The sequence below is a fragment of the Pedobacter cryoconitis genome, assembly GCF_014207135.1.
Classification (GTDB): Bacteria; Bacteroidota; Bacteroidia; order Sphingobacteriales; family Sphingobacteriaceae; genus Pedobacter; species Pedobacter cryoconitis_D.
Map to the genome: position 1 here is coordinate 57,672 of NZ_JACHCC010000013.1, position 57,671 is coordinate 115,342.

A 57,671-nucleotide genomic window follows, 5' to 3' on the forward strand; every position below is an offset into this window, starting at 1 on the left:
AGGGCTGTTTCGGCAATTATTGTCTGTGGTATTTATTATGCCGTATTACACGCTAAGAAAAATTCAAGTACAATCTGTGGTCTTGATCTGAATACAGAGGCCGGAAGAAATGAAATTACAAAGGCCGTTAGAAAAATTGTGGAATTAAGCTTTGGAAGCAAAAAAAAGAAGGCGGTTTGATGTAAATTAAATACCTCATGGCTAAACACACCTAAAGCCATGAGGTATAAATTGGTAAGAACGATTTCTAATCTTTAAAGATTCACACAACACAAAGGTATATTACATTAATTCCCTAAGTGGTGACATAATGAAGAAAAAAACTAATTATTTTTAAGTATAAAAATTAATTAATATACTGATATTTAGTTTGTTATGATTTTTCTCTCTTTAAAAGATTAAAACCGGATTAAAAATTATTCTACAATCAGCATCAAACCTTCACCCTTTTTTATAGTCATTTCTTCATTGACAGTAAAAGTCTGTGAAGGTTGGAAATTTTTAATCGCAGGGGCTTTCAGGGTAGCCTTCAATGGATCTATCCCTAAGGCTTTCCAGTCGATCTGCAGCTTTATCTTCTCATCTGCTTTCGCCCAGCTTGCTATAGCTACCATTGCTTTCTTGTCTTTGAGATAAACAGTTGCCAGGATGTCCTGATTACCAGTTTTTACCGGAACACTTTTTACCCAGTAACCGATCATCCTGCTGTCTTTGATCCCAAAGTTGTCCCAGGCATTCCAGATTGGCCTCGGATCTGCGTTATCAGACCAGGGCATACGGTTAGTCATTCCATAAATCATACCTCTCCAGGGATTACCACCGCCTTCGAGCATTTCACCCATTAATCCAAAAGGAATTCCTGAAACTTCGGTCAGGTAAAAATCCTGTGTATTGTTCTGATAATCGAAGTTCTCTCCAAACCACAGCCTGTTCAGATAAGGGAAGTGGTCCATATACAAATTAGCACTGTTATTAAAACCATCGCTTTTGTTGTATTGGTTGGCAGAGTGCAGATCGATAATACCAGGATGTCCATTCTGGGTCAGTACTCTTTTGATTCTTTTCATGGTTGTCCTGTCATAGGCAACATCATCCAGGTAAATTCCATCGATACCCACATTTTGTACCAGCCAGCTCATTCCCTCTACATAGTAATTATGCCAGCGGCTCATTCCGCTGTTTATAATAGCTGCATCTTTGACTTCCGGTACATACCAGGCGGCAATATAATCTCCGTTCAGGTGTTCTTGCAACCAGGAGTAGCCACCACCTTTACCTGTTGAGAAGATTTCATGTCCCAGACTTCTTAAAGGGGCCAGTTCATAGGCACTATTCGAAACCTCACGTACAGTATTGTATATTTTTACCTTCAGGCCAAGATGATGTGCCGAATCGATATAACTTTTCATTGCATCGTGGGCAATAAAAGGGTAATTGATGTAAGGATTTATAGCTGTGCCGTGGTGAATATTAATCACTGTTGCCCCGGTAGCTTTAATGGTATCTACATTACTGTATTTATGATAATATCTTGTTGTCCATTGCTCCTGGGTATTCAGAGAATGAAACGGTGTGATCATTAGATTGAAATTATAATAAAGGGTATCACCGGCTTTCATTGTTCTTGCGCCACTATAATTCGTAACTGAAGTGTTTTCTGATTGCTTACGGATATCTATTCCGCCCAAATCATGATTACCCCATGAAGAAGGTAAAGTGAGTGGTTTGTCCAGATAGAAATTGGTGTTTAAAGGGCGGGTATAATTTTCATCTCTCAGGGCAAAACGAATACCGCCATTAACAGTTCCGATCCAGGCGCCATCCTGATTTTTATGCTTTACATCCCATTTCCACTGGTAGTCGGCAGGGATCTTTCCCCCTTTTAGATTTAAGCCCATCATGTATTCTGCAACCTCATTTTTGAAAGGGATTACCATTCTGATGTCTTTAAGATTTACATCTTTTAAAGCTGTTATTTTGACTGAATAGTTAACAAAACCATCAAATTCAAGGCTGGCTTTGATATTCATTTGCAGAGAGGGAGAGGTATTTACTGCCGTCCATTCTACTTCACCCTGTTCAGGTTGTTTAAGAATGGGTTTGCTGGTCTTCCATTGAACCGCTGAGCCATTAGCTTCTTCAGCAATTAAGGTAAAAGGAGAGGCCAGTAATGGACGCGGACGTTTGTCAATAGCAGTCATTTCTTCTGTAAAATAAGATTCGATCTGCGCTGGCATCCCGTCATTTCCCAGAATTAGTTTCCGGCCTAGTAAACTGATTGCATTCCCGTTTATTTTCAAAGGGATATAGGGTTTGATCAGGTCATTTTTCTGTCCCAGCGATGAGTTCAGCCAGGTTAGCCTGGTTTGCTTCCAGGGTTCATTTACTCCACCGTTAACCGAGAGCTTCTGATTCACGACCAATCTGATCTGAACCTGTCTTGACGTAATACCATCAGCCATGATCATTACTGTCCCGGTATAGGTTGAAGGGTTAGTATTTTGAGGTACATTCAACAGGCACCATAAAGACTGTACTTTTCCTTTGGATATATTGACTTGTTTCCTGAGTATCTTATTATCCCAGTTCACTCCATCCGTATTGAGGCAGGAAAGTAGTTTTGAGGGGATAACATCGCCCTTGGCACTTTTTAAATCAGTGAATTTTAAATGTACATTTTGCAGATCTTTCGAAAATGCATAAAGACCCAATTGAAAACTGAAATTTTCGCCGCGACTGGTGGTATCGGTAAAAGTATTGGAAGAGCCTTTAATCACCCAGCGCTGAGGAAGGTCATTCTCCATTTTTACAGGATGTAACCTGTCTTCAGGAAAAATCAGATAAGGCTGGTTTTTATCTTTCAGAACCAGGTTTTCAGTTTCTTTTGCCGTTGCAATAACTTCCATTGGATAGAAATTATTTAACTGGTTATAAGATTCCAGATAGTCAATCCTGGCGTTCAGGCTTTTTGCTGGTATTCCGTTTTTCCATGCTGCTGCTGCCTGGTCAGATGGCTTCAGATAAATAGCCGTAGGATAATTTGAACCGGGTTTAACATGAAAGGGCATGTAATAGATATAATAGGTGCCTGCTCCGGAAACGGGTTCGAAATAGATGGTTCCCGACTCACGGGACAGTGCTTCGGTTCTTACATTTAAAACCCTTTTGTTTGTACGGGCATCTACAACTATGACTTCCTTATTCGCAGGCTGGTCTTTTCTGCGCCATTCAATTACTGCTTTAGCCGATGAACCGGTTGCAGGAACAGTGATTACTGCCCGGTGATTTCCTAAGGAGTCTGCGTTCCAGCTTTGGTTACCTGACTTATATTTAATCTGCTGGGCTTTGGTTGTACCATAACTGACGAATAAAAGTAAAGCAGCCGGCAGGATAGCTTTTGAGGAGAAATTTAGTTTGATTAATTTGAACATGACCTTTGGTTTTGGCATTTGCCTGACCTCAAGGTATTAATTAAAATTGCGAAAGACCTGAAAACAGACCGTATTTCAACCTGATTTTTAACGCAAACGTTTGAGATTTAAACCGGGAAACAGGAGGGAGGACAAATCAGATGTTTTATTTAAATAGTTCCTGGAGATCTCTGTGTGCTGTCGGTATTTTTTTTAGGAAATCAGAAAAACCTAATGACCCCTGCGAACTGTATACCCCATAGGCATCAATAATATAGCCAATCTGCCCTTCTTTGTCTTCCAGGATGTAGAGCACTGAATTATCACCTGGATCTGAATCACCTTCAAAACGGTAGGTTTTGATAATGCTCAAATCCTCGGGACTATATATTTTGCCTGGATCAGTACCCTGCATTTTTCCATGATCGGTCATGCCCAATTCATTAGCTATACCTTTTTGTCTTAATTTTTCTAAAATCTGGCTAAGGGTATTCATTTCTGCTGGCTGTTCCATAATAATGATTGTTTTAATTATTAAACAAAGCCCTATGTAAATGGTTTTCTTTTTATTTTATCAGAGCGTACTTCTTCATCAGGGAAAGTAACACACCATTGGTCCATCCAAACCCATCCTGAGAGGCATATTCTCCTCCACCTGCCTTTAACTTAAGATCCACTACATTATATTTTTCCATCAGTTTCCCGGTTCTCTGATAAACATTGGTATTTAAATTAATCCAGCGTAAAGCAATTTCCTTTTCCAGTTGATGATAGCCGTAATTTCCCAGTCCTGTAATCGAAATCCATTGTAACGGGGCCCAGCCATTTGGTGCATCCCATTGCTGATGGGTGTTTAAAGGAGTGGAAATCAAACCTCCTGGTTTCAGGAATTTTTGCTGCAGGATCTGCTGAACTGATTTTGCCTGGTTAAGATCTGCCAGTTTAAAGAAAAGCGGATACATACCAGCAAGACTTAATATCGGAGATTGTTTTTTTGTATGGATATTATAATCGGTAAACCAGGATTGTTGTGGTGACCAGCAATATTTCTGGATGCTTAGTTTTCTTTGCAATGCCAGAGATTTGAATAATTGTTCTTTGGTCCGATCTTTTTTAATCTGGTAACACTTTTGAAGTGTTAGTTCAAGGTTATAGAGCAGGCAGTTTAAATCTACAGGAATAATCTGTGTGGTTTGAATAGTTTTAAGCTGTATCCCGTCTGCCAGCCATCTGCTGCTGAAATCCCATCCGCTTTCTGCTGCGGATCTGATATCGCGATATATTTCAGGGTTTTTTGTTAATTGCTGCTGGCCGATCAGAACGTCTTCTTTATAAGATTCCTGTCTTGGGATGTTTAGCTGATCGTAGTATCTGTTTAATTTACTGCCATCGGGCATGGTAACAACATGTCTGGTAGGAGCAGACTGGTCCATCCAGTAGGCGTATTCTTTTTCAAGTGCAGGCAGATAATCAGTGTATACTTTATCGCCTTTGGCCTGGGAAAGAAGATTAATCATCAGAGAGAAAAAAGGGGGTTGTGACCTGCTGAGATAGTAATTCCGGTTACCATTGGGAATATGACCATACTGATCGATCAGCCAGGCAAAATTTTTGATCATATTTTCTGTAAGTTCATGCTCCCCGGAAACTTCCAGTCCCAGCATGGTAAAGTAACTATCCCAGTAATAAATCTCTCTGAAACGGCCACCAGGTACAATATAAGGGAATGGTAGATCCAGCAGGGTACTGTTGGCTACCTTTTGGGCAGGATTACGGCGTAAAGCAGTCCAAAGCTCGTTAATGTGACCTGCTACTGGTTTATTTGCTGTGATAACAGTCTTTATAGCTGTGTCAGGGAGGATGAAGTTTTCTTTCACAAAGACCCTGGTATTAAAACCTGATTGACTAGCCTTTAACCTGATATAATCCTTCAGGATATCTGCAGGATCTCTCTTTGGAATACAATCCACAAATGTTTTACCGTCTTTAAGCACGTTCTGCATTTGTACATCTGCAAATAATACTCCATATAGTTGATCGGGTGTTTGAATCTGCTGGGCAGAAACTTTTCCCAATTGCAGCCCTATAAACAGGATCAGTATAAGTTTACGCATCATAATTCTATTATTTTGATTAATAATACGATTTAAAATGCGGTTTATTAATATAATCCGGTAATTCTCTGGGAGAGTATCAGAGTTGTGCTTTTGGCAAAACCAGGAATAAACTATCTTAAATACACAAATGCCCCAGGTTTTTCCTAAGAGAAAACCTGGGGCATTTGTGGGATAATGCTGGTCTGGTTACAGAGAGAATGCTTTTTTAACAGCGTCAACATGGTCTAATTTTTCCCATGTGAATAATTCTACAGTAATTTCTTTTTCAACACCGTTAGAAGCTTTGAATACTTTAGTGACAACTTCATTTGTCTTTCCGAAGTGGCCGTAAGCAGCTGTTTCTGAGTAAATAGGATTTCTTAATTTCAGACGGGTTTCAATACCATAAGGAGTCATGTCGAAGATTTTTTCTACTTCTTTCGCAATTTCACCATCTGTCAGTAATTTACCGTCAGTTCCTTTTACATGGGCTGTTCCATAAGTATTTACATAAATACCCATAGGCTGAGCAACACCAATTGCATAGGAAACCTGTACTAAAACTTCGTCAGCAACACCTGCTGCTACTAAGTTTTTAGCAATATGTCTGGTTGCATATGCTGCCGAACGGTCAACTTTGGAAGGATCTTTTCCAGAAAAAGCTCCACCACCGTGAGCACCTTTACCACCATAAGTATCAACGATAATCTTTCTGCCGGTTAAGCCAGTGTCTCCATGCGGGCCACCGATAACAAATTTTCCGGTCGGATTGATATGATATTTGATATCCTTGTTGAATAACTTACTAAACTGAGGATATTGACGTGATACACGTGGAATAAGAATATTGATGATGTCATCATTGATCTTCTTAAGCATAACCTGTTCTTCATCGAAATCATCGTGTTGTGTAGACACGACAATAGAATCAATTCTTACAGGTTCGTTATTGTCATTATACTCCAGGGTAACCTGAGATTTTGCATCAGGACGCAAATAAGTGATTTCAGTGTTTTCGCGACGGATAGCTGCCAGTTCAATCAGAATTTTATGAGCAAGGTCCAATGCAAGAGGCATGAAGTTCTCAGTCTCTCTTGTGGCGTAACCAAACATCATTCCCTGATCACCAGCTCCCTGGGTTGTTTTGTCTTCTTTGTCTACACCCTGGTTAATGTCAGGAGATTGCTCATGAATAGCCGATAATACACTACAAGAGTTACTATCAAACATATATTCACCTTTAGTGTAACCAATTTTATTGATTACTTCTCTTGCAATCTTCTGCACATCAAGATATGCTTTTGATTTCACTTCTCCAGCCAGAAAAACCTGACCTGTCGTAACCAGAGTTTCGCAGGCAACTTTTGATTCCGGATCAAATGCTAAAAAATTATCAATTAGTGCATCCGAGATTTGATCTGCTACTTTATCAGGATGACCTTCAGAAACAGATTCTGATGTAAATAAATATGACATTTTAAATAATTAGTTTATTAATCAACAATTCTTTAAAATGGACAATGACCCCGCATAAACAGGCAGTAAAAGGAAGTGTATGAATGGTTAGCACTTTTTTTTACGTGGTTGCAATCCCGTTATGCAAGCATAACATCGCAAATCAGTCCACCTTTGGTATGCAAAATTACTATATATATTCAAAATAGTCAAAAAATATCAATTATTTTGTGCCATAATTAAATCATATCCTTTGGGAAAGTCGAACATTCTATTTATTATTAATCCTATATCCGGGGGTAAGGACAAGTTAAAGATCCCTGCTATAATTGATGCAAATCTGGACCGGTCCAAGTTTAACCCCAATTATAGTTTCACGGAATACATAGGACATGCTGCGGAGATAGCTGAAGAAGCTGCGAATAAGAATTTTGATATTATTGTTGCCGTAGGTGGCGATGGAACAATCAATGAAATAGCCGCAAAAGTAATGCAGCAGCAAAAGATCCTTGGGATAATACCTTTTGGATCAGGAAATGGGCTGGCGAGATTTCTGAAGATCCCAATGAATACGGCGAAAGCAATACAGGTGCTGAATTCTCAGCATGTCATGAAAATAGATACAGGCACATTTAATGATAAGTTCTTTTTTAATATGGCAGGAATGGGATTTGATGCACATATCAGTTCTGTATTTGTGGGGAATAAAAAGAGAGGGTTGTCTGGCTATCTTAAGCTTGGATTTAAAGAAATGATCAATTATAAACCTGAAAAGTATCGTCTGCTGATTGACGGGGTTAGTTATACGCGGACTGCATTTGTCGTTAGTGTAGCCAATTCTTCTCAATATGGTAATAATGCGCATGTTTCTCCACATGCCTCAGTAACAGATGGTTTGCTGGACGTTTGTATCGTTAAATCGTTTCCTCTTTACAAGCTTCCTTTACTAGCTTATCATATGTTGAATGCAAGTACTGACCGTTCTGATATGGTAGAGATTATCCAGGGGAAAAATATTCAGATCACCAGAGCTGATGATGCAGCTATCCATATTGACGGAGAACCATTCTTTATGGGAAGGGAAATCGCAGTAAGTATTTCGCCCTTGTCTTTAAATGTAATTGTGCCTGAAGTGTTCAGGTAGTCATCGTGATGAGTGCATGGTGAGTGCATGGTAAGTGCATGGTAAGTCCATGTATTTTGAACTAGTTGAAAACACATGGACTTACCTTGCACCCAGGTTAAGATGAAGATGTACTCACACCAGGTTTTTGTCCCTCGTGCCTGAGTAATAACAAAAAAACAATACAAATCAATCATAATAAACAGATGAATCCTAAGAAAAAATCATTAAGCGACCTGGGAGGGATTATGTACTCTACCGATCCTTCTTTTAATTATGAGAGCGAGGAAGAAACAGCGTCTGAAGTCATAGCGAACAACCAGCAGGACCTGAGAGTGATGCTCGACCGGAAGAACAGGGGTGGTAAAGCCGTTACACTGATTACTGGTTACCGGGGAAATGCTGAAGACCTGGATAAATTATCTAAAATGCTGAAGACGAAATGTGGGGTAGGCGGAAGTGCTAAAGACGGGGAGATTATTATACAGGGAGATTTCAGAGATAAGGTAGTTTTGATGCTTCAAAAAGAGGGATATAAAGTGAAAAAATCTGGCGGATAATTCAGTTTGTATTTATCTGTAAATCAATTAGTTGCTTGTTAGTGTATATGCCACAATAAGTGAAATATTTCCTTTGGAATGATGTTTTTTGAATAAATATCTCCTTAGCTTTGCCTAAACAAATAATCATTTTATGAGCAAAGTTTTAATGCCTAAACCAGACTTATCACAGTTAAATTTGGGTACTGATAATGCATACTATCAGTTAAGCGTACCGCAACTGGTAGAAGAAGCTATCATTAACGGAGAGGGTACGCTCTCATCTTCAGGTGCTTTAGCAATTGACACGGGTAAATTTACCGGACGTTCACCTAAGGACAGATTTATAGTGCTGGATGATATTACGAAGGATTCAGTTTGGTGGGGTGATATCAATATCAAATTCAGTCAGTCAAATTTCGATTCGTTATTACAGAAAGTTTGTGAACATCTCAACAAAGACAAATTTTATGTGAGAGATGCTTATGCTTGTGCAGATGAGGCCTATAAAATGAGCCTTAGGGTAATTACAGAAACTGCTTATCAAAATCTATTTGCTAACAACCTATTTCTGAGACCGGAAGAAGGAAAAGGTATTGAGAATCCTGAATGGACAATTATCGCTGCACCAGGCTTCCTGGCAGATCCAGAGATTGACGGAACACGTCAGGCTAATTTTTCTATCCTGAATTTCTCTAAAAAAATGATCCTGATCGGTGGAACTGGTTACACTGGTGAAATCAAGAAGGGAATCTTCTCTGTACTGAATTTTATCTTACCGGAACTTAAGAATACTTTATCTATGCATTGTTCGGCCAACGTTGGCGCTGATGGGGATACAGCTATTTTCTTCGGGCTTTCAGGTACTGGTAAGACTACGCTCTCAGCTGATCCTGCAAGAGGATTAATAGGCGATGACGAGCATGGATGGGGAGATTCGTCTGTTTTTAATTTCGAAGGTGGTTGTTATGCAAAATGTGTGGATCTGACAGCAGAAAAGGAACCACAGATTTATGATGCGATTAAGTTCGGGTCATTACTGGAGAATATTAATTATTTCCCGGCGACCAGAGATGTCGATTATTCAAATATTGAAAAAACTGAAAATACCAGGGTAGCATATCCTATTAATTATATTAATAATGCGGTTTTGCCTTCCATTGCTGGTATTCCTAAGAATATTTTCTTCCTGACGGCAGATGCATTTGGCGTTTTACCTCCATTATCAAAACTAACTCCTGGTCAGGCTATGTTTCATTTTATTTCGGGCTATACAGCTAAGGTAGCTGGTACTGAAGCTGGTGTAACAGAACCTCAGGTAACTTTCTCAGCTTGCTTCGGAAAAGCATTTCTTCCATTGCATCCGACCAAATATGCGGAGTTGCTTGGAAAGAAAATGGAAGAACATCAGGTAAATGTCTGGTTGGTCAATACAGGATGGAGTGGCGGCGCTTATGGCGAAGGTAAGCGGATGAAGCTAAGTTATACCCGTGCATTGATTACAGCGGCTTTAAATGGCGAATTATCTGATGCAAACTTCACTGAACATCCGGTTTTCGGATTGTTAATGCCTGATGCTTGTCCGGGTGTGCCTTCAGAAATTCTGAGCCCAAGAAATACCTGGTCTGAAAAACAAAAATATGATCAAAAGGCAAACGAATTAGCTAAAGCGTTTATTGATAACTTTAGGCAGTTTGAGGAGTTCGCAAATGACGAAATCCTTAAATCACTCCCAAAAGTTGTCGAAATCACACTTTAAATCATTTTTTTTAAGGAAAAATTTGCATTTCAATTTTTTTTTAGTTTTCATTGTGAAAGATTGTCTCCGAACAGAGACAATCTTTTTTAATATAGGCTTAGCGACGAAGATTTAGTGTTGAAAATCAAATTTACCTGGTAATGATAATTTAATTTGGAATTAAGATCAAAGTTGTAGATTTGTTATTGCAACATTTGATAATATTCGTCGTTGTGTGTATTACAGAATATTTAATATAAATTTAAAAAAAACAAAGTACTAAAAACTCAAAAACTAAAAAAATGGCAAACGCACCAAAACCAACAACAGTTAAAAAGGAAAGCTCATCAGCTTCGAATCTATTCGCTACACTTGTTATTCCAATTTGTATTATCATCGCGGCCCTGATCTATAAATTTGTTCTTGGTGACGCAAACAACTTCATTGACAATAATGTTGAGAATTTACCAAAAATCGGTAACTACGCTGGTATGGCTTACAAAGGTGGACCAATCGTTCCGGTCTTAATGGGTATGCTTTTAATGGTAGTCGTATTCTCAGTTGAACGTTTTATCGTAATCGGAAAAGCAACTGGTACTTCTAGTTTAGATGCTTTTGTTAAAAAAGTACAAACTCTTTTAAACTCAAACAACATCGAAGCAGCTATGGCTGAGTGCGATAAACAACAAGGTTCTGTTGCTAACGTAATCAAGTCTGGTTTGAAAAAATATCGTGAGATGGAAGTTGAAGCTAACATGGACACTGATCAAAAATGTTTAGCTATCCAGAAAGATATCGAAGAAGCTACTACATTAGAAATGCCAATGTTAGAGCAAAACTTAACTGTAATTGCTACTTTAGTTTCAGTAGGTACATTAATGGGTCTGTTAGGAACAGTAACAGGTATGATTAAAGCGTTTGGTGGTTTAGGTGCTTCTGGTGCTCCGGATTCAGCTGCATTAGCAACTGGTATCTCTGAAGCCCTGATCAACACAGCTACTGGTATCGGTACTTCAACTTTAGCGATTATCATGTACAACATCCTGACTTCAAAAATTGATAAATTAACTTATGCAATTGATGAAGCTGGTTTTAGCATCATCCAAACTTATGCTTCTACGCATAAATAGAAAATAATGTTATTTTTTTTTACCGGCTTTATGGAAAACCGGAAGAATTAACATCATTATACAAAACATAAGTAATTTTTAAAATTATGCCTAGAGCAAAGGTTCAAAGAAAGAGTACCTCGATTGATATGACCGCAATGTGCGACGTGTCCTTCCTGTTGCTTACTTACTTTATTTTATCAGCAACTGCAAAACAACCCGATCCGTTGGATGTAAAACTTCCATCGTCATCATATAAGATCAAAGTTCCTGAAAAGGACATCGCTATTTTGACAATTGGCCAGGGTAAAGTGTTTTTTGAAGCGGCTGGACAGGATATTAAAGTAGCTACTCTGAAGAAAATTGGTGAGCAGTACAAGATCAATTTCACTCCGGAAGAGGAAAAACGGTTTAGTGTAATGGGTTCATTTGGTGTCCCAATCCAGAGTCTGAAACAGTTTGTCATGATGGACGGGCCTGCAAGAAAGAAATCAGGTCTGGAACAAGGTATTCCAACTGACTCTTTAAACAACCAATTAGCTGACTGGATCCTTCATTCGCGTCAGGCGGTAGCTGAGCTTCATCATGAAGGAATGAGAGTAAGTATCAAAGGAGACTCAGAAGAAGGTTACCCAGTTATCAAGAAGATTGTAGATATTCTTCAAAAACAAAAAATTAACAAATTCAGTTTAATCACCACTGCTGAGGGCGGTAGCAAATAAAAAGACATGGCAGAATTAGATACCTCCAGTGGGGGTGGCAAGAAAGGTGGGAAAGTAAGGAGTAAGAAAGCATCTACGAAAGTAGATTTAACCGCGATGGTTGATTTAGCGTTCTTATTGATTACCTTCTTCATGTTGACCACCACGCTGAATAAACCGATCGCAATGGATATTGCCAAGCCAGATAAAGATGACAAGTCTGACGCGAGGCTTGAATTAAGGGCATCTCAAACGATGACAATTTTATTGGGTAAAAACAATAAAGTAGCATGGTATATGGGAGAAGCTGGTAAATCAGCTCCTACAGTTCAAAGCTTCAGTGAGGTGAGAAAATCCATACTGGAAAACAAACAAAAAGTACAGGCAGCGAGTGGCAAATCAATCGTTATGGTGATTAAGCCAACTTCAGGTGCTACTTATAAAAATTTCGTTGATATCATGGATGAACTGGCAATTACCGGAATCAAATCGGCTCCTGCAATTGACGATGTAAACATCACTGATGCTGAAGTAACATTCCTGAAGCAACAAAAACTTTTATAATATTATTAACATTTTAAATAACAAGCAATGTTCGGATCTAAAATAGATTTATTCAATAAGGAATGGCTTGATGTTGTTTTCGCTAAAAAGAACAAAGAATACGGAGCTTACGAGTTACGTAAACGTAATGGAGCGAATACAACAAGGGCATTACTTTTTGCATCGGCAGCCTTTATATTTCTGTTTCTTTTGCCTAAGATCGTTAGCTTGATCAAAGGTTCACTTCCTGAAGAGGAAATTGTGAAACAGGTAGAAGTTGTTGTTGCACCTCCGCCTCCGGTGGATCCAAAAACACCTCCGCCGCCTCCGGTAGAGCCACCGCCACCAAAGACGGATCAAATTAAGTTCCCTCCTCCGATTGTAAAACCGGATAATCAGGTTCGTGATGAAGATCCTCCTCAGATTGAGCAGTTAAAAGCAGCTGACCCAGGTCAGAAAACAATCGAAGGTGATCCGGGAGCAGACATCGTTGTCGTTGGTCCGGTAGGAGAAGGTCCTAAACAGGCCGCAGTAGTGGAAGATACTAAAGTCTATGACTTTGTAAGTATTGAGACTCAGCCAGGTTTCCCTGGTGGTATGGATAAGTTTTATGCTTATCTGCACAAAACTGTAAGATATCCTCCTATGGCTCAGGAAAATAATATTCAAGGTAAGGTGTTCTTGTCTTTCGTAGTAGAGAAAGATGGTCGTCTGACTGATATTAAAGTTGAGCGTAAATTAGGTGGTGGTACTGATGAAGAAGCCATCAGGGTATTAAAGGCAAGTCCAAAATGGACTCCTGGTATCCAGAATGGTAAACCTGTTCGTGTTAAATATAACATCCCGATCAGTTTTACTTTATCTAACTAATCATTATAATTTATTAGAATGTTTGACTTCAATACATTTAAACAGAAATCGCCTCAACAGCGATTTCTGTTCATTTTAGGGCTAGTCATGTTCACCATGTATCTGGTACTGGGAGCAGCCCTGATCTTCTGGAAAGATATTCCGTTCGAAATTCAGCCTACTTACCGCATCTTGTTTGGTCTACTACTGATCGTTTATGCAATTATCAGATTTTTCCGTTTAATTAATCAAAAAGACAATTAACATGAAGAAGCTATTTTTTATCCTGCCATTATTTTTATTTATTGCGTGTAAACACAAGCCTAAAGATAATGATGGGGCAGAAACGCGCACTTCGGGCAAAGTAAAAATGCTTGTTGATGAAAGCTTCTCTTCCGTTCTTCAGGATCAGATTGAGGTATTTAAACTGGATTATCCGGATGCAACATTTGATCTGGTACAGGGTAATGAGAATAAAATCATGCCTACTTTTTTAAATGACAGTGTAAGGGTAATGATTTTGTCCAGAATGCTTACCCCTGATGAGGAAAAGGCTTATACTAAAAGAAGTATTCCGGTATTTACTTCAAGATTTGCCATTGATGGGATTGCCCTGATTACAGGTAATGATAATCCTGATTCAACAATTACTGCTGATGAAGTGGTTTCTATCTTAAAAGGGACTTCAACTTCTGGAAAACAATTGGTTTTCGACAATGCTTATTCAAGCACACTCCGTTATTTTAAGGACCTCGCTCAGCTAAAAGAATTACCTAAATCAGGTATTTATACGCTGAGTAACAATAATGATGTTATAAAATACGTTGCAGAACATAAGAACTATATTGGGGTTGTTGGTGTCAACTGGTTATTGAAAAATAAAAGGGACCAGTCAGACTTTATTGCTCAGGTCAAAGTAATGGGCGTGAAGAACACCAAGGGGAAAAAAGGGGATGATGCGTTTTATAAACCCGTTCAAAAGAATTTAATTGATGGTATATATCCTTTTTTAAGGAACATATATATTATTAATGCTGAAGGTAAAAATGGTTTAGGCACGGGTTTTGCAACGTGGTTAACGGGCCAGCGTGGCCAGTTGATCGTGTTGAAATCAGGATTGGGACCGAATAAGATGAATCCAAGGGAGATTAATATAAAAAATAAAAATTAGTATTATATTGAGCCTTGTCTGGTCTTGGCCAGGATATTCAACGAAAAACAATTTAGCTTTGTAAATAATGAACCAGACAGACTTGCGGGTAGGCAAGTTTCATAGCAATTAAAAAACAATAAAAACTAATGAAAATGACAAAGAAAGCAATAACCTTAAGTTTAGGTTTAGTAGTGATGGGTTCTGCCTCTTTTGCTCAAAACTTGAATGATGCAAAAAAAGCGATTGATGCTGAGCAGTATGCTAAGGCTACTTCTATGCTTAAATCACTGGTAAGTTCTCAGGCGGGTAAAGGGGAGAATTACTTTAATTTAGGTGATGTATATCTGCATAACGAATATGTAGATTCAGCCAAAGCGGTTTTTAACAAAGGAATAGCTGCTGATCCCAAATATGCGTTAAACTACGTTGGATTAGGACAGGCAGACCTTGCTTCTAATAACGCAGCATCTGCAAAAACAAATTTTGACAAAGCGATTTCGTTAGCTTCTAAAAAAGATCACACGCCGTATTTATACATCGGTAAAGCTTACCTGGCTCAGGAAAAACCTGATTTTGCTACTGCTTTAACTAACTTAACCAAAGCGGACGAAGTAGACGCAGCAGATAAAGATCCTGAGACATTTGTAGCTTTAGGTGATTTATATGCAGCTCAGAAAAAGAACTCTGAGGCTTTACAAAACTACATGCGCGCACTGAATATCAATGAAGGCTTGTTAAGAGCTAAAGTTCAGATCGGTAGAATGTATAAAGAATCAAGAGCATTTCCTGAATCTGAAACTCAATTGAAAGATGTAATCACTGCAGATCCTAATTATGGTCCTGCTTACCGTGAAATTGCTGAGTTATATATGCAATGGGCTAATTTTGAGCCTGCTCACTACGCAGAAAAATCTAAACAGGCTTTAGAGAACTATAAAAAATACATGGATTTAACGGACAAATCTTTTGATACAAGATTACGTTATGCACAGTTCTTGTTTTATGCAAAAGACTTTAAAGGTCTGGAGACTGAAACAGCTGATATCGCACGTTTATATCCAAACAATCAAAAAAGTTTAGTAATCAGCCGTCTTCAGGCTTATTCAGCAGCTGAAAATAAAAACCCTGAAAGCTTGAAGTTATTAACTGATTTCTTTGCTAAAAACCCTGATCAGTCTCGTTTAATCGCTGCCGATTATCTTTATTTAGGTAAAGCTCAGTTGAATGCAGGTCAGGACAGTTTAGCTTTGATCAGTATCAAACAAGCAGTTGTTAAAGATTCGACTTATGCTGATGCTTTCGAGGATGTAGGAAAAGCATTGTATACCGGTAAGAAATACGATCAGGCTGCAGCTGTTTATAAAGATGCAATCAAAGCAAACCCTAATGGTAAAGGTTCATTGACTAACTATTACTACCTGGCTTCTGCTGATTATTTTGATTATGCAACTAAAGACAGAGCGAAAAAGAACCCAAGTAAAAACATTCTGATTGAAGCGGATTCAGCTTTGGCACACCTGAATAAAGTTTCACCTGAGTTTACATTGGCTTATATCATGAGAGGTCGTGTAGCGGGTTATATGGATGATCAGGTTAACCCTAAAGGATTAAGAGCTCCTTTTTATGAGCAGTATATTGATCTGGTGACTGTTAAGAAACCTGAACTAGGTGCTTCAGAAGCTGAAAAGAAAAATCTGGTTGAAGCTTATACTAACTTAGGATTCTTTTATTCACCTACAGATAAAGCAAAAGCAACGGACATGTTCAATAAAGCATTAGCAATTGATCCAACAAATGCGAATGCATTGACCGGAATAAAACAATTGGCAGCTCCGGCAGCGAAAGCTCCTTCTAAAAAGAAATAGTTTTCGGCTATATAAAATAGGGAAAGCCCTTTTCGAACCTGATTGTGTTTGGAAAGGGCTTTTCTCATTAAAACGCAATTCACTTATACTTGTTTTTAGCAGGTTATCTGCCAGTTTTTAAAGCTGGTTTGTTTGTTTTCCCCTTTTTTCTTTTACTTTTGTAGCCTAATTAAGATTATATGGAAACCCAAAGTTTGCCTTCAGATTTCTTACCTATTATTTTTCAGATTATTGTTGCTTTAGGATTTGTGGTTGTAACATTATTTGCAACTCACTTTTTAGGTCCTGCACGTAAGACTAATGATAAGTTATCCACTTTTGAAGCAGGGATTAAGGTTGTAGGTAATGCGCGTCAGCCTTTCTCTATTAAGTATTTCCTGGTGGCCATCCTGTTTGTCCTGTTTGATGTGGAGGTTATCTTTATGTATCCATGGGCAGTGAATTTCAGAGAACTTGGCTGGCCAGGTCTGATCGAAATGTTTGTCTTTATGGGCACACTGTTATTAGGCTTTATTTACATTCTGAAGAAGAGAGCGCTGGATTGGAATTAGGCTATTTAGATCGGTTCTAAATCGAGATAGACTAGACCTATTTGCCTCTAAATATTGTAGATTTGTGGTTCATTCTGTATTAGAATGAGCCTTTTTTGTTTTATGATATGAGTGACATCAATATAGTAGACGCGCCTCCAGGCATTGAAGGATCTGGCTTTTTCGCTACTTCTTTAGACAAGGTTATTGGTTTAGCCCGTTCCCATTCATTATGGCCATTGCCATTTGCAACCTCATGCTGTGGAATTGAATTCATGGCTACCATGGGTTCGCATTACGATTTCGGTCGTTTTGGATCTGAACGTTTAAGTTTCTCTCCCCGTCAGGCTGATTTATTAATGGTTATGGGTACCATAGCCAAGAAAATGAGCCCTGTTTTAAAACAGGTGTATCTGCAGATGGCCGAACCCCGTTGGGTGATGGCTGTAGGTGCATGTGCATCAAGCGGTGGTATTTTTGATACTTATTCAGTTTTACAGGGTATCGATGAGATTATTCCTGTCGATGTTTATGTTCCTGGCTGTCCGCCAAGACCTGAAGCAATTTTAGATGGCTTTGGTAAAATCCAGGAATTAGTGAAAAATGAATCTGGCAGAAGAAGAAATTCTGATCAGTATAAACAAATGTTGGCTTCATACGGAATCGAATAATGGCAGAGGTTAATAATAGTAGTGTAATACAGCTGTTGGCTGACCGTTTCGGCGCTAAAGTAAGCGGTGTGAACGAACCATATGGTTTGCTTACTGTAGAGACCACAAAAGACGTTATTACGGATGTACTGAGGTTTCTTAAAGAAACTGAAGGTGCTGCTTTTTCTTTCCTTACTGATATCACAGCTGTCCATTACCCGGAGACTAATCATATCGCAGTAGTTTACCATTTGCATAATATGGTAAATAAGATAAGAATCAGGGTTAAAGTGTTCATTCATGAGCATACGCCTACTATTCCGACAGCCACAGTGCTTTGGAATGGGGCAAACTGGATGGAAAGAGAAACATATGACTTTTTCGGTGTAAAATTCGAAGGTCACCCGAATCTGAAAAGGATTCTGAACATGGATGAACTGAATGTGCATCCGATGTTAAAACAGTATCCTTTGGAAGATCCGAACAGAGTTGATAAAAAAGACGAATACTTTGGTAGATAAGAACATGAATCACAATCAACCGGTATATACAGACAACGATCCTCAGAGTGAACTGGTAACCTTAAACTTAGGACCTACTCACCCTGCAACACACGGCGTTTTTCAAAATGTACTCCAGTTAGACGGAGAGCGTATTGTCAGCGGAGTTTCTACCATTGGGTATATTCACCGCGCTTTTGAAAAGATTGCTGAGCACAGACCTTTTTATCAGATTACGCCACTGACAGACAGATTAAACTACTGTTCGTCACCTATTAACAATATGGGCTGGCATATGACGGTAGAAAAACTGCTGAACATAACAGTACCGAAACGTGTGGATTATCTACGGATAATTGTCATGGAACTGGCGCGTATTTCAGATCATATTATCTGTAATACCATTATTGCCCAGGATACAGGTGCAACAACCACATTTTTATATCTTTTCCAGTTCAGAGAGCATATCTATGAAATTTATGAAGAGATCTGTGGTGCACGTTTAACAACAAATATTGGCCGGATCGGTGGTTTTGAAAGAGATTTCAATGATATCGCCTTCACCAAAATCAATAAATTCCTGAAAGAATTCCCTGTTGCTTTAAGGGAGTTTGAAAGCCTGCTTAACCGTAACCGGATCTTTATTGACCGTACGGCTGGTGTGGCTTGCGTTACGCCGGAACAAGCACTGGATTACAGCTGGAGCGGGCCCTTATTGCGTGCTACCGGTGTAGACTATGATGTGCGTGTAAGTGAACCATATTGTTCTTATGATGAATTCGATTTCGAAGTTCCGGTAGGTACAAGTGGTGATATTTACGATCGTTACCTGGTTCGTAATGAAGAAATGTGGCAAAGTGTAAGTCTGATTGAACAGGCAATGGAAAAACTCAAAGGTGAGCCTGCGGGAGTTTTTCATGCTGATGTGCCAGATTTCTATCTGCCAGCTAAAGAGGAAGTGTATAACAATATGGAAGCACTGATCTACCATTTCAAAATTGTAATGGGAGAAATCGATGCCCCGAAAGCAGAAGTTTACCATGCTGTTGAAGGTGGAAATGGTGAGCTTGGATTTTATCTGATCAACGACGGTGGAAGAACACCTTACCGTCTGCATTTCAGAAGACCTAGTTTTATCAATTATTCCATGTATGCGAAGATGAGCGAAGGAATGTTATTATCTGATGCTATTATCAACATGAGTAGTATGAACATTATTGCCGGAGAATTAGATGCTTAAAGTAGAAGAACAACAACCTGTAGAATTTTCATCAGCTTTAATGGCAAAGTGTGATGAAATTTCAAGTAGATACCCTGAAGGAAAGCAGAAATCTGCCTTATTGCCTGTACTACACGAAGTTCAGGCTGAATTAGGTTGGTTAAGTGCAACTGCTATGGATAAAGTAGCAGCGTATCTGAAAATTGAGCCCATTGAAGTTTACGAAGTGGCCTCTTTTTACAGTATGTACTTCCTGGAGCCGAAGGGAAAATATGTGCTGGAAGTTTGCCGTACCGGACCTTGCTGTCTGGTAGGTGCTGAGAAACTGATGGAGCATATGGAAAAATCGCTTGGGGTAAAAGAGGGTGAAGTGACAGCTGATGGTTTATTTAGCTGGAGAGGTGTGGAATGCCTTGCGGCCTGTGGTTACGGCCCGGTTCTGCAGATAGGTCCTGAATACACTTTTTATGAGAACCTCGACAATCAGAAGTTAGACACATTGATAGAAGAATTACGCAAAAAATAATGGCCCGTAAACTCTTATTAGAACATATAAACGTACCAGGCATCAATACTCTTGATGTTTACCGCCAGAAAGGTGGTTATCGTGCTGTGGAGAAAGCTTTGAAAACCCTTACCCCTGATGAAGTGGTAGAAGAGGTGAAGAAGTCTGGTTTACGCGGACGTGGTGGTGCAGGTTTCCCTACAGGAATGAAGTGGAGCTTTCTGGCAAAACCGGAAGGTGTAGCGCGTTACCTGGTATGTAATGCTGATGAATCAGAGCCTGGGACCTTTAAGGACCGCTATCTGATGACTCACATTCCTCATGCCTTAATTGAGGGTATGATCGTATCCAGTTATGCATTAGGTGCCAAAACATCTTACATCTACGTGAGAGGTGAAATGATGCCTCAGATCAGAATTCTGGAAAAGGCAATCGCTGAAGCAAAGAATGCAGGATTTTTAGGGAAAAATATTTTAGGGTCAGGTTATGATCTGGAGTTATATGTTCAGCCTGGTGGCGGAGCTTATATCTGCGGTGAAGAAACGGCTCTTTTAGAGTCTCTGGAAGGCAAAAGGGGTAATCCAAGGATTAAACCTCCATTCCCGGCTATCGCTGGTCTGTATGGTTGCCCTACGGTAGTAAATAACGTAGAATCTATAGCTGCTGTTGTGCCTATCATTAATGATGGCGGTGATGAATATATGAAAATCGGTATCGGAAGAAGTACCGGAACGAAATTAATTTCTGCTTCAGGTAACCTGGTCAAACCAGGTGTATATGAGATAGAATTAGGACTTCCAGTAGAAGAATTTATCTATTCTGATGAGTATTGCGGTGGTATTGCCAATGGAAAACGTTTAAAGGCTACTGTAGCCGGAGGTTCTTCTGTACCAGTATTACCAGCTAACCTGACGCTTAAATTAGCAAATGGTGAACCTCGTTTAATGAGTTATGAATCTCTTTCTGAAGGTGGTTTCGCTACGGGTACAATGCTTGGATCAGGTGGTTTTATCGCTTTTGATGAAGATCAGTGTATCGTGAGAAACACCTGGAATTTCAGCCGTTTTTATCACCATGAGAGCTGTGGCCAGTGTTCTCCTTGCCGTGAAGGTACAGGATGGATGGAGAAAGTCTTACACAGACTGGAACATGGTCATGGAAAGATGAGTGATATTGATCTGCTGGTTGATGTATCCAAAAAGATTGAAGGAAATACCATTTGTCCTTTAGGGGATGCTGCAGCATGGCCTGTAGCCAGTGCAATCAGGCATTTCAGAGATGAATTTGAGTGGCATGTCAGAGAGCCTTTGAAGAGTCTTCAGACCAATTATGGTATCGCTGGTTATGCGGAACCGATTGCTAAAGCAGAAGTGAAACAGGAAAATTAACGATCTGACCTGTGTTTCTCCGGAAATGCAGCGATGATGAAAGAATATCTTTAACAATGAGTGAAAAAGTTAAGGTAACCATAGACGGAATAACCGTTGAAGTAGCGCCCGGTACAACGATTCTGAATGCTGCAAGGCAAATCGGAGGGGACATTGTACCTCCTGCAATGTGCTATTATTCTAAATTAGAAGGTAGCGGAGGTAAATGCCGTACTTGTATCGTAAAAGTAAGCAAAGGGTCAGAAAAAGATCCCAGACCAATGCCTAAACTGGTTGCTTCCTGCCGTACCACAGTAATGGACGGAATGGAAGTGCAGAATATTACTTCTCCGGAGGTAATTGAAGCCAGAAGTGGTGTGGTAGAAATGTTGCTGATTAACCACCCGCTGGATTGTCCGGTATGTGATCAGGCAGGTGAATGCGATCTGCAGAATCTGGGTTATGAGCACGGTTTACAAAAAACACGTTATGAATTTGAACGCCGTACTTTCGAACGTATAGATATAGGTGACAAGATCCAGTTACATATGAACCGTTGCATTTTATGCTACCGTTGCGTATTTACTGCTGATCAGATTACCAATAAACGGGTTCATGGAATCTTAAACAGAGGTGATCACTCTGAAATTTCAACTTATATTCAGACTGCTGTGGATAACGATTTCTCTGGAAATGTGATCGATGTATGTCCGGTTGGAGCTTTGACTGATAAAACTTTCCGTTTTAAAAACAGGGTTTGGTTTACCAAACCGGTTGATGCCCATAGGGATTGCCCAACCTGTAGTGGTAAGGTTACTTTATGGTATAAAGGAGAAGATGTTTTAAGGGTAACTGCCCGTAAGGATATCTATGGTGAAGTAGAGGAATTTATCTGTAATACCTGTCGTTTTGATAAAAAGAAAACAGCAGACTGGACCATTGAGCATCCTACGCACATCAGTGATACTTCTGTAATCTCTTCTAATCATTATGAAACAATGATACCTTTACCTGTCATTCAGGAAGATCTTCGCTTGCAGGAAGCTAATAAAGTTGAACTGGAAAAAACCGCTAAATTCTAATGGATATCACATTCGTCATAGAAAAATTTATACTAGTCGCTATCATTTTTGGTATAAGTTTAGTTATCGCTATGTATTCTACATATGCGGAAAGAAAAGTTGCCGCTTTTTTACAGGACAGGCTTGGACCGGATCGTGCAGGTCCCTTCGGAATTCTGCAGCCATTGGCTGACGGACTGAAAATGTTCATGAAAGAAGAAATTATCCCGACCCATTCTAGTAAGTGGTTGTTTATGGTAGGGCCTGGTCTGGCGATGCTGACTGCCTGTATCGGTACAGCGGTTATTCCCTGGGGAAGCCCGATTACTATAGGTGGAAAAATCATCCCTTTACAGGTTACTGATATTAACGTAGGTGTTCTGTATATTTTTGGTGTAGTTTCCCTGAGTGTATACGGTGTAATGATCGGAGGATGGGCATCGAATAATAAATATTCCCTTTTAAGTGCCATTCGTGCAGCTTCGCAGAATATCAGTTATGAGGTTGCGATGGGACTTTCTATTATCGCCTTATTATTGGTGACTAATACGATGAGTCTTAAAGAAATTGTAGAAATGCAGCATGGTTGGCACTGGAATGTGCTCTATCAGCCATTGGGATTCCTGTTGTTTATCATTTGTGCTTTTGCAGAGACTAACAGGGCACCTTTCGATTTACCGGAATGTGAGACTGAGCTGATCGGCGGGTACCATACGGAGTATTCTTCTATGAAATTAGGATTTTACCTGTTTGCTGAGTATATCAATATGTTTGTGTCTTCAGCAGTTATGGCAACATTATACTTCGGAGGATATAATTATCCGGGTATGGACTGGGTACTTCAGATTACGGGACCAACTATTGCACCATTGATCGGTACAGCAGTATTGTTTTTGAAAATATTCACATTCATATTTTTCTTTATGTGGGTAAGATGGACGATCCCGCGTTTCCGTTATGATCAGCTGATGCATTTAGGCTGGAAAGTCCTGATTCCACTGGCCATAGCGAATGTCATCATCACAGGTATTGTGATTGCAATTGTAGAAAAGTTTTAACTATCCGCCCTGCGGAATATAAAAGGAGGTTTAATGGAACCATTAACCAGTAAAAAGAAAGTATTAATACAAAAGCCACTTAACTTTGCGGAGCGGATGTATCTGCCGGCAATAGGAAAAGGACTGAAGATTACTATAAGCCACTTTTTCAAGAAAGAGGCAACAATCAGATATCCTGAAGTTCAGCGCGAGATGTCTATCAACTGGAGGGGGATGCATTCCCTGAAAAGAGATGAAGATGGTAAAGAACGTTGTACTGCCTGTGGCTTATGTGCATTATCGTGTCCGGCCGAAGCGATCACGATGATTGCAGCAGAACGTAAACCGGAAGAAAAGGATCTGTACAGGGAAGAGAAATATGCTGCTGTATATGAAATCAATATGTTGCGCTGTATTTTCTGTGGTTTATGTGAAGAAGCTTGTCCGAAAGAGGCGATTTACCTTGACGGACCAATTGTTCCTTCAGACTATCTGCGTAAGGATTTTATCTACGGTAAGGATAAACTGGTAGAACAGCCTTTAGAAAAGAAATAATGAAATTGAAGCATTAATTGCTTCTTGATATAAACAGTTTATACATTTGCCGTTTACCCGGCTTTAAAACAAAAATAATAAATGGGTACATCAGTATTCTATTTGGTCGCTTTTTTAAGTATTTTCTTTTCACTGATGGTGATTTTCGCGAAGAACCCGGTGCATAGTGTACTTTATCTGATCGTAACATTCTTTACGTTCACTGTCCATTACATTTTGCTTAACGCTCAGTTCCTCGCGGTGGTAAACTTTATAGTTTATATGGGGGCAATCATGGTTCTATTCCTGTTTGTGCTGATGCTGCTCAATCTCAATAAAGAGAATGAACCTTTAAAATCAGGTTTACTGAAAGTAGTAGGCGTTGTTGCCGGATGTTGTCTGGTAGTAACACTGATCGGCTCTCTGAAAGCTACTGCTGTCTCTGATCCACTGGTATTACAGAATCCAAACCTGGGCCTGGTAAAAAACCTGGGTAAAGAATTATTCGGTCCGTTTATGCTGCCTTTCGAATTGTCTTCAATTTTATTGCTGACAGCTATGGTGGGTGCCGTATTATTAACTAAAAAAGAAAAAGTATAATGGGAACTATGACTCAAACCTTACAGGGTGTACCGCTTAATCATTATATCTGGTTAAGTGCTATTATTTTTACTATTGGCGTAATCGGTGTACTTACCCGCAGAAATGCTATCGTAATTTTCATGTCGGTAGAGTTGATGCTGAATGCGGTTAATTTATTACTTACTGCTTTCTCTGTACATAGCAATGATCCTTCGGGGCAGGTATTTGTATTTTTCATCATGGCTCTGGCAGCAGCCGAAGTAGCAGTTGGCTTAAGTATTATTGTAATGGTTTACAGAAATACGCAGTCAACAGATATTAATGTATTGAATCGCCTTAAGTGGTAATTATTAAGAATAAATTATAAAATGATAAATTTAGTTTGGCTGGTTCCGTTAATTCCTCTTTTAGGCTTCATCATCAACGGTCTTGGGAGAAATACATTATCCAAAAACCTGATAGGTTTTATTGGGAGTAGCGTGATATTGATCTCTTTCGTGATTAGTATAGGCATATTTTTAGCCTTAGGCAATGATACTGTAAAATCACATGAGATCTTTCTGTTTGACTGGATCAGTGCAGGGTCATTAAAAATTCCTTTATCCTTCCTGGTAGATCCGCTGAGTTCAATTATGTTATTAATCATTACGGGTATCGGATTCCTGATCCACGTTTACTCTATTGGTTATATGCACGATGATGAAGGATTCGGAAAGTTCTTCAGTTACCTGAACCTGTTTATCTTTTTCATGTTATTACTGGTTTTAGGTTCAAACTATATTGTCATGTTTATCGGATGGGAGGGCGTTGGTTTATGCTCTTACCTGCTGATCGGCTTCTGGTATACCAATAGCAGTTATGCTACTGCTGCAAAGAAGGCCTTTGTGATGAACCGTATTGGTGATCTTGGCTTCCTGATAGCTGTTTTCCTGATCTTTACTACTTTTGGTAGCGTAGAGTTTTCTAAAATATTCCCTCAGGCTGCTAATCTGCTTCCAGGGGATTCTACGATTGCGTTAATCGCTTTATTATTATTTGTAGGTGCCTGCGGTAAATCTGCACAGATTCCATTGTTTACCTGGTTACCCGATGCAATGGCTGGTCCGACACCGGTTTCTGCATTGATACATGCTGCAACCATGGTAACAGCTGGTATTTATATGATCGCACGTTCAAACGTATTGTTTGATCTGGCGCCGGTTGTACAACACCTGATCGCGATTGTCGGTCTGGCAACAGCAGTTCTGGGTGCATTGATTGCCCTGACACAAACGGATATTAAAAAGGTACTGGCTTATTCGACTGTATCTCAATTGGGATATATGTTCCTGGGCTTAGGTGTAGGTGCCTATAACGGATCGTTCTTCCACGTGATTACGCATGCTTTCTTCAAAGCATTGTTGTTCTTATGTGCAGGATCAGTAATTCATGCGATGCACCATGAGCAGGATATGAGACATATGGGTGGTTTACGTAAAAAACTGCCGGTTACCTTCCTGACTATGCTGATTGGTACAATAGCTATTTCGGGTTTACCTCCATTCTCTGGTTTCTTCTCTAAAGATGAGATTCTGTCTCATGTTTATGAATACAATAAAGTAATGTGGGCAATCGGGGTATTTACCGCCTTTTTAACCGCCTTCTATATGTTCAGAATGTTGTTCCTTACTTTCTTTGGTAAATACAGGGGAACACATCATACTGAAGAAAAAATACATGAGTCTCCAAAAAGTATGACTATCCCATTAATTGTACTGGCCGTGCTTTCAGCTATAGGTGGTGCAATTGGTATCCCGGAATCACTGGGAGGAAATCATTGGTTGTCACACTGGCTGGCTCCGGTTATCCAGCATCACGGGGAAGCCCCTGATCATGCTACGGAATATATCCTGATGGCTGTTTCAGTAGTCGGCGTATTAATCTCTATCGCATTTGCGTATAACAAATATGTGAAACAGAATCATATTCCGGTAGCAGATGAAGGCGAGCGTTCAGCATTGGCTAAACTATCTTATCATAAGTTCTATATCGATGAGATTTATGATACTATTATCAGAAAACCTCTGGATGCTATTTCAGTATTCTTTTACAAGGTATTTGATAAAAAGATTATCGATGGTATTGTCAACGGTTTAGGCTGGGGCACATCGGAAACAAGTAAAGGTGTCAGATTACTGCAATCGGGTAATGTTGGTTTCTATATTTTTATGATGGTGGCCGGAATCATCTCGTTGTTATTGTATACTTATTTATCTCTATAAAAGATCGTCCAAAAAAAGATAATGGAACAACTTTTAATACTTCTTATATTTCTGCCAGTAGTTGGTGCTCTGGTTACAGCATTTAGCGGCAATGCCGCAAAAAATGTGGCTCTTGCTTTTGCGGTGGCTTCACTAGCTTTAACTGCTGTTCTGGCCGGCCAGTTTATCCCGGACGCTAGTACGCAATTTGCCGTTAATCTACCCTGGATACAGGATCTCGGGATCAGTTTTCATGCGGGAATTGACGGGATCAGTCTGATTACGGTATTATTGACCAATGTTCTGGTCCCTATAATTATTCTGGCCAGTTATCAGCATAATTATAAATCGCCAGCTGGATTCTTCGCTTTAATTTTGTTTATGCAGGCTGGTTTACTGGTTGTATTTACAGCGATGGACGCTTTCTTATTTTATATTGGCTGGGAAGCTGCTTTAATTCCGATCTACTTTATCTGCGCGATCTGGGGAGGTAAAGACCGTATTAAGGTAAACATGAAATTCTTTGTTTATACTATTGCTGGTTCATTATTTATGCTTTTGGGTATCATTTACCTTTACCTGCAGAACCCGGCGCATAACTTTGATATACAAGCTTTTTATCAGCTTCACCTGGATCCTGTTCAGCAGGGCTGGATATTCTGGTCATTCTTTATTGCTTTTGCTATCAAGATGCCAATTTTTCCTTTCCATACCTGGCAGCCGGATACTTATACTGAAGCGCCAGCAGCAGGTACGATGTTACTTTCTGGGATTATGCTTAAAATGGGTATCTACGGGGTGATCAGATGGTTATTGCCGATAGTACCAGCAGGAGTACAGAACTGGGGTAATACAGCGATTGTGCTGTCTATCATCGGTATCGTGTATGCTTCATTAATCGCCTTTAAACAAAAAGATGCCAAAAGACTGGTTGCTTATTCTTCCATTGCTCACGTAGGACTGATTTCTGCGGGTATCTTTGCTTTAAATATACAGGGTTTACAGGGAGCGATGATTCAAATGCTGAGTCACGGTATCAATGTGATCGGTTTATTCTTTGTGCTGGATATTATCTTTTCAAGAGTTAAGACCAATACAATTGCAGAATTAGGTGGTGTCGCTAAATCGGCGCCTAAACTGGCTATTGCATTTTTAATTATAGTATTAGGAACAGTAGCTTTACCAGGCACAAACGGATTTGTAGGAGAGTTTATGTTACTGATCGGTATTTATCAGTATAATATCTGGGCAGTCGTATTTGCCGGTCTTACGGTTATCTTTGGTGCGGTATATATGTTCCGTATGTATCAGAACATTATGTTGGGTAAAACCAATGAACTTACTGTTGGATTCGCAGATATTAAAGGATCAGAACAGGTTGTGCTATTTATAATTTGCGCGTTGATCATCGTACTTGGAGTTTATCCTAAACCAATTCTGCATTTATCAGAAGCTTCGGTACAACAATTATTAGAACAGGTAAATCAAAAATTAACATCGGTAAAATAAGGAAATGAATATCATTATAACAATTGTTGTTACAGCTTTAGCGGTGCTTTATGCAGGTTTATTCAAGGCTAAAAAGGCCTTGTTACCATTAACTCTATTGGGGCTTCTCATCTCTCTGACTTTTGCGGTGACTTCCTGGAATTCAGATACTGTATATTATGGAATGATGCAGATGGATAACTTTGCATTAGCTTTTTCATCTCTTACGATCTTAGGAACTATTTTCATCTTTTTACTGACACAGAATTATTTTTCTAAAAACGGTGAAAATATAGCTGAATACTACACACTGATTTTATTTGCCCTTTCGGGTATTATCATCATGGTTTCTTATACCAATATGTCGATGCTATTTATTGGGATAGAAATTATGTCAGTAGCGCTTTATATCCTTGCAGGTATCAGAAAGAACAATTTTGCTTCGAATGAGGCCTCTTTAAAATATTTCCTGATGGGTGCTTTTTCCACAGGCTTTCTTTTATTCGGGATTACTTTAGTTTATGGTGCTACAGGTTCATTCAGCCTGCATGCGATCAATCAGTATCTGATCGGAAACTATCAGGCAGTATCCCCGCTGTTTTATCCGGGAGTTATTCTGATCATGGTGGGTTTATGTTTTAAAATTGGTGCTGCACCATTCCACTTCTGGACTCCCGATGTTTATGAAGGAGCACCTTCTTTAATTACAGCATTTATGTCAACGGTAGTTAAAACTGCTGGTTTTGCGGCTTTCCTGCGTCTTTTCGCAGGTACTTTCGCTCCATTGCATGATTTCTGGATGCCACCATTGATGGCTATTGTATGTATCACCCTGTTTATTGGTAACGTAACTGCACTTTTCCAGAAGAACTTCAAAAGAATGCTTGCCTATTCAAGTATTTCACATGCGGGTTATCTGTTGTTCTCTTTAATTACTTTAACAGCTTCTTCAGCGAACAATGTAATGGTATATGCAGCGGCTTATACTTTTGCCAGCATTATTGCTTTTGCGGTGTTAATTCTGGTGAAACAGAAAACCGGACATGATAACTTTGAAAGTTTCAACGGATTAGGAAAACGTAATCCTTTAGTTGCACTGGCTCTGACTATTGCTATGTTATCTCTTGCCGGAATTCCATTGACGGCAGGTTTCATAGGGAAGTATCTTATGTTTTTAAATGTGATGCATGACTACCAGATTTACCTGGTGGCATTTGCTATTTTAAATGCATTGGTAGGGTTTTACTATTACTTAAGAGTAATAGTGGCCATGTACTTTAAAGAAGGGGCAGAGATTGCTTTAGAAACTCCGGTTCAATACAAAGTTGTTCTAATTTTATCGGTAATAATCACAGTGTTCTTAGGAGTTTATCCAACAGTAATTTTAAATCTCATATAGGCATTTCTCAGGAAATTATTTGTAATTTTACGAATACTTGAACTATGCACGATTTCTGGACCTCCGTACATCACTTTATTGATCCTGAGAAATTACTTAAAGAGGGTGGCTTTTATGTCCTGATATTCGTAATTTTTGCTGAGACAGGATTGTTTTTTGGATTTTTTCTGCCGGGAGATTATTTACTGTTTCTTGCCGGTATGTTTGTGGCGACGGGTAAACTGGACGTGAACATCTATGTGCTGATCTTTGGCCTTATTGCTGCTGCTGTTTCCGGTAATTTTACCGGTTATTGGTTTGGAAGAAAAACAGGGCCGGTTTTATATGATCGGAAAGACTCCATTTTCTTTAAAAAGCGCTATCTTAAAGCAGCAGAGATCTATTACAATAAACAAGGTGCTTTTGCTTTAATCATGGGTAGGTTTGTGCCAATTGTCAGGACGTTTGCGCCGATTTTTGCTGGCGTTGTCAGGCTTGATTTCAAGAAATTCGCACTATATAATATTTGTGGTGCATTTTTATGGATAACATCTTTAACTTTGCTGGGCTACTTTCTTGGCAAGAAATTTGAAAAGGAAGTCAGCGATTACCTGCTTTATATTATTGTAGGTTTTATGGTTATTACAACTATCCCTCTGGTAGTAACTTTTTTAAAAAAGAGGGGACATACAAACGAAGAGAATAAATAACAAGAATAAAAAAAATGCAAATAGACACAAAACATCCCTGGCACAGTGTTTCTCCAGGTGCTAATTTACCAGAATCGGTAAATGCTATTATAGAAATTCCTAAAGGATCAAAAGCTAAATACGAAATAGATAAAGACTCTCATTTAATCAAATTAGATCGTGTACTTTTCTCTTCTGTAATGTATCCGGCAAATTACGGTTTCATTCCACAGACTTACTGTGATGATAATGACCCCCTGGATATACTGGTTTTATGTTCTGTTGATGTTTATCCTTTATCTATTGTTGAGGCAAAGGTTATTGGTGTGATGCACATGGTGGATAACGGAGAGCAGGATGATAAAATTATTGCTGTTGCAAAAAATGATATGTCAGTAAATTATATTAACGACATCTCTGAATTGCCTCCGCACCAGATGAAAGAAATCGTAAGATTCTTCCAGGATTATAAAGCATTAGAAGGAAAGAACGTAACTATCGAAAAACTGATGGGCGTAACTTATGCTTATAAAGTAATTGAAGAAAGTATAGAACTTTATAATAGTACATTTAGAAACAACTCTTAATGGGCTTTCAAATATTCTTAACCTTTTTCTTAGTCGTCTTAAACGGCTTTTTCGTTGCAGCTGAGTTTGCAATCGTTAAAGTCAGAGCGTCGCAAATAGAAATTAAGGCTAAATCTGGTAATAGAGTAGCTAATATTGCTAAACATATTACACAACATCTTGATGGATACCTGGCTGCCACGCAGCTGGGTATTACATTAGCATCACTGGGATTAGGCTGGGTTGGAGAATCAGTAATGGAACATCTGTTACACAATTTGTTAACCTCGTTAAACCAGTCCCCGGAATTTATTGATTCCTTCTCCAAAACAGCTTCCCCGATTATCGCATTCAGTTTTATTACCGTTATGCATATTGTATTCGGAGAGCTTGCACCAAAATCCATTGCGATTCAGCGCCCCGTAGCTACAACACTTTTTATCTCTGTTCCGTTACAGATTTTTTATGTTGTATTCAGACCATTCATCTGGTTACTGAATAGTTTTGCTTCTTTTATATTAAAAGGTTTTGGGATCTCGACAGCAGGTGCGCATGAAGCTGTACACAGTACCGAAGAGTTATATTACCTGTTAGACCAGGGAAAAGAGAGTGGTGCCTTAGATACTAACGAGCACGAACTTATCCGCAACGTTTTTGATTTCAATGAACGTGTGGTGAAAAATATTATGGTACCCAGAACCAAGATTTCTGGTATTGAGCTTTCTACACCTAAAGAAGAGGTTATTCAGCTGATCATCGCTGAAGGTTATTCAAGAATGCCTGTATATGATGATATTATTGATAAGATCATAGGTATTATCCATGCTAAGGACGTTTTGCCTTTACTGGCAGGCAACAAACAATGGTCTCTGAAAGATATTATCAGAAAGCCTTATTTTGTTCCTGAGACTAAAAAAATTAATGATCTGCTGAGTGAATTGCAGCAGAAAAGGATCCAGATCGCAATTGTCATCGATGAATTCGGGGGAACTGCCGGTATGGTGACTCTTGAAGATATTGTGGAAGAGATTGTTGGTGAAATTCAGGATGAATATGATGAAGAGAAGCCTACAGTAGAGAAGATATCCGATACTGAGTTCGTGATCAATGCCTACGCAACGGTCTATGATGTGAACGAACACCTTCCGCATGACCTGCCTGAAGATCTTGACTTTGATACTGTCGGAGGTTTGGTTTCCCATGCTTTTGGGAAAATTCCTGATGTGGGCGATAGTGAAGAATGTTATGGCTATCTGTTTACTATCCTGAAAAAGACAGAGCAAAATATTGAGACCATCAAACTCGAATTGGTGATCTCTAAAAATGATATGCTAGATAACCATTAAGATTCTGTAAGATGCATGTTTTTTATACCCCTGATATCACTTCTGACACCTATAGTCTGAATGAAGAAGAAAGCCGTCATTGTATGAAGGTTCTCCGTCTGGTGATCGGTGATATCGTCCATCTGATCGATGGTCAAGGTGGTTTGTATGAAGCAGAAATTATAGCGGAATCTAAACGGAATGTCACCCTGAGGGTACTCAAAACTACCAGGGAATATCAAAAAAGAAATCACGGGTTACACATTGCTGTGGCGCCCACTAAAAATATAGACAGGCTGGAATGGTTCCTGGAGAAGGCAACAGAAATAGGAATTGATACCATTACCCCGCTGATCTGTGAACGTTCCGAGCGCAAGATCGTGAAAGAAGAACGTCTTAATAAAGTAATTACTTCGGCAGTAAAACAATCTCTGCAAGCCTATCACCCGGTGTTAAATGAGGCGGTAAGTTTTAAAGAACTGATCAGCAGGGAGACGGCAACCTATAAAATGATTGCGCATTGCGTTGATGGTGAGCCCCGTGGGTTTATCAGCCAGGTTTCTCAGCCGGGACAGAGTTATCTGATTCTGATCGGGCCCGAGGGTGATTTTACACCAAATGAAATCCAGCTGGCTTTGCAAAATGACTTTAAACCATTAACTTTAGGTAATACACGTCTCAGGACAGAAACAGCTGCTCTTGCGGCATGTTTTGAGGTGAATTATTTAAACCGATGAAACCATCATAAGCATACCGCTTACAAACAGTAATGAATATGCTTATGATAGCTTCATCACCGATAAAAAGCAATATGCAAACCGATGAAATTTAAATTACTGATCCTTTTTTCTTTATTGGTTTTTTCACTGAGCAGTTTTCAGATTCCTGCCTATCAGCTGGCCAGGCTCAAGTATAATGGCGGAGGTGACTGGTATGGTAACAGAACGGCGTTAATCAATCTGATTACCTTTTGTAACCAGAATCTTCATACCAATTTTGCACCTGAAGAGGCAATTGCAGAAGTGGGCAGCCCCGAAATCTTTAATTATCCGTTTGTCTATATGACCGGGCACGGAAATGTCGTATTCAGCGCACAGGAGGCTCAGAATCTGCGCAGGTACCTGATTGGTGGTGGATTCCTGCATATTGATGATAACTACGGACTGGATAAATACGTTCGGGTACAAATGAAAAAGGTATTTCCCGAGTTATCATTCGTAGAATTACCGGTAAATCATGCCGTTTACAATCAGAAATTTAAATTCAGCGGAGGGCTTCCGAAGATACATGAGCATGATGGGAAACCCGCACAAGGTTTTGCCTTGATCTGGGAAGGAAGAATAGTTTGTTATTATACCTATGAATGCGATTTAGGGAACGGCTGGGAAGACTTCGGTACCTATCCGGGGGATACGGAGGAAAAGAGGGTAAGTGCGCTTAAAATGGGCGCAAATTTAGTCGAATATGTTTTAACCCATTAATATGTACAAGATAAAAGTAAATGAGCAGTACAATTTTGATTTGTCGGCCGTAAATGATTCCTTACAGCATGATGGTGTAAATATCCCTGTAGATATCCGCGATCTGAAAGATGGCCATATTCACTTTCTTTATCAAAATAAATCCTATAACGCTGAAGTCGTTTCGGAAGATCATGAAGAAAAGACTTCCGTCATTAAAATAAACGGAAAATTATATGAAGTTGCTATCGAAGATCAGTTTGATAGCCTGCTGAAAGCGATGGGCATGGGAGCAGGCAGCGGGAAAGTGGCCAGAGAAGTGAAAGCACCTATGCCAGGACTAGTACTGAATATCAGCGTTACTGAAGGGCAGGAGATTCAAAAAGGGGATAGTCTGCTGGTACTGGAAGCGATGAAAATGGAAAACATGTTAAAATCAGCTACCGAAGGAAAGATTAAGAAAATACATGTAGCCACAGGCGATAAAGTAGAAAAGAACCAGGTTTTAATAGAATTTGCATAAAAAAAGAGGAGCTGTTAAGCTCCTCTTTTTTGTAGGTCTCAGGGTCTTTTATTGCTTTTTGGCATTAAATGGTTTTTGTTGTTTTGGCTTGAACTGAGGTTTGCCCACTGAACGTATTTCAGAAGCACCCAGCATAGTCATCGCACAACGGAAACCTATATCAGCAGTAGACTCGTCCTGTTGTAAAAATCTTCTTGTGGCAGGGTTTAACCATAGTGCCTGGTCATCCCATGAGCCACCTTTGTAAACTCTTGATTTGTTGTTAACCAGTGTAATCTCACCATATAACTTGTTTTCCTCATCACGGAAACCTCTCTGGTCAGCATAAGAATTTGCAACAGGAGCTTTCGCTGCTGCCTGTTTCTCTGCCCAGGTTTGTTTCTTACCTGATACAGCAGCAGTCATAATTGGTCTGTTGTAAGCATCTTTTTCCAGTCTTCCGGTTAGCGGGTCAGCTACTTTCTTATCCTGGTAATAGTTTCCTCTGTATGGGTTTAAAGCATCAGCATCTTCAAATGTATTTGAACGATAAACATCAGCTACCCATTCATTCACATTTCCCGCCATGTTATACAAACCAAAATCATTTGGCACATAAGAACGTACAGGTACAGTGATACTACCTTTATCATTCAAGTTACCGCCAACACCCATATAATCTCCTTTGGTTCTCTTAAAGTTGGCCAGGATCAGACCACGTGTTTTGTTCTTGGCAGAACTGATACCCAGTCCATCCCAGGGATAGATTTTATTGTTTGAGATATTTTCGTAATCTGTATTTCCGATCAGGCCTAAAGCAGCATATTCCCATTCAGCCTCTGTAGGTAAACGATATGGCTGTTTTAAGATACCATCTTCTAATCTTACATTTCTTGTCGGGCCACCTTTCTGCGCTTTTCCATTTGCAGCAGCAGCAGTCGCTGCCGGACTAAAGTCTTTTTTCGCTTTGGTTCCCTTATCATCATATTGACCGTTCAGGTAGATGTCAGTATTGAATGGGCCTGTCGGTTTAGCCGCAGTTGCAGCAGCATTACTTTTTTTACCATTCTTACCAGTACCGTACATATCCTTGTAGCTGGTCATATAATTTTGTTCCCTGAGTAGTGACTCGTTCACAATATCCGTTCTCCATGCACAATATCTTTGCGCCTGTTCCCAGCTTACACCAACTACAGGATAATCCTGATAAGCAGGGTGTCTTAAATAATTATCAACATAAGGTTCATTGTATGAAAGCGGTCTGCGCCATACCAGGGTATCCGGAAGTTCATTATAATAATATTCGTAGTTTGTCGGATCAACCCTTCTGATCCAGTTCAGATACTCTAACCAGTTAGTGTTTGAAACCTCTGTTTCATCCATGTAAAATGATGAAACTGTTGTTTCTCTTTTGTGGTTATAGTCTTTCAGCTCCTGTCCGGGAACATTTGTTGCGCTGCCACTCATTACAAATACACCACCTTCAATTTCAACCAAACCCGGACCCGGTCCACGTTTGAATTTGTTATTTACCTGAAAACCTCCGTTCTCTGGTTTATTGTATGCTAACCCTGTTTTTTCTGAGGTCGCATTTTTCTTCGACGTGCAGGAAACTAAAGAGGAAACAGACAATAAAAAAGCAAATGAATATAGGTATGTTTTTTTCATAAGTGCGTATTGAACTATTCTAGCTGTTAAAATTACATAAAAAAAGATCGAAGCAACAAAATAATTGAATAATATCATGTTAGGTTAATAAAAATCAACATCTTGCATTAGTCAGTGTTGTAAATGTTGAAACACAAAAGCAGTGAAACCATCATAAGCATACCGTTTACAGACAGCAATGAATATGCTTATGATAGCTTCATCACCGATAAAAAACAATACATACTCTGATGAAAATTGCTTATTTAAATTATATTTGAGGAAGAGTAATCCGATAAAGTTGCAAAGCCTATTAACAGAACAGAAAAAGAAATTCAATTAAATGAGGATAATCAATTATAAGCGCTATTCAAAATTCCTATTGATGTGCTTCTTTTTCGTGTCACAAAACTTCGTCGTATTTGCACAAAATGCGCCCCAGACAGAAACTAATGGTAGCAGGCTGAACAGCGTGAGAACGGCAGTCCCGTTTTTGCTGATTACGCCCGATGCCAGGGTGGGTGGAATGGGAGAAGCAGGTGTGGCTATTGCACCCGATGCTAACTCAACCAGTATAAACCCTTCGAAAATTGCTTTTCTTGAACAGAAATATGGGATGTCAGTTTCCTATAGTCCCTGGTTAAGAACTATAGCATCAGATATTAATCTGGGTTATCTGAGCGGATTTTATAAGCTGGATGACAGAACAACTCTGGGGGCTTCCCTGAGGTACTTTTCTTTGGGAAAAATTCAGCTGACGGATATTAATCAGCAGGATCTGGGAACCTATAACCCAAATGAATTTGCTTTTGATGCAACTTACTCCCGCCGGTTCGGAGATTCTTTCTCTTTAGGTACCTCCATGAGATATATTTATTCCAATCTTGCTTCCGGTCAGTTCTCTGTCGGACAGCAGTCCAGAGCTGGTAAGTCTTTTGCGATGGATGTTTCCGCTTATTTTAAGAAACCGACTTACCTGCTGGGGCATGATGCTATCGTTTCGGCAGGAGCCAATATTTCTAATATAGGTACAAAGATGAGTTACATCGATGGTGGGGAGAGTGCTTTTTTACCTACAAATCTGAAAATCGGAGGAGCCTCTACCTTTATACTCGATGATTATAATGAACTGACCATCGCACTCGATTTTAACAAACTTCTGGTACCTACCCAGCCGATCTATAATACGGATGGCAGCATACAATCCGGGAGAGATCCTAACCGCTCAGTTCCTTCAGGTATTTTCGGATCTTTCACAGATGCTCCGGGGGGTTTTAGCGAAGAAGTAAAAGAAATAAATATTGCTACAGGTTTAGAGTATTGGTATAATAAAAGATTTGCTTTGAGGGCAGGTTATTTTTATGAAAATCCTAATAAGGGAGACAGAAGATATTTTACACTGGGTACTGGCGTTAAATATCAGTCCTTTAACCTCGATCTTTCCTATCTGTTAGCCAGTGCAAGGACTAGTCCTTTAGCTAATACCCTAAGATTTACCCTGTTGTTCAATTTTGGCGACAATAAATAATATAGATAATTGAAATGAAGATTAAAGTAGGATTTGGTTTTGACGTACATCAGTTAAAAGATGGTCATCCATTTGTAGTTGGGGGAGTAAATCTTGAACACCATAAAGGAGCATTCGGTCATTCAGATGCGGATGTTTTATTACACGCCATATGCGATGCCTTATTAGGCGCAGCGAACCTTCGTGATATAGGGTTCCATTTTAAAAATACCGATCCCAGGTGGAAAGGCATCAGTAGTATGATCCTGTTACAGGAAACTGTAAAGTTACTGACCGAAAAGGGGTGGGCCATAGGAAATATTGATGCGATGCTTTGTCTGGAAGCACCGAAGATTAACCCCCATATTCCTCAGATGCAGGAAAATATTGCTACTGCGGTTGGAATACCGACAGAAGATATTTCGATTAAAGCTACGACCAATGAAACTATGGGTTTTATAGGCAGGGAAGAGGGGGTGGTGGCTTACGCGGTGTGCCTGATTCAAAAAATGTAAAACAATTGTCTGAGGAAAAGAGTTCTGGATACAAACTCTGATTATGAAATCATCATTCAAATATTTACTGATAGCAGTAATTTTTATTTCATCCTGTACTTTAGGTGATAAAGGAAGCGAGAAAGTTCCTGATTCTGTGAAAATAGATACAACTTTCCGGCCTTCGCCAGCAGGTAGCTCACAAAAGAGTACAGATACCTCTAAAAATGCCGATAGTTCAAAAAACACCCCTCAAAAACATTAAATAAAAAAGACCGGGCAGCTAAACTGTCCGGTCTTTTTTATTCGTTGGTCTGGTTTATTCTTCCAGGTAACCAAACTTACCCTGGTTATAATCATCAATGGCTGTCCTTATCTCTTCCTGGGTATTCATTAAAAACGGACCATACTGAGCGACAGGTTCCAGAATAGGTTCTCCGCTTAAAATAAGAATGATACTGTCTTCTTTCGCCTCAATCCTGATTTGTTCCCCATCGTTTTTGAAATAAACAAATTGGTTACCAGCCGCTTTGTTCTGGTTAATGACCACATTGCCTTCTACGATCAGGATACCAGTGTTAAATGTGGCCGGAAGCGTGAATACAGCCTCTCCACCAGCATTTAAACGGACGTTGTAAACATTCATCTTAGTAAAAGTCGTCGCTGGTCCCTGAGTCCCTGAATATTCTCCGGCAATAACTTCGACAGTACCCGCGTTTCCTGGTAAAACAGATCTTCCAAGGTCACTGTTTTGAATAGCCTGGTATTTAGGTTTGCTCATTTTGTCTTTTGCCGGAAGATTTACCCAAAGCTGGACCATCTGAAAAGTGCCACCCTTTCTGCTGAATTCCGTTTCATGGTATTCTTTATGCAGGATCCCGCTTGCTGCTGTCATCCATTGTACATCACCAGGATATATTATCCCGCTGTTTCCACTGCTGTCATGATGCGCTACGGCCCCATGGTAAGCAATGGTTACAGTTTCAAAACCACGGTGAGGATGTACACCAACGCCACGGAGTTTATCCGTTGGCGGAAGTTCCATTTTATCATTAAAATCGAGCAGAAAAAAAGGGCTCATTTTAATTTTATAACCTCCCGGGAAAAAGTTGCTTACTTTGAACCCATCACCCACCATATGGGGTGACGGCGCATCTAAAACAGCCGAAACTGTTTTTATATCGGTTTCCATAGAAAATATTTTGTTAAGCTTGTTTTGCGAATTGCAATTCGCCTAATATGCGCACTTCTTCACCTAACATCACACCACCTGTTTCCAGTGCTGCATTGTAGGTCAGTCCGAAATCAGTTCTGTTGATTTTTCCTTTGATTGTAAAACCAGCTTTAGTGTTACCCCATGGATCCTGAGCTGTACCGCCAAATTCTACATCCAGAGTCACTGGTTTAGTTACATCTTTAATCGTCAGATTTCCAGCTAATTTATAATCTCCGCCATCTTTGGTGAAAGCTGTTGACTGGAAAGAAACTGCAGGGAATTCAGCAGCATTGAAGAAATCACCACTTTTTAAATGACCATCTCTGTCTTTGTTACCAGTGTCGATAGAATCTACACCTGCTTTGAAAGTAACAGTTGCATGTTCAAAATCTTCGCTGTTAGTATCGAGTTCTGCTGAGAACTCATTGAAGCTACCTGTAACGGTAGAGATCATCAAATGTTTTACCTTAAACTGAAGTTCGCTGTGGTTTGGATCTAATACCCATTTAGTGGTTGCCATAATCTTTAATTTTAATATTGGTTTTTATTATAACACAAAATTAAAGCTATTGTTCGCCGCCGGGGTTGATGTATGATAAGAAATGCTAAACCTTGAAGTGTTTGTGCGCAAGGTCTTTACGTACCCTGCTGAGTGATTCGGGTGTAATGCCAAGGTAAGAGGCGATCATCCATTGCGGAACCCTGAGTGTCAGGTTTGGATATAATTTGATGAAGTCGAGATAGCGTTCCTCGGCAGTGGCACTCAGCAGCATGTTGATCCTTTTCTGCATGAAACGGATCGAATTATTTAACATCGTATTATTGAGGGCATGTAAACAAGGGACATGTACCCCGGCTTCCATAAAATAATTTCTGGGGATAATTAACGCTGTAGTTGGTTCAATGGTATCGATAAAGAAATCAGTTGGTTCGTTAAAGAGACTATTGCGGTCACCGATCCACCAGTTTTCAGGAGCAAACTGTATAATGTTGACCTTTGCCTTACTATCTACCGAATAACACCGCATCAGTCCCTCAGTTACAAAATACGTTTTTGTGCTCATTTCGCCCGGTGAAAGGACCACCTGGTTTTTTGGAAAAGTTTTTACTTTGATATCTCCGGAAATGAGATCAAACTGTTCGTCAGTGATGGTTACTTTTTTACGTAAATACTCTTTAAACTGATCAAACATATACTATAGATAAAAGCTATTTATTCTTGGGTTCGATATTGGAAAAATCTACACCACATTTACAGTTCGATGCACATCCTCCACTTTTTGGGGATACAGCACGATAAATGATGCGACCTATATAAAACAGGGCGGCAGCAAATAAAATTCCGACTAAAATAGTTTGAATATCCATAAATACAAATTTAATTAAATGATCTGCCTGAGGAGTCTGTTAAATGTCAATTTCCTGCGTCATTAAACCTACAGTGCCGCCTACCCAGTCAAAATCGGCATTATAACGTACGCCGATCATTTTACCCCTGCTCAGGCGGGCCAGGTTAATGCATAACTGCGGATCTTCATGATCTGGCCAGATATATAAAAGCCTGATTTCCGCTTTGACCAGCCCGTCCGGAGATTGAATAACAGGTTCATAATTTACTTTTCGTTGCAGGATCCAGTTTTCAGGATCAGTAATATTGTCTATATCAGTCCGGCTGACATCGATAATTACACCCATCCCTGCAAAAGAGAACAAAGGTTTGAGTACATAGTTCTCTAAGTCCTCCGGAATTTCTTTCAATGTATTCAAAAACCGCGTCTCCGGTACAAACTCATTCTTTAAAAACGGCATCGTATACTTGCTGATCCTGTAGAACCAGTTGGGATGTGTTATCCATTCCACGTCAAGAGGTTCCCTGGGGTCAAAACCTAGTTTAAACAGGTCCTGCTGTGTGCTCACTTCGTCAAAAATCAACCGGTTGTAAATCCGTTTCAGCTGTGTTTTTTTTCCTTGTTCCCTGTAAAATAGCTGGTCACCCTCTTTAAAAATGTCCGTTAAGCTTAAAATCCGGATTCCTAAGTACGCTGCTGTTATAAAAAAATCAATGGCCGTTTTCTGATTTGGTGCGTCAATATCCATTAAGGCGACTTCTTCAGGTGCATAAGGACCAAGGATTACCTTTTTCAATAGATCAATATATTGCTCGCGATCCATTCCATGAAAAAACGGGGTGAAATCAGCCAGTTTATCCAGTTCAAACACTTTCTCATAAGTATCAGCCAGGTGTAACTGAAAGGCGAAAAGCGAAGGGAAACCCTGCATTTCTATTAACCTGGGGACCAAACGTCCATTTTCATCTTTACAAATACCAAAATCAAAGGCCAGGAAATGCGGATGATCATTCTCTCCGGGTACCGCCCATTCCTTTGGAATAGCATTTTCCGTAAGCTTTTTGAAGTCGGGTTGTCTGATGACTTTAATAATCTCCTCACCAGCCTCAATCAATTGATTTTTCAGGTCCTCAGGAATAAATATAGGTGTTTCTGCAAAGCGGATATTGACAGGAGGGTAATCCTTTCCCAATAAACGCAAAAAGCTTTTGTACTTATCCTTTGAAAAATTTCTGTTAAAATACTCCCTGTACTTACTGATCATATCAGACTGCTTTAAGCGCTTGAATGGCTTCGGTTAGAAAATTAGGTAATATAGATTGCTGTGTTAGCATGATTCTGTCCGGGTTCTCCAGGCTATCCAGCATGTCCAGATACTTTTCTTCCCCATGTGCATCGATGATAGCTTTTTTCTTCTCTTCTTCTAAAAGATATAATTTCATCCCCAGTGGATCTGCCTCTGGATGGAACTGAGTACCAACAAATTCTCTGGAAAAACGTATAGACATGATACATCGCTCCAGATCAATATGCGGACGTTCCTTCTCAATCGCAAGGATTTCGGCTCCCATTTCATTAAATGTTTCATCCTCTGCATCTACAACCTGCCAGTCCCTGCTGTCCACTGCATAAAACGGATTAGAGAGCCCTCTGTAGATCAGATCATCTTCACCCTGTTCAGTTAGTGTAACAGGAAAAATTCCGAAGGCATTGGATTTTCTTTCCGTAACCATTCCCAGTCCATATTTCCGGCAGGCCAGCTGGAAAGAGTGACAGATCAGGAAAACATGTTTTTTAGTATCGTGTTTACTATTATGGTCTTCAAGGTCATCGAGTAACTTAAAGAATGAATTTTCCCAGGATTCGTCCAGGCCATCATAAGGACTGCCGGGGCCGCCGCTTGAAATATAGATATCATAGTCAGTGCCTGGGATCTCGTTGTTTAACCTCAGCTCGAAAACCTTATAGGATAAATCCAGTTGATATTCCTTTTTGTAGGAAGATAAAATATCCAGAATACCCCTCAGTCCCTGATTCGGAACCCCTTTATTCATGTCAATGACAGCAACCTTAATTTCTTTTTTCTGTGCTGTCATTCGTGTGCCCCGATTAAAGTCTGAGATGTGATATAGTCTACTACCGATTCAAAGTTACCGGTCTGTGAATAGATCGCCAGCTGGCGGTCAGCACCTGTACCATTTTCCAGGATCTTATGTATATAATTGAGATCTTCCCTGCAGCCCAGTTCGTCTACCACGTCATCTACAAAATCCAGTAATTCCAGGACCAGGTTACGGCAGTTAATTTCCATTTCCTTACCAAAATCGATCAGATTTCCATCAATGCCATAACGGGCTGCACGCCATTTATTTTCGTTGATCAGTGCCCTCGAGTAATTGATATACTTCATGTTTTGCAGCCGGAGTTTATACAGTTTAGCGCAAAGCGCCTGAAATAAGGCTACGAAAGCCATTGTTTCATCGATAAGCATTGGACAATCACAAATTCTGAACTCTATAGTTTCAAAGAAAGGGTGTACCCGAATATCCCACCAGATTTTTTTAGCATTGTCAATACTATTGGTTTTGATCAGCAGTTTGACATAGTTGTCATAATCCTCAATGCTGTTAAATACATCTGGAATACCAGTTCTTGGAAATTTATCAAAAATCTTCGTCCGGAATGACTTATAACCTGTATTTCTCCCTTCCCAGAAAGGAGAATTAGTCGATAAGGCAAAAACGTGAGGCAGGAAATAACGTACCTGGTTGGCAATATGAATAGCCAGTTCCCGCGATTGGAAACCCACATGAACATGCAGGCCAAAAATCAGGTTAGAACGGGCAGCTTCCTGCAGTTCATTGACAATTTCACTATACCGCGGATGCTCAGTGATCAGTTGCTTTTCCCATAGCGAAAAAGGATGCGTTCCGGATGCGCCGATACGCAGCCCCTGTTCTCCCGCCAATGTCGAAACCGTGTGGCGCAACTGCGAGATTTCCCGTCGCGCCTGTTCCGTATTTTTGCAGATTCCTGTACCCACCTCAACTACCGCCTGGTGCATTTCAGCTTTGACCTGATCCTTATGGATTTTTTGTGCCGCTTCTACTATCTTCTGGTCATGTGAAGTCAGCTCCCGTGTAACCGGGTCAATGACCATATATTCTTCTTCTACACCGAGCGTAAATTCATTCATCATCTTGAAGCCTCCTTATTTGAATTTATTTTTTCTTTGCAGCTGCCGCTTTAGTGGCTGCTGGTTTTGCTTTTTTTGCAGGTGTTGCCACTTCTTTTGCAGCAGTTTTGGGTTTGGCAGCTACCGTTCCTTTAACGGGGGCAGTTAATGTTTTTCCGGTAATAGCCGATTTCACATATTCTCCCCAGGTTAAATTATCCTGTCCGTCTATCTGCGCTTTCGCTCTCTCAATAGCATATTTGGCCGAGGTTTCTACCACCCAGTCAAAGTTTTCCTGTCCTACACTGGATACTTCTGCATCTGGTGCCGGATTGCAGAAATCAATAGCATAAGGAATACCATCACGAACGGCAAACTCTACTGTATTAAAATCGTAACCCAGATACTGGTTCAGTTTAATCACATAATCATGTATTGTTTTTAAGAGCTTTTCGCTCGAAGGCTTGTGATCTACCGCATATCTCAGATGAAAAGGGTTACGTGGTTCATATTGCATAATACGCACATACTTTCCGCCAATACAGTAACATCTGAAATATTCATCAAATTCAATTTCTTCCTGTAGCATCATTACATGTTGATGCGTCTGACTATGTTTATCAAAAAATTCTTCTTTGTCATTTAATTTATAGACCTCTTTCCAGCCGCCACCATCAAAAGGTTTCATGTAAGCCGGGAAACCGGTATAGTCAAAAATCGAGTTCCAGTCAAATGGGAAGGCCAGATTACTGAATGAATGTTCTGTTGTATCATCTGGTCTGGCATGAGATGGAATCAGGGCTGTTTTAGGCACCGGAATACCTAGTTTAACTGCCAGCGCATTATTGAAAAACTTCTCATCAGCACTCCACCAGAATGGGTTGTTAATCACTGCTGTTCCTGTAATTGCTGCATTTTTTAACGACGCCCTGTAAAATGGGACGTCCTGCGAAATGCGGTCAATAATTACGGCATAATCCAGTGGTTCTGCCTGGAATATTTTGTCAATATTGACAAACTCTGCCTGAAAATCATTTCCTCCCAGTTCATTTACACGTTTCACGAAGGCCTCAGGAAATGACCGTTCCTGTCCAAATAAGATCCCTATTTTCTTCATAGATTTTCTTTAATTTAATGATGAAGCTTATCTTTTTTTATATTCTTGATAAATACTCAGGAAACATGTTCCGCCATACCGGCCAGTCATGATCCGCGCCAGGTTTAATATCCAGCCAGTGATTTATGTTTTTGCGTTGCAGGATGCCGGAGAGACGTTCATTAAATGGTCTGCAAATATCCCAGTCACCCGTGCCCAGTACAATATCCATTTTCCAGAGATCCGGGTCGTTGTCTCCCGGAAGGAAATCAACGGGGTTATTATAATAAATATCACTGTTGTAAAAACCATCCGTTTGCGGCGTGATATCAAATGTCCCACTCATGCTGAATAGGTGACTAACCAGGACAGGGTGTTTAAAAGCAAAATTCGCTGCATGATAACCTCCAAAACTACAGCCTGCGGTAACGACCTTTCCATAACCTGTTTCGTTGCATGCCAGAGGAAAGAGCTCTTCCACAAGCATTTTATCATACCAGCTTTGGTTTTTTGCCCGGTCGGCCGGGGGAATTGATTTATTGTACCAGCTTTGTGCGTCAATACTGTCAGGACAATATATTTTGACTTTTCCTTCTTCTATCAGATGTTGTACCGAACCGATCAGACCGAAGTCTTTCGTCTCATAATAACGTCCTTTACTAGTAGGAAAAAGCAGGATTGGGCATCCGCTGTGCCCGAAAATCAGAAGTTCTATCTCGCCGCTTAAATTGGGGCTGTACCATTTTTTATATTCTTCTTTCACGCCTTTCCCGATTATATATTGAATATATGTAAAACCCCTTCAAACCGCAAAAAGTTTTACCGATTTCTCTTGTTTATCTGCTATTTAGCCAAAATATATAAGTTTAGCGTTAAGAAATAGTTATTATAGATATCTATGAATGCTAAACAGGCTCTTAGCTTTTAAAAAAAATAGATAATTATTCAGGAGATTCGTAAATTTGCAACGAATTTGTGAGAAAGGGAATTCGTTGAATTATGAATAGTACTGTGTCAATTCTTGGGGCTGCCCCTATAACCCGTGAGGTGGAATCAATTCACCTGCAACGGAAAGTAGAAATAGAAATATTTTATCCTTCAGGTCTGCTGGGCAATGAAAAGCTGAATCTGCTATTGTTAAATGACGGACAGGATGCCGCTGGATTATTATTGGATGAAACTCTTCACAGTTTATACGAAGACCAGAAGATCGAGCCCGTTGTTGTTGTCGCCATTAAAGCGTCTGCTGCCAGGTTAAAAGAATACGGAGTAGCTGGTGTTCCTGATTTTGCAGGAAGAGGAAGTGATGCTGGTAACTATACCAGATTCATTACCGAAGAACTGATGCCTTATCTCTCTTCAGAAATTGGAATGCCATTTCTTGGAAAACGTGCATTTGCCGGATGTTCTTTAGGCGGGCTGACTGCATTTGATATCGTCTGGAAAAATGATCATCTTTTTGATACTGCCGGAGTTTTCTCCGGTTCGTTCTGGTGGAGGAAAAAGGATCTTAAAGATGGCTATACAGATGAAGACCGGATTATGCATCAGGTGATCAGGAATACTAATAATCATCCTGAGGTTAAATTCTGGCTGATGACAGGGACAGAAGATGAAACTGCCGACCGGAACCGGAATTTTATCATTGACTCTATAGATGATACCATCGATGTAATTAAAGAATTAACGAAAAAGGGTTACAACCGGCCGGATGATATCTTTTATTATGAAATGGTAGGAGGGAAACATGATGTCGCTACATGGGCTAAGGCACTCCCTTCGTTTTTAATCTGGGCATTTGGCAGAAAAACGTTTTTATAACGGTCTGCCTAAATCCTGTATCTGATCAGACTGATAAATAAAGACTCCCTTTTTATCTTCCAGTGACTGTCTGAGCATGGCTTTGGCTACAACTCCGACTTTGATACTCCTGTACTTTTTCCAGCTTCCTGTCAGCAGTGGGTTGATCAGGTGCATCATTGCATTCATGACCCCTTCACCGAAACGTTTCTGAGCCCTTTTCCCATCCAGTAAAGAGGGGCGGTAAATAAAGATGCTTTTAAAAGGGACTGCTTTTAAGTCACTCTCCAGTTCTCCTTTTGTTTTAGTATAAAAGATAGAAGAATTTTTATTGGCACCGAGGGCCGATACCAGATGATAACTTTCAGCCCCGTTGGTTTGTGCTATCCAGGCTAAGTCTAAAGGGTACTGATAATCAATCCTGCGGTACAGCTCCAGATCAGGAGTCTGGCTTTTTGTGGTACCCAGACAGCAGAAAACTACTTTTCCTTTAATTTCCGCGGCATAATCACTGAGCCTGTCAAAATCTACAACCAATTGAATTAATTTTGGATGTTTTATACTTATCTTTTTACGGACCAGTATCAGTACCTCCGTGTAATTATCATCATTTAACAGCGCTGTCATCAGGCTGTTGCCTATAGATCCGCTGGCGCCGGCAAGTACTGCTTTTATATCCATTTCCAAATTAACAATTATCTCTCCGCTAAGTTTATATTAATATTGGTTTTTCGGAAAAATCAATTCTTACCGGCGTCTTTCTTTGACGGTTAAGCCTGTGCCGAGCTTCAAAATCCTATTGCAGGATCGAAAGAATTTTAGGATAATCAATAGTTTTTATCCTAAAAATAATGACATAGTCCTAGGTAATAGGCTGATATATCAATTATTTACGTTATCTTTGCGCCAAAATTTAGGCGCATTTTATGCAAAAAATAAGAAACATAGCTATTATAGCACACGTTGACCACGGTAAAACTACATTGGTTGATAAGATTTTACACACTTGTTCTATTTTTCGTGACAACGAGCAGACAGGTGACTTAATACTTGACAATAACGACCTTGAAAGAGAACGCGGTATTACCATCGTTTCCAAGAACGTATCGGTAATGTATAAAGACGTTAAAATTAATATTATTGATACACCTGGTCACGCCGATTTCGGTGGTGAGGTTGAGCGTGTATTGAAGATGGCTGATGGTGTATTGTTGTTATGCGATGCGTTTGAAGGTGCAATGCCTCAAACTCGTTTCGTGACTCAAAAAGCTTTGGCTTTAGGTCTGAAACCAATTGTTGTAGTTAACAAAGTAGATAAAGAAAACTGTCGCCCTGAAGAGGTTTATGAGCAGATTTTCGAATTGTTCTTTAACCTTGAAGCTACAGAAGATCAGTTGGATTTCCCTGTAATCTACGGTTCATCTAAACAAGGATGGATGAGTACTGATTACACAAAACCAACTACAGATATTTTCCCTTTACTTGATGCTGTTGTAGCTAATATTCCTGCACCAGAATTAATCGAAGGATCGTTACAAATGCAGATCACTTCATTAGATTATTCATCTTTTGTAGGTCGTATCGCAGTTGGACGTGTTCACCGTGGCGTGATTAAAGAAAACCAACCGGTTACTTTGATCAAACGTGATGGTAAAATGGTAAAATCAAGAGTAAAAGAATTATACACTTTCGAAGGATTAGGTAAAATTCGTGCAACTCAGGTAAGTTCAGGTGATATCTGTGCAGTTGTAGGTATCGATGGATTTGATATCGGTGATACTATTGCTGATTTCGATACTCCGGAGCAGTTACCAGTTATCAAAATTGATGAGCCTACGATGAACATGTTGTTCACGATCAATAACTCACCATTCTTTGGTAAAGAAGGTAAATTTGTTACTTCTCAGCGTATTAAAGAACGTTTGTACAAAGAGATGGAGAAAAATCTTGCCCTTAAAGTTGTAGAAACTGAATCTCCTGATGCCTATCTGGTATACGGAAGAGGTATTCTGCATTTATCTGTATTAATCGAGACTATGCGTCGCGAAGGATACGAGATTCAGGTAGGACAGCCACAGGTAATTATCAAAGAAATTGATGGTAAAAAATGTGAGCCGGTTGAAACACTGATCGTAGATGTACCGGGTGAGGTTGCTGGTAAAGTAATCGAACTGGTAACTCAGCGTAAAGGTGAATTACTGATCATGGAACCAAAAGGAGATTTACAACACTTAGAGTTTGAGATCCCTGCACGTGGTATCATCGGATTAAGAAATAACGTATTAACTGCTACAGGTGGTGAAGCGATTATGGCTCACCGTTTCAAAGCTTACGAGCCTTGGAAAGGTACTATCCCTGGAAGACTGAATGGTGTATTGGTTTCTATGGAAAAAGGAAGCACAACAGCTTATTCAATCGATAAATTACAGGACCGTGGTCGTTTCTTCGTTGATCCGGGTGTTGATGTTTATGAAGGTCAGATTATGGGTGAGCACATCCGTGACAATGATTTAGTAGTAAACATTGTTAAAGGAAAAGCTTTAACTAACATGCGTGCATCAGGTACAGATGATAGTAACCGTATTGCTCCTGCAATTAAGTTCTCTCTGGAAGAAGCAATGGAATACATCCAGGCTGATGAGTACATTGAAATCACACCGTTAAGTATGCGTTTACGTAAAATCTACTTAACTGAAGGTGAACGTAAAATAAAAGGTAAAAATTTCTAAGACCTTATCAATTATAAGATCAAGCCTGTAAGCATTGCTTACAGGCTTTTTTTTGCCCTCAGTTTTTAAATGCTGCTTTAGGAACTAATAGGATATGACCCTGGTAAAACTATCAAAATGATCTTTTTTCTTAGTTTTGTGGCTTAATAAAGCAATATCATGGAATCATTAAAAGGAAAAAATGCACTTGTTACAGGTGCGGGTAAAGGGATAGGTCGTGCATTGGCGATTGCACTTGCACAGGAAGGTGCGAATGTAGGCCTCATTGCCAGAACGGAAGCTGATTTACAAAATGTAGCAGAAGAACTGAAGTCTTTTAATGTACGCACAGCAATTGCTACTGCAGATGTATCCGCTATAGATTCAGTAAACCAGGCTGTTCAGAAAATCGGCGCTGAACTCGGCGCAACAGATATTCTGATCAATAATGCCGGTATCAGTACTTTCGGTTCATTTATGGAACTGGAGCCTGCCAGATGGGAAGAAATTGTGAAAGTGAACCTGTTTGGTGTTTATTATATGACCCGTGCTGTGCTGCCAGAAATGATAGCAAGGCAAACCGGTGATATTATCAATATATCCTCCACAGCCGGTCAGCGCGGTGCTGCGGTAACCAGTGCATACAGCGCTTCTAAATTTGGATTAATTGGTCTTTCCGAGTCCCTGATGCAGGAAGTCCGGAAACATAATATACGCGTAACTACATTAACACCAAGTACAGTTGCTACCGATATGGCGAAAGATCTGAAACTGACCGATGGAAATCCTGATAAGGTTATGCAGCCAGAGGATCTTGCCGAGTTAGTGATCAGTCAGCTGAAATTAAACCGCAGGGTATTTGTTAAAGAAGCAGGTCTCTGGTCTACTAATCCATAGTATGAAAAAAGTACTGTATATACTTAGTGTTTTACTCCTGTCAATCGTGCTTTTGTTTGCAGGGTTGTTTATCTGGCGTCCGGAGCTGGCACGTGTTTTACGTTATCAGTCGCCCGATGCCAATACTTACAAGATTTTTCCGCAGACAGTTATACAGCCTTCCGATACGGCATTTACTTTTATAAAAGCAGCGAAAAACCGTGATGATTTAGATACCATAAAAGTATTAAACTGGAAACATGAATCCGTTCCTTTTTCCACTTACCTGGAACAGGGAAAGAATAATCTGTTTATGGTCATCAGAAATGATACAGTTATCTATCAGAAATTTGCTCCTGGTTATAGTGATACTACCTTGACCACACTTTTTTCTGTGGCTAAAACAATGGTATCCATGATGGTTGGTGAGGCGCTGGCAGAAGGTAAGATTAAAAGTCTGGATGATAGATTGGTACAATATGTTCCGGAATTAAAGGTGAACCCGGCATTTGACCACATTACACTGAAGAACCTGCTCGATATGAAATCTGGTCTTGAATTTAAGGATGTTTACGGAGGGATTATAGCTGCGTTTTTATCAGATGAGGCTAAATATTATTATACAGATGATATTAAAAAGGAACTGATTAAAACAAAAGCGGTTAACCCTCCCGGCACTGTCTGGAAATATAAAAGTATAGATGCTTTTCTGTTGACCTGGGCACTGGAAAATGCGACAGGGAAAAAGGCTGCGGCATATTTCCAGAATAAAATCTGGAAGAAGATTGGTACGGCTTATCCGGCAAGTTTTGGATTGGATCATGTAAACGGACTAGCCAACACAGCCAGCAGGTTTCAGTGTACTGCAACAGACCTGGCTAAACTGGGTCGTTTATATCTCAATAAAGGAAAATATAAGGATGACCAGGTCATCCCTGTTGACTGGGTTAACCAATCTGTCAGTTTAGGGAATGAGGCGCCTGCAAATTCGAAAGGCTGGCAGAAATCGGCACAACACTATTTATGGTGGATTCCTCAGCAAGGTGTTAAAGGTGATTATGCAGCTGAAGGCATGAGAGGGCAGAGGTTGTATGTGGATCCAGCAACCCATACCATTATCATTCAGTTTTCGGGCAGAGGTGCCGGAAATTATCCTTATAGAAGGATCAGTCATTACCTGTCAGGATTGCCTTATACTTATCCCGCCAGTTCCCGGGTATCGGAAGATTAGCCCTTATTCAAACAGGAAACGGAAATACGCTTCAGGGTTGTCCAGAAAACTTTTAGTCAGCTGATAATGTTCCGTTTCCTGATAACCCATTACTTCAAGTCCATTTTCTCCGAAATGGAGAATTTGCGCAGCAGGATAACAGAGTAACATCGGAGAATGTGTGGCAATCAGAAACTGAGCCTTTCCGGATCGTTCCAGCTTATTGATAATAGACATGAAAGTCATCAGCCGGTTAGGGGAGAGTGCAGCTTCAGGCTCATCCAGGATATAAATACCCTGGCGAAACTGATTCGCGAAAAGCGCCAGAAATGATTCCCCATGAGATTGATGATGAAGAGATTTTCCGCCGTAAGCATCCAGTATACGGCCATCTTCGCGGGCAATCTCATCAATATAATCAGCAAAATTAAAGAAGCTTTCTGCACGCATAAAAAAGCCCTGATTGATTCTTCTCGGTGTCCATCCCAGGCTTAAAAGAGGAGCTAAAGGCGTTTCAAAACTGCCATCCGGGTTTCCCGCATTTAAATTATGGTTCCTGTTCCCACCGCGGATACTGAATCCGCATTGTTCGGCAATACCTTCCAGTAAAGTTGATTTCCCTGAACCATTCTCCCCGACAAAAAAAGTAACATTGCTTTCCAGTTTCAGGTCTAAACCCTTTTTGAAAACAGGAATGCTGAAAGGATAATCTTCTATAGTAGTTTCGGGCAGGGAGATATGAGATAAAAAAGGCATAGGCAGTTAGTCATTTGTCTTTTTATGCTTTGCATAATATTGCGTCAGGTTAATGGCGATCCAGAAATGATTAACCAGGTTCGGAATAAAGCCATAATACTTATTGAATATGCGGAAACGTTCCTTTAAGCTTGCGAAATGTTTTTGTTTAGATATCCCGCCGACCAGGTATTTCGCTACATAGCTGTGCGTATTGACAATACTCGATGCTTTTTTCGCTGCTTTGATAATCCAGTCAATATCCGAGCTGTATTTATATTGCAGGTCATAAGGTTCCGTAAGACTGCGTTTCACATAAATCGCCTGATGGCTGATACTCATGCCGTGTTTGAAACTGCGCCAGCTAAAACATTCCGGTGCACGGTGCCTTCTTTGTCCCAGACTTTCCCATTTATCGTTAAACATTTCAGTTTCTCCGTAATAAATGTCAGCGCCAGGGGCAGTGTCAAAAATCTCAGTTACCGTTTCAGGTGCATAAATCTCATCACCCGAATTCATGAATAAAACATAATCCCCTTTGGCCATGCTCAGGCCTTTATTCATTGCATCATAAATACCCTTGTCTTTTTCAGAAATATACTGTCCGAGTCTGGATTCATATTTACTGATAATATCTTTTGTGCCATCAGTTGAAGCACCGTCCACGATGATATATTCTATATTCTGATAGGTTTGATTTAATACCGAAAGTATAGTCCGCTCAATATCTCTTACATTATTGTATACGATGGTAATAATACTAAGTTTGGGCTGCAGCATGAAAAAGAATATAATTGATTAATGTGGATGTAAATTGATGAGTGACTGATACAGGGCGATGTGCTTTTGGGCAATGACCTCTTCAGAAAAATGGGTAAGTATGGTTAACCGTGCCTGCTTCTGGATTTCAGCTGCACTTTCTTCGTGGTATAACCATTCAATACCAGTGGCCAGGTCTTCCGAAGATTCGTAGTCCGCGAGGTAACCATTCACCAGGTGCGTAACCATATCCGGAATCCCACCTGTTTTAAAGGCGACTACCGGAGTTGCACAGGCAAGGCTCTCCATAACCGTGTTCGGAAGATTATCTTCCAGAGAAGGCGTAATAAAGGCGTCAGCAGCCGAATAACATTTAGCCAGGTGAACGTCGTTGTCAATCTTTCCCAGAAAGGTTGTTTTAAATGGGAAATCCGGTATATCGGCGTTGTCTTTATTGCCGAAGATTAGTAATTCTATATTTTCCTTAACAATTCCCGGTCTGCCTGCCAGATCATTCAGTGCCTGGATCAGGTAAGCTGTTCCTTTGTGTTTGTCATTTTTAGAAGGCATAAAGCCACTCATTAAAACAAATTTTTCGGGTGCGATCTTTAGCAACTTCTTGGCTTCCGTTTTTACATACGGTTTAAAGACATTTGTTTCAATAGTATTCGGGATAACAGAAACCTCTCTTGCCCCCATTAAACTACTAAATTTGACTGAGCGTGCCATCCAGTTACTTGGGGCAATGATATGAAAACCCAGATTGGCATATCCTTTTTTCTTACTCTGCCAGTTCCAGTGTGAGATATCATTTTTCCCGCTTATTTTTAGCAGCGGGCAGAAGCCACATTGTTTATGAAAGTTTTCACACGAATAGCGTACATGACAGCCTCCGGTAAATGCGTTGCTGTCGTGAAAGGTCCATACGATAGGTTTATCCAGGTCTTCCAGTGCAGCGAGGTCCTTTGGTCTTAAAAAACCATGATTAATCCAGTGGATGTGGATCAGGTCCGCTTCTTTTAAGCTGAGTGCCGAAGTGACCGAACGGCCAAACCATTGCAAAGAAAATGGTGTTTTAAGTGCTTTAGTCAGCCCTTTAGCCAGATATCTCTCCGCTAAAATATTAAATACCGCTTTTGCTTTTTGAAAAGGCGATTTGCTGAATGCTTCTGCTTTCGGGCTCTCCTTAAACTGATAATAGACCATGACGCTCGATTCGACGTCACTAGCCTGCAACGCGTCACTTAGCCGGAGACAAGCTCTTCCGGCCCCTCCATTTCCTTCGTATGTATTTAGGTGTACTACTTTCAATAGCTCAAAATTACGTATAATTGTTATCCTTTATTAAAACCTGAAGGAAATTGGTGGGAATATAATTAATTTTACGCCTCCTTAAATAAATAACAGAGACATATTTTTCTTTCCTAACGCCTGATGTCCGGATCCTAGTATTGTGGACGTTGTATTGTTAACAGAGAGATTAAAAAGATAACATCAAATTAAGTAAAACATAACATGGATAACCTTTTAACCGACAGACAATTTTGGGTGAATTATTGGGAGAGCAAAACAGGATTGTCGGTCAGTATCCCTGAGAACTATCTTTTCCATAAGGAACTGGCTTCCATTGTCGATACACAAAAAGTAAAAACTGCGATAGAGCTAGGTGGATTTCCAGGTTATTATGCCGTCTTTCTGAAGAAGTACCTCAAACTCGATGTTACCCTTCTGGATTATTTTGTGCATCAGCCTGTGACCAATTCCCTGCTGGAGGCTAATAATCTGAGCGAAAGCGATATTCACATTATAGAGACCGATCTCTTCAACCATAAAGAAACCAAACAATACGATCTGGTTTTATCCTGTGGCCTGATAGAGCATTTTAACGATACTGCCGACATTATCCAGCGGCATATTGATTTTGTCAAACCAGGGGGCACCCTTTTCATTACCCTTCCTAACTTCAAAGCTCTTAACGGCTGGTTTCAGAAATCTTTCGATCGCGATAACTACGATAAACACAATATCAGCTGTATGGATCCTGAGCTTCTCGCGTCCATTTGTCGTAAGGCCGGCCTCGAAGTTGTCCAGTCAAAATACTTTGGTCATTTCAGTATCTGGCTGGAGAATGAGAAACAAAAATCCGCAGGTCTTAAACTTTTCAAGAAAACCATATGGCTTGCCGGTAAGGTATTCACTAAAATATTTCCTTTCAATTCCCGTCAGTTATCTCCATATATCATTTTAGAGGCTAGAAAAGGAAGGTAGACCCGAACTGTTTTTTTTTGCGCCATATATAATATTTAATTTATTATATATATGCGTTTTGCATTTAGCCCCTCTCCACCGGTTTTCTCCCCTAAGGATAAGCGTTGATTGCTTTGAGGATATTCTGGTGAAAAAAATAAATAAGCTTGTTTTTGAATGGCATCAGCCCACCTTTTGGGGGGCGTAGCCATGAAAAAATAAGCTTATTTATTTTTCCCCCGGCCAAAGATCCCCGACTCGATGACGTATCTCCTTACCCTCTCCCATAAGGTTCCTTTTCTCGTGCTCAGGAATCCCCGGATCGTTTGGTAAGCCTCCGTATTTTCCACAATTTCATCAGGAAAAACACTCACCGGTTTCGGGTTAATAATTACATTATAAATATCATTGATCCCAGAATGTACCCCAGTACCATCATGACCTATATTATTCACCAGAGAGTGGCCTGGGTTCAGCGTCAGTCCCCCTTTCAAAAAGATAGAAGCATACCACCGGATTGCCCATGAATTATTCTTCCCTTTTTTGAAGTCCGTCATCTGTTTCCAGAAATTCATTTTATGATCGATAGAAAAATCCGCCCTTTTCTTTCCGTCAAACTGAGCAATTAACGTATCAATATTCGGTTCGAAATGCTGCCATGCCCGGTCCCATGTTGCCCAGCCCCAGCTTGTGGCGGCCCGGTAAAAAAAAGATTCCGGTAGCGTATTTTCCTTAAACGGGTACATATAAGCACCGATATGCATCACCTTCTCCTCTCCGCGGTAGCGGTCCAGTGCGTCATTGAAGTAATTCAAAGTATAAGGAGAGCTCACCAGGTCATCTTCAAAAACGATCACCTGTTTATAATCCCTGACGAGTCTGCTGACCCCTGCGATTACAGACTCGGCGAGGCCCATATTCTCTTTCCGTTCAATGATTTCGACAGATTTAAAACCTTCGATATGCTTCAGCAGTTCCCTGACCTCCAGTACATTTTCTTCCTCGGCTGCGGTTTTCGGGCCATCAGAAAAGATAAATAAACGACTTTCGGCAGCAAGTTCATTTTGTCTCAGGAACTTCAGCGTACGTTCTGTATGCTTTGGCCTGTTATAAACGAATAATGCGATAGGAGCGAAGCTTTGCATGAATTAAAATATTTGAAGAGTCTGATTTGATTTTCTCGTTAGAACGGTATATGCGTTCCCATATTGTTCCTGTTTTTTAATCCCCAGTAACTTTCCAAGCGTTTTTTTGATCCTGTATTCCAGTTCTATTCTTAAAATCTTAGGAAAAGTTTTAGGCATTTTATTATTCACAAACTGGTTAAACTTAGTTGTTGCTGTCGGTGTCATCGAAACCTGGTCCGCTAAGATTTCCAATCCTTCACTTTGTAAAAGGAAACGTAAAGCCGTTGGCGTATACATATTGATGTGGCCATAGTCCAGGAAATGTTTCATTCGCTTATCAACTCCGAAACGATAATCCAGAGGCACTTCGATCACTATATTTTTAGCTACCCTTTTGAGTTCCCTGATTAAAATACGTTCGTGTTCCACGTGTTCCAGAACATGCGCCAGGATCACCAGGTCAAAGGCATTATCCTCATAAGGAATTACATAGCCATCAAAGCTCTTCACCTCTTTTAACCGGCTTAAACCACGTTCGCGGATCAGCGAAACACCAGTGTCAGCAATTTCCAGTGCATATAATTCATTGCCAAAATTCCATTCATTTAAAAAATGGAGAATACTGCCGTCTCCGGCACCTACTTCCAGTACCTTGTCAGGCTGGATATCGCGGCAGACATTCATCAAATTTTTTGCCTTTGATTCTGCCCCAAGCATGCGCCAGGTTGTATCACTTTGCGTATAAAAATGGTCGTATGCTGATTTTACTTCATCGCTTAACATAGCAAATTTCTTTTTTTAGATATAGATAAGGTTTCAGGTGGTTAAACGGAGAGACGTTTAAATATTTTTTGAAATACCGTGAACAAAAATAATGATTTTAACATCATTATACCCTGCTGTCTGGTTTTCGGGATAAATAAAAGATAAAATGCACTTGATGCGCAGGCGATTAAGGTCGCAATAGAAGCCCCCACACCACCGTATTCCGGGATCAGCCACAAATTAAGTAAGATATTAACCATTGCACCCAAGGCAGTACGCTGAAAAGAAATTATGGTAAAACCTTCCGCCAGTAAGTATTGTGAACTGGCACTTCCCAAAAATACAAATACACCCGACCAGATATGTATGGATAACATTTGTCCGGCGCCATCATAAGTATTTCTGTAAAGAAACTGGATAATGGCCGGGCCCAGAAAAGTAACTGCCAGTGCTACCGGCAGGCTGATGAAAATCAGTAAATCATATAAATTTTTCAGCCTTTTGGTATACCTTTCCAGATCAGTTTTCCGTGCATGGATAATTGCTGGGAATACCGAAGTTACAATAGCTACGGGAATGAAATACCAGGCTTCACTGATCTTTGCTGCGGCACTGTAAATTCCGACTTCAGTGCTGCTGTAACTTTTTAGCATTACCTGGTCGATCTTCATGTAAATGGAAACCATCACAGCCGAAAGAATTAGGGGAAAGGACTGTTTTAATAACTTGACCGCTCTTGTGTGGCT

At 40.0% G+C, this 57,671-nt stretch carries 60 protein-coding genes (2 of these 60 cut by a window edge); 39 read left to right on the plus strand and 21 right to left on the minus strand.

Annotation, left to right across the window (positions count from 1 at the left end; genetic code table 11):
• Positions 1-180 carry the end of a TetR/AcrR family transcriptional regulator gene (locus HDF25_RS21850; protein WP_184628529.1) on the plus strand. Its footprint begins 480 nt before the window's first position, so only the last 180 of its 660 coding nucleotides appear in the window; its start codon lies beyond the left edge, outside the window; the stop codon is at positions 178-180.
• Positions 181-416: 236 nt separating this feature from the next.
• On the opposite strand, the gene HDF25_RS21855 is transcribed toward HDF25_RS21850, so the two are convergent.
• The 4 genes from HDF25_RS21855 to metK all read right to left on the minus strand — a co-directional run bounded on the left by HDF25_RS21855 (position 417) and on the right by metK (position 6,982).
• Positions 417-3,431: a glycoside hydrolase domain-containing protein gene (locus HDF25_RS21855; protein WP_221450995.1), complete on the minus strand. Its 3,015-nt coding sequence runs from the start codon at positions 3,429-3,431 to the stop codon at positions 417-419.
• 145 nt (positions 3,432-3,576) lie between these two features.
• Positions 3,577-3,924 (minus strand): hypothetical protein, encoded by a 348-nt coding sequence (locus HDF25_RS21860; protein ID WP_184628530.1) that lies wholly within the window; start codon positions 3,922-3,924, stop codon positions 3,577-3,579.
• A gap of 52 nt (positions 3,925-3,976) precedes the next feature.
• Positions 3,977-5,527 carry an alpha,alpha-trehalase TreF gene (gene treF / locus HDF25_RS21865; RefSeq protein WP_221450996.1) on the minus strand — a complete coding sequence of 517 codons (1,551 nt, stop codon included), beginning with the start codon at positions 5,525-5,527 and terminating at the stop codon, positions 3,977-3,979.
• A gap of 186 nt (positions 5,528-5,713) precedes the next feature.
• Complete coding sequence (metK, locus tag HDF25_RS21870) at positions 5,714-6,982, minus strand: methionine adenosyltransferase (protein WP_184628531.1); 1,269 nt, start codon at positions 6,980-6,982, stop codon at positions 5,714-5,716.
• 232 nt (positions 6,983-7,214) lie between these two features.
• Between metK and HDF25_RS21875 the strand changes: the two genes are divergently transcribed.
• From HDF25_RS21875 to HDF25_RS22020, 30 genes are all read left to right on the plus strand, one after another.
• Positions 7,215-8,105: a diacylglycerol/lipid kinase family protein gene (locus HDF25_RS21875; protein WP_184628532.1), complete on the plus strand. Its 891-nt coding sequence runs from the start codon at positions 7,215-7,217 to the stop codon at positions 8,103-8,105.
• A gap of 185 nt (positions 8,106-8,290) precedes the next feature.
• The gene (locus HDF25_RS21880; protein ID WP_184628533.1) at positions 8,291-8,644 is read left to right on the plus strand and encodes a translation initiation factor; all 354 of its coding nucleotides are present in this window, start codon (positions 8,291-8,293) and stop codon (positions 8,642-8,644) included.
• Positions 8,645-8,777: 133 nt separating this feature from the next.
• The gene (pckA, locus tag HDF25_RS21885) at positions 8,778-10,382 is read left to right on the plus strand and encodes a phosphoenolpyruvate carboxykinase (ATP) (protein ID WP_184628534.1); all 1,605 of its coding nucleotides are present in this window, start codon (positions 8,778-8,780) and stop codon (positions 10,380-10,382) included.
• A gap of 281 nt (positions 10,383-10,663) precedes the next feature.
• A complete protein-coding gene (locus HDF25_RS21890) occupies positions 10,664-11,491 on the plus strand; it encodes a MotA/TolQ/ExbB proton channel family protein (RefSeq protein ID WP_184628535.1) in 828 nt (275 codons plus the stop codon).
• Positions 11,492-11,577: 86 nt separating this feature from the next.
• Positions 11,578-12,192 (plus strand): ExbD/TolR family protein, encoded by a 615-nt coding sequence (locus HDF25_RS21895; RefSeq protein ID WP_184628536.1) that lies wholly within the window; start codon positions 11,578-11,580, stop codon positions 12,190-12,192.
• A 6-nt stretch (positions 12,193-12,198) separates the two neighbouring features.
• Positions 12,199-12,735, plus strand: a complete 537-nt coding sequence (locus HDF25_RS21900; protein ID WP_184628537.1) for an ExbD/TolR family protein — start codon at positions 12,199-12,201, stop codon at positions 12,733-12,735.
• 27 nt (positions 12,736-12,762) lie between these two features.
• The gene (locus tag HDF25_RS21905) at positions 12,763-13,584 is read left to right on the plus strand and encodes an energy transducer TonB (RefSeq protein ID WP_184628538.1); all 822 of its coding nucleotides are present in this window, start codon (positions 12,763-12,765) and stop codon (positions 13,582-13,584) included.
• Between the two features lie 18 nt (positions 13,585-13,602).
• The gene (locus HDF25_RS21910; RefSeq protein WP_184628539.1) at positions 13,603-13,827 is read left to right on the plus strand and encodes a hypothetical protein; all 225 of its coding nucleotides are present in this window, start codon (positions 13,603-13,605) and stop codon (positions 13,825-13,827) included.
• A gap of 1 nt (position 13,828) precedes the next feature.
• Complete coding sequence (locus HDF25_RS21915; RefSeq protein ID WP_184628540.1) at positions 13,829-14,734, plus strand: substrate-binding domain-containing protein; 906 nt, start codon at positions 13,829-13,831, stop codon at positions 14,732-14,734.
• 134 nt (positions 14,735-14,868) lie between these two features.
• Positions 14,869-16,581, plus strand: a complete 1,713-nt coding sequence (locus tag HDF25_RS21920) for a tetratricopeptide repeat protein (RefSeq protein ID WP_260409438.1) — start codon at positions 14,869-14,871, stop codon at positions 16,579-16,581.
• 179 nt (positions 16,582-16,760) lie between these two features.
• Positions 16,761-17,132, plus strand: coding sequence for an NADH-quinone oxidoreductase subunit A (locus HDF25_RS21925; protein ID WP_184628542.1), 372 nt, complete (start codon positions 16,761-16,763; stop codon positions 17,130-17,132).
• A gap of 107 nt (positions 17,133-17,239) precedes the next feature.
• Positions 17,240-17,782 carry an NADH-quinone oxidoreductase subunit B gene (locus tag HDF25_RS21930; protein WP_041883911.1) on the plus strand — a complete coding sequence of 181 codons (543 nt, stop codon included), beginning with the start codon at positions 17,240-17,242 and terminating at the stop codon, positions 17,780-17,782.
• The gene (locus HDF25_RS21935) at positions 17,782-18,282 is read left to right on the plus strand and encodes an NADH-quinone oxidoreductase subunit C (RefSeq protein ID WP_184628543.1); all 501 of its coding nucleotides are present in this window, start codon (positions 17,782-17,784) and stop codon (positions 18,280-18,282) included. The genes HDF25_RS21930 and HDF25_RS21935 overlap by 1 nt, the downstream gene beginning before the upstream one ends.
• Positions 18,283-18,286: 4 nt before the next feature.
• On the plus strand, positions 18,287-19,501 hold the full coding sequence (locus tag HDF25_RS21940) for an NADH-quinone oxidoreductase subunit D (RefSeq protein ID WP_184628544.1): 1,215 nt from the start codon (positions 18,287-18,289) through the stop codon (positions 19,499-19,501).
• A complete protein-coding gene (gene nuoE, locus HDF25_RS21945; RefSeq protein WP_184628545.1) occupies positions 19,494-20,006 on the plus strand; it encodes a complex I 24 kDa subunit family protein in 513 nt (170 codons plus the stop codon). The genes HDF25_RS21940 and nuoE overlap by 8 nt, the downstream gene beginning before the upstream one ends.
• Positions 20,006-21,373: an NADH-quinone oxidoreductase subunit NuoF gene (nuoF, locus tag HDF25_RS21950; RefSeq protein WP_184628546.1), complete on the plus strand. Its 1,368-nt coding sequence runs from the start codon at positions 20,006-20,008 to the stop codon at positions 21,371-21,373. The genes nuoE and nuoF overlap by 1 nt, the downstream gene beginning before the upstream one ends.
• 56 nt (positions 21,374-21,429) lie before the next feature.
• Positions 21,430-22,434 (plus strand): 2Fe-2S iron-sulfur cluster-binding protein, encoded by a 1,005-nt coding sequence (locus HDF25_RS21955; RefSeq protein WP_184628547.1) that lies wholly within the window; start codon positions 21,430-21,432, stop codon positions 22,432-22,434.
• Positions 22,434-23,471 carry an NADH-quinone oxidoreductase subunit NuoH gene (gene nuoH / locus HDF25_RS21960; RefSeq protein ID WP_184628548.1) on the plus strand — a complete coding sequence of 346 codons (1,038 nt, stop codon included), beginning with the start codon at positions 22,434-22,436 and terminating at the stop codon, positions 23,469-23,471. The genes HDF25_RS21955 and nuoH overlap by 1 nt, the downstream gene beginning before the upstream one ends.
• Positions 23,472-23,504: 33 nt before the next feature.
• Positions 23,505-24,005: a NuoI/complex I 23 kDa subunit family protein gene (locus tag HDF25_RS21965; RefSeq protein WP_184628549.1), complete on the plus strand. Its 501-nt coding sequence runs from the start codon at positions 23,505-23,507 to the stop codon at positions 24,003-24,005.
• 81 nt (positions 24,006-24,086) lie between these two features.
• Entirely contained in the window at positions 24,087-24,584 is a 498-nt protein-coding gene (locus HDF25_RS21970) for an NADH-quinone oxidoreductase subunit J (RefSeq protein WP_184628550.1), read from the plus strand.
• Positions 24,584-24,913, plus strand: coding sequence for an NADH-quinone oxidoreductase subunit NuoK (gene nuoK / locus HDF25_RS21975; protein WP_184628551.1), 330 nt, complete (start codon positions 24,584-24,586; stop codon positions 24,911-24,913). Before HDF25_RS21970 ends, nuoK begins: the two co-directional genes overlap by 1 nt.
• Positions 24,914-24,934: 21 nt before the next feature.
• The gene (gene nuoL / locus HDF25_RS21980) at positions 24,935-26,827 is read left to right on the plus strand and encodes an NADH-quinone oxidoreductase subunit L (RefSeq protein WP_184628552.1); all 1,893 of its coding nucleotides are present in this window, start codon (positions 24,935-24,937) and stop codon (positions 26,825-26,827) included.
• Positions 26,828-26,848: 21 nt separating this feature from the next.
• On the plus strand, positions 26,849-28,315 hold the full coding sequence (locus tag HDF25_RS21985; RefSeq protein WP_184628553.1) for a NuoM family protein: 1,467 nt from the start codon (positions 26,849-26,851) through the stop codon (positions 28,313-28,315).
• 4 nt (positions 28,316-28,319) lie between these two features.
• The gene (locus tag HDF25_RS21990; RefSeq protein ID WP_184628554.1) at positions 28,320-29,693 is read left to right on the plus strand and encodes an NADH-quinone oxidoreductase subunit N; all 1,374 of its coding nucleotides are present in this window, start codon (positions 28,320-28,322) and stop codon (positions 29,691-29,693) included.
• Positions 29,694-29,737: 44 nt separating this feature from the next.
• Positions 29,738-30,382 carry a DedA family protein gene (locus HDF25_RS21995; RefSeq protein WP_184628555.1) on the plus strand — a complete coding sequence of 215 codons (645 nt, stop codon included), beginning with the start codon at positions 29,738-29,740 and terminating at the stop codon, positions 30,380-30,382.
• 14 nt (positions 30,383-30,396) lie between these two features.
• Positions 30,397-30,948, plus strand: a complete 552-nt coding sequence (locus HDF25_RS22000) for an inorganic diphosphatase (RefSeq protein ID WP_184628556.1) — start codon at positions 30,397-30,399, stop codon at positions 30,946-30,948.
• Positions 30,948-32,273 carry a hemolysin family protein gene (locus tag HDF25_RS22005; RefSeq protein ID WP_184628557.1) on the plus strand — a complete coding sequence of 442 codons (1,326 nt, stop codon included), beginning with the start codon at positions 30,948-30,950 and terminating at the stop codon, positions 32,271-32,273. Before HDF25_RS22000 ends, HDF25_RS22005 begins: the two co-directional genes overlap by 1 nt.
• 11 nt (positions 32,274-32,284) lie before the next feature.
• Positions 32,285-32,989: a 16S rRNA (uracil(1498)-N(3))-methyltransferase gene (locus tag HDF25_RS22010; protein ID WP_184628558.1), complete on the plus strand. Its 705-nt coding sequence runs from the start codon at positions 32,285-32,287 to the stop codon at positions 32,987-32,989.
• Positions 32,990-33,073: 84 nt separating this feature from the next.
• Positions 33,074-33,733 (plus strand): DUF4159 domain-containing protein, encoded by a 660-nt coding sequence (locus HDF25_RS22015; protein ID WP_184628559.1) that lies wholly within the window; start codon positions 33,074-33,076, stop codon positions 33,731-33,733.
• Position 33,734: 1 nt separating this feature from the next.
• Entirely contained in the window at positions 33,735-34,235 is a 501-nt protein-coding gene (locus tag HDF25_RS22020) for an acetyl-CoA carboxylase biotin carboxyl carrier protein subunit (RefSeq protein ID WP_184628560.1), read from the plus strand.
• Positions 34,236-34,283: 48 nt separating this feature from the next.
• Here the strand turns inward: HDF25_RS22020 and HDF25_RS22025 are convergent, their stop codons facing one another.
• A complete protein-coding gene (locus HDF25_RS22025; protein ID WP_184628561.1) occupies positions 34,284-35,882 on the minus strand; it encodes an SUMF1/EgtB/PvdO family nonheme iron enzyme in 1,599 nt (532 codons plus the stop codon).
• Between the two features lie 322 nt (positions 35,883-36,204).
• Between HDF25_RS22025 and porV the strand changes: the two genes are divergently transcribed.
• From porV to HDF25_RS22040, 3 genes are read left to right on the plus strand one after another with little or no spacing between them, the layout of a single operon-like run.
• Positions 36,205-37,389 carry a type IX secretion system outer membrane channel protein PorV gene (gene porV / locus HDF25_RS22030; protein ID WP_260409439.1) on the plus strand — a complete coding sequence of 395 codons (1,185 nt, stop codon included), beginning with the start codon at positions 36,205-36,207 and terminating at the stop codon, positions 37,387-37,389.
• 14 nt (positions 37,390-37,403) lie between these two features.
• Positions 37,404-37,883 carry a 2-C-methyl-D-erythritol 2,4-cyclodiphosphate synthase gene (ispF, locus tag HDF25_RS22035; RefSeq protein ID WP_184628562.1) on the plus strand — a complete coding sequence of 160 codons (480 nt, stop codon included), beginning with the start codon at positions 37,404-37,406 and terminating at the stop codon, positions 37,881-37,883.
• 43 nt (positions 37,884-37,926) lie between these two features.
• Positions 37,927-38,127, plus strand: a complete 201-nt coding sequence (locus HDF25_RS22040; RefSeq protein WP_184628563.1) for a hypothetical protein — start codon at positions 37,927-37,929, stop codon at positions 38,125-38,127.
• Positions 38,128-38,181: 54 nt separating this feature from the next.
• Here HDF25_RS22040 and HDF25_RS22045 read toward each other — a convergent pair whose 3' ends face one another.
• From HDF25_RS22045 to HDF25_RS22085, 9 genes are all read right to left on the minus strand, one after another.
• The gene (locus HDF25_RS22045) at positions 38,182-39,054 is read right to left on the minus strand and encodes a pirin family protein (protein ID WP_184628564.1); all 873 of its coding nucleotides are present in this window, start codon (positions 39,052-39,054) and stop codon (positions 38,182-38,184) included.
• A gap of 13 nt (positions 39,055-39,067) precedes the next feature.
• Positions 39,068-39,598, minus strand: coding sequence for a YceI family protein (locus tag HDF25_RS22050; RefSeq protein ID WP_184628565.1), 531 nt, complete (start codon positions 39,596-39,598; stop codon positions 39,068-39,070).
• A gap of 85 nt (positions 39,599-39,683) precedes the next feature.
• On the minus strand, positions 39,684-40,271 hold the full coding sequence (locus tag HDF25_RS22055) for a Crp/Fnr family transcriptional regulator (protein WP_184628566.1): 588 nt from the start codon (positions 40,269-40,271) through the stop codon (positions 39,684-39,686).
• A 16-nt stretch (positions 40,272-40,287) separates the two neighbouring features.
• Positions 40,288-40,446: a FeoB-associated Cys-rich membrane protein gene (locus tag HDF25_RS22060; protein WP_184628567.1), complete on the minus strand. Its 159-nt coding sequence runs from the start codon at positions 40,444-40,446 to the stop codon at positions 40,288-40,290.
• Between the two features lie 39 nt (positions 40,447-40,485).
• Positions 40,486-41,691 (minus strand): hypothetical protein, encoded by a 1,206-nt coding sequence (locus tag HDF25_RS22065; RefSeq protein WP_184628568.1) that lies wholly within the window; start codon positions 41,689-41,691, stop codon positions 40,486-40,488.
• A gap of 1 nt (position 41,692) precedes the next feature.
• Positions 41,693-42,523 (minus strand): type 1 glutamine amidotransferase, encoded by an 831-nt coding sequence (locus tag HDF25_RS22070; protein WP_184628569.1) that lies wholly within the window; start codon positions 42,521-42,523, stop codon positions 41,693-41,695.
• A complete protein-coding gene (locus HDF25_RS22075) occupies positions 42,520-43,626 on the minus strand; it encodes a carboxylate-amine ligase (RefSeq protein ID WP_184628570.1) in 1,107 nt (368 codons plus the stop codon). Before HDF25_RS22075 ends, HDF25_RS22070 begins: the two co-directional genes overlap by 4 nt.
• Positions 43,627-43,648: 22 nt before the next feature.
• A complete protein-coding gene (locus HDF25_RS22080; RefSeq protein ID WP_184628571.1) occupies positions 43,649-44,719 on the minus strand; it encodes a RimK family alpha-L-glutamate ligase in 1,071 nt (356 codons plus the stop codon).
• Between the two features lie 37 nt (positions 44,720-44,756).
• Entirely contained in the window at positions 44,757-45,461 is a 705-nt protein-coding gene (locus tag HDF25_RS22085; RefSeq protein ID WP_184628572.1) for an esterase family protein, read from the minus strand.
• Between the two features lie 236 nt (positions 45,462-45,697).
• Here HDF25_RS22085 and HDF25_RS22090 point away from each other — a divergent pair, with 236 nt between their 5' ends.
• Positions 45,698-46,519, plus strand: coding sequence for an alpha/beta hydrolase (locus HDF25_RS22090; RefSeq protein ID WP_184628573.1), 822 nt, complete (start codon positions 45,698-45,700; stop codon positions 46,517-46,519).
• On the opposite strand, the gene HDF25_RS22095 is transcribed toward HDF25_RS22090, so the two are convergent.
• A complete protein-coding gene (locus tag HDF25_RS22095; protein WP_184628574.1) occupies positions 46,514-47,179 on the minus strand; it encodes an NAD(P)H-binding protein in 666 nt (221 codons plus the stop codon). The two genes, HDF25_RS22090 and HDF25_RS22095, sit on opposite strands and share 6 nt — an antisense overlap.
• 245 nt (positions 47,180-47,424) lie before the next feature.
• On the opposite strand from HDF25_RS22095, the gene typA reads away from it, so the two are divergent.
• From typA to HDF25_RS22110, 3 genes are all read left to right on the plus strand, one after another.
• The gene (gene typA, locus HDF25_RS22100; protein WP_184628575.1) at positions 47,425-49,227 is read left to right on the plus strand and encodes a translational GTPase TypA; all 1,803 of its coding nucleotides are present in this window, start codon (positions 47,425-47,427) and stop codon (positions 49,225-49,227) included.
• Between the two features lie 159 nt (positions 49,228-49,386).
• A complete protein-coding gene (locus HDF25_RS22105; protein WP_184628576.1) occupies positions 49,387-50,103 on the plus strand; it encodes a 3-ketoacyl-ACP reductase in 717 nt (238 codons plus the stop codon).
• 1 nt (position 50,104) lies between these two features.
• Positions 50,105-51,313: a serine hydrolase domain-containing protein gene (locus HDF25_RS22110; RefSeq protein WP_184628577.1), complete on the plus strand. Its 1,209-nt coding sequence runs from the start codon at positions 50,105-50,107 to the stop codon at positions 51,311-51,313.
• 3 nt (positions 51,314-51,316) lie between these two features.
• Here HDF25_RS22110 and HDF25_RS22115 read toward each other — a convergent pair whose 3' ends face one another.
• The 3 genes from HDF25_RS22115 to HDF25_RS22125 are packed head-to-tail and all read right to left on the minus strand — an operon-like array spanning position 51,317 to position 54,097.
• The gene (locus tag HDF25_RS22115; RefSeq protein WP_184628578.1) at positions 51,317-52,048 is read right to left on the minus strand and encodes an AAA family ATPase; all 732 of its coding nucleotides are present in this window, start codon (positions 52,046-52,048) and stop codon (positions 51,317-51,319) included.
• A 6-nt stretch (positions 52,049-52,054) separates the two neighbouring features.
• On the minus strand, positions 52,055-52,807 hold the full coding sequence (locus HDF25_RS22120) for a glycosyltransferase family 2 protein (RefSeq protein ID WP_184628579.1): 753 nt from the start codon (positions 52,805-52,807) through the stop codon (positions 52,055-52,057).
• Between the two features lie 18 nt (positions 52,808-52,825).
• Complete coding sequence (locus tag HDF25_RS22125) at positions 52,826-54,097, minus strand: glycosyltransferase (protein ID WP_184628580.1); 1,272 nt, start codon at positions 54,095-54,097, stop codon at positions 52,826-52,828.
• 204 nt (positions 54,098-54,301) lie between these two features.
• On the opposite strand from HDF25_RS22125, the gene HDF25_RS22130 reads away from it, so the two are divergent.
• Positions 54,302-55,054: a class I SAM-dependent methyltransferase gene (locus HDF25_RS22130; protein ID WP_184628581.1), complete on the plus strand. Its 753-nt coding sequence runs from the start codon at positions 54,302-54,304 to the stop codon at positions 55,052-55,054.
• A gap of 203 nt (positions 55,055-55,257) precedes the next feature.
• Here the strand turns inward: HDF25_RS22130 and HDF25_RS22135 are convergent, their stop codons facing one another.
• The 3 genes in view from HDF25_RS22135 to HDF25_RS22145 are tightly spaced (at most 41 nt apart) and all read right to left on the minus strand, a layout consistent with a single transcriptional unit that may run on beyond the window.
• Positions 55,258-56,178: a glycosyltransferase gene (locus HDF25_RS22135; protein ID WP_184628582.1), complete on the minus strand. Its 921-nt coding sequence runs from the start codon at positions 56,176-56,178 to the stop codon at positions 55,258-55,260.
• A gap of 3 nt (positions 56,179-56,181) precedes the next feature.
• Positions 56,182-56,943: a class I SAM-dependent methyltransferase gene (locus tag HDF25_RS22140; protein ID WP_184628583.1), complete on the minus strand. Its 762-nt coding sequence runs from the start codon at positions 56,941-56,943 to the stop codon at positions 56,182-56,184.
• A gap of 41 nt (positions 56,944-56,984) precedes the next feature.
• On the minus strand, positions 56,985-57,671 hold the 3' portion of the coding sequence (locus HDF25_RS22145) for a flippase (protein WP_184628584.1). Its footprint extends 642 nt past the window's final position; only the last 687 of its 1,329 coding nucleotides appear in the window; the start codon falls outside the window, past its right edge; the stop codon is at positions 56,985-56,987.

Bases quoted from the DNA above. Each gene is read 5' to 3' on its own strand.
- HDF25_RS21920 (WP_260409438.1), top strand. From the start codon at position 14,869: ATGACAAAGAAAGCAATAACCTTAAGTTTAGGTTTAGTAGTGATGGGT.
- porV (WP_260409439.1), top strand. From the start codon at position 36,205: ATGAGGATAATCAATTATAAGCGCTATTCAAAATTCCTATTGATGTGC.
- HDF25_RS21935 (WP_184628543.1), top strand. From the start codon at position 17,782: ATGGCAGAGGTTAATAATAGTAGTGTAATACAGCTGTTGGCTGACCGT.
- HDF25_RS21905 (WP_184628538.1), top strand. From the start codon at position 12,763: ATGTTCGGATCTAAAATAGATTTATTCAATAAGGAATGGCTTGATGTT.
- HDF25_RS22080 (WP_184628571.1), bottom strand. From the start codon at position 44,719: ATGAAGAAAATAGGGATCTTATTTGGACAGGAACGGTCATTTCCTGAG.
- HDF25_RS22060 (WP_184628567.1), bottom strand. From the start codon at position 40,446: ATGGATATTCAAACTATTTTAGTCGGAATTTTATTTGCTGCCGCCCTG.
- HDF25_RS22130 (WP_184628581.1), top strand. From the start codon at position 54,302: ATGGATAACCTTTTAACCGACAGACAATTTTGGGTGAATTATTGGGAG.
- HDF25_RS22020 (WP_184628560.1), top strand. From the start codon at position 33,735: ATGTACAAGATAAAAGTAAATGAGCAGTACAATTTTGATTTGTCGGCC.
- HDF25_RS21985 (WP_184628553.1), top strand. From the start codon at position 26,849: ATGGAACAACTTTTAATACTTCTTATATTTCTGCCAGTAGTTGGTGCT.
- nuoE (WP_184628545.1), top strand. From the start codon at position 19,494: ATGCTTAAAGTAGAAGAACAACAACCTGTAGAATTTTCATCAGCTTTA.
- HDF25_RS22115 (WP_184628578.1), bottom strand. From the start codon at position 52,048: ATGCCTTTTTTATCTCATATCTCCCTGCCCGAAACTACTATAGAAGAT.
- HDF25_RS21990 (WP_184628554.1), top strand. From the start codon at position 28,320: ATGAATATCATTATAACAATTGTTGTTACAGCTTTAGCGGTGCTTTAT.
- HDF25_RS21970 (WP_184628550.1), top strand. From the start codon at position 24,087: ATGGGTACATCAGTATTCTATTTGGTCGCTTTTTTAAGTATTTTCTTT.
- HDF25_RS21895 (WP_184628536.1), top strand. From the start codon at position 11,578: ATGCCTAGAGCAAAGGTTCAAAGAAAGAGTACCTCGATTGATATGACC.
- HDF25_RS22045 (WP_184628564.1), bottom strand. From the start codon at position 39,054: ATGGAAACCGATATAAAAACAGTTTCGGCTGTTTTAGATGCGCCGTCA.
- HDF25_RS22120 (WP_184628579.1), bottom strand. From the start codon at position 52,807: ATGCTGCAGCCCAAACTTAGTATTATTACCATCGTATACAATAATGTA.
- typA (WP_184628575.1), top strand. From the start codon at position 47,425: ATGCAAAAAATAAGAAACATAGCTATTATAGCACACGTTGACCACGGT.
- HDF25_RS21995 (WP_184628555.1), top strand. From the start codon at position 29,738: ATGCACGATTTCTGGACCTCCGTACATCACTTTATTGATCCTGAGAAA.
- pckA (WP_184628534.1), top strand. From the start codon at position 8,778: ATGAGCAAAGTTTTAATGCCTAAACCAGACTTATCACAGTTAAATTTG.
- HDF25_RS22065 (WP_184628568.1), bottom strand. From the start codon at position 41,691: ATGATCAGTAAGTACAGGGAGTATTTTAACAGAAATTTTTCAAAGGAT.
- HDF25_RS22075 (WP_184628570.1), bottom strand. From the start codon at position 43,626: ATGATGAATGAATTTACGCTCGGTGTAGAAGAAGAATATATGGTCATT.
- HDF25_RS22040 (WP_184628563.1), top strand. From the start codon at position 37,927: ATGAAATCATCATTCAAATATTTACTGATAGCAGTAATTTTTATTTCA.
- HDF25_RS21930 (WP_041883911.1), top strand. From the start codon at position 17,240: ATGAGTGACATCAATATAGTAGACGCGCCTCCAGGCATTGAAGGATCT.
- HDF25_RS22005 (WP_184628557.1), top strand. From the start codon at position 30,948: ATGGGCTTTCAAATATTCTTAACCTTTTTCTTAGTCGTCTTAAACGGC.
- HDF25_RS21925 (WP_184628542.1), top strand. From the start codon at position 16,761: ATGGAAACCCAAAGTTTGCCTTCAGATTTCTTACCTATTATTTTTCAG.
- HDF25_RS21915 (WP_184628540.1), top strand. From the start codon at position 13,829: ATGAAGAAGCTATTTTTTATCCTGCCATTATTTTTATTTATTGCGTGT.
- HDF25_RS21860 (WP_184628530.1), bottom strand. From the start codon at position 3,924: ATGGAACAGCCAGCAGAAATGAATACCCTTAGCCAGATTTTAGAAAAA.
- nuoH (WP_184628548.1), top strand. From the start codon at position 22,434: ATGGATATCACATTCGTCATAGAAAAATTTATACTAGTCGCTATCATT.
- HDF25_RS21855 (WP_221450995.1), bottom strand. From the start codon at position 3,431: ATGTTCAAATTAATCAAACTAAATTTCTCCTCAAAAGCTATCCTGCCG.
- HDF25_RS21965 (WP_184628549.1), top strand. From the start codon at position 23,505: ATGGAACCATTAACCAGTAAAAAGAAAGTATTAATACAAAAGCCACTT.
- HDF25_RS22025 (WP_184628561.1), bottom strand. From the start codon at position 35,882: ATGAAAAAAACATACCTATATTCATTTGCTTTTTTATTGTCTGTTTCC.
- HDF25_RS22055 (WP_184628566.1), bottom strand. From the start codon at position 40,271: ATGTTTGATCAGTTTAAAGAGTATTTACGTAAAAAAGTAACCATCACT.
- nuoL (WP_184628552.1), top strand. From the start codon at position 24,935: ATGATAAATTTAGTTTGGCTGGTTCCGTTAATTCCTCTTTTAGGCTTC.
- nuoK (WP_184628551.1), top strand. From the start codon at position 24,584: ATGGGAACTATGACTCAAACCTTACAGGGTGTACCGCTTAATCATTAT.
- HDF25_RS21940 (WP_184628544.1), top strand. From the start codon at position 18,287: ATGAATCACAATCAACCGGTATATACAGACAACGATCCTCAGAGTGAA.
- HDF25_RS22140 (WP_184628583.1), bottom strand. From the start codon at position 56,943: ATGTTAAGCGATGAAGTAAAATCAGCATACGACCATTTTTATACGCAA.
- HDF25_RS21890 (WP_184628535.1), top strand. From the start codon at position 10,664: ATGGCAAACGCACCAAAACCAACAACAGTTAAAAAGGAAAGCTCATCA.
- HDF25_RS22000 (WP_184628556.1), top strand. From the start codon at position 30,397: ATGCAAATAGACACAAAACATCCCTGGCACAGTGTTTCTCCAGGTGCT.
- HDF25_RS21910 (WP_184628539.1), top strand. From the start codon at position 13,603: ATGTTTGACTTCAATACATTTAAACAGAAATCGCCTCAACAGCGATTT.
- HDF25_RS22110 (WP_184628577.1), top strand. From the start codon at position 50,105: ATGAAAAAAGTACTGTATATACTTAGTGTTTTACTCCTGTCAATCGTG.
- HDF25_RS22095 (WP_184628574.1), bottom strand. From the start codon at position 47,179: ATGGATATAAAAGCAGTACTTGCCGGCGCCAGCGGATCTATAGGCAAC.
- metK (WP_184628531.1), bottom strand. From the start codon at position 6,982: ATGTCATATTTATTTACATCAGAATCTGTTTCTGAAGGTCATCCTGAT.
- HDF25_RS22015 (WP_184628559.1), top strand. From the start codon at position 33,074: ATGAAATTTAAATTACTGATCCTTTTTTCTTTATTGGTTTTTTCACTG.
- HDF25_RS22090 (WP_184628573.1), top strand. From the start codon at position 45,698: ATGAATAGTACTGTGTCAATTCTTGGGGCTGCCCCTATAACCCGTGAG.
- HDF25_RS22050 (WP_184628565.1), bottom strand. From the start codon at position 39,598: ATGGCAACCACTAAATGGGTATTAGATCCAAACCACAGCGAACTTCAG.
- HDF25_RS21955 (WP_184628547.1), top strand. From the start codon at position 21,430: ATGAGTGAAAAAGTTAAGGTAACCATAGACGGAATAACCGTTGAAGTA.
- ispF (WP_184628562.1), top strand. From the start codon at position 37,404: ATGAAGATTAAAGTAGGATTTGGTTTTGACGTACATCAGTTAAAAGAT.
- HDF25_RS22010 (WP_184628558.1), top strand. From the start codon at position 32,285: ATGCATGTTTTTTATACCCCTGATATCACTTCTGACACCTATAGTCTG.
- HDF25_RS22070 (WP_184628569.1), bottom strand. From the start codon at position 42,523: ATGACAGCACAGAAAAAAGAAATTAAGGTTGCTGTCATTGACATGAAT.
- HDF25_RS22105 (WP_184628576.1), top strand. From the start codon at position 49,387: ATGGAATCATTAAAAGGAAAAAATGCACTTGTTACAGGTGCGGGTAAA.
- HDF25_RS21900 (WP_184628537.1), top strand. From the start codon at position 12,199: ATGGCAGAATTAGATACCTCCAGTGGGGGTGGCAAGAAAGGTGGGAAA.
- nuoF (WP_184628546.1), top strand. From the start codon at position 20,006: ATGGCCCGTAAACTCTTATTAGAACATATAAACGTACCAGGCATCAAT.
- HDF25_RS22135 (WP_184628582.1), bottom strand. From the start codon at position 56,178: ATGCAAAGCTTCGCTCCTATCGCATTATTCGTTTATAACAGGCCAAAG.
- HDF25_RS21880 (WP_184628533.1), top strand. From the start codon at position 8,291: ATGAATCCTAAGAAAAAATCATTAAGCGACCTGGGAGGGATTATGTAC.
- treF (WP_221450996.1), bottom strand. From the start codon at position 5,527: ATGATGCGTAAACTTATACTGATCCTGTTTATAGGGCTGCAATTGGGA.